Source organism: Paraburkholderia sp. UYCP14C, assembly GCF_004197395.1.
GTDB lineage: Bacteria > Pseudomonadota > Gammaproteobacteria > Burkholderiales > Burkholderiaceae > Paraburkholderia.
The window spans coordinates 1-46,468 of record NZ_SELS01000059.1; the positions used below are offsets into that span (position 1 = coordinate 1).

General features: G+C 65.0%; 41 protein-coding genes and 1 pseudogene. 21 read left to right on the forward strand and 21 right to left on the reverse strand.

Annotation, left to right across the window (positions count from 1 at the left end; genetic code table 11):
* A partial coding sequence (locus EVC45_RS35230) for a LysR family transcriptional regulator (protein WP_248295382.1) occupies nucleotides 1-380 on the reverse strand: 380 nt, incomplete at its 3' end.
* 743 nt (nucleotides 381-1,123) lie between these two features.
* Nucleotides 1,124-2,176 carry an NAD(P)-dependent alcohol dehydrogenase gene (locus EVC45_RS35235; protein ID WP_129962761.1) on the reverse strand — a complete coding sequence of 351 codons (1,053 nt, stop codon included), beginning with the start codon at nucleotides 2,174-2,176 and terminating at the stop codon, nucleotides 1,124-1,126.
* 336 nt (nucleotides 2,177-2,512) lie between these two features.
* Between EVC45_RS35235 and EVC45_RS35240 the strand changes: the two genes are divergently transcribed.
* Complete coding sequence (locus EVC45_RS35240; RefSeq protein WP_129962762.1) at nucleotides 2,513-3,484, forward strand: AraC family transcriptional regulator; 972 nt, start codon at nucleotides 2,513-2,515, stop codon at nucleotides 3,482-3,484.
* On the opposite strand, the gene EVC45_RS35245 is transcribed toward EVC45_RS35240, so the two are convergent.
* Genes EVC45_RS35245 through EVC45_RS35255 form a run of 3 tightly spaced genes read right to left on the reverse strand, consistent with a single transcriptional unit; the run spans nucleotide 3,481 to nucleotide 5,619 of the window.
* Nucleotides 3,481-4,287: a molybdopterin-dependent oxidoreductase gene (locus tag EVC45_RS35245; RefSeq protein WP_129962763.1), complete on the reverse strand. Its 807-nt coding sequence runs from the start codon at nucleotides 4,285-4,287 to the stop codon at nucleotides 3,481-3,483. The two genes, EVC45_RS35240 and EVC45_RS35245, sit on opposite strands and share 4 nt — an antisense overlap.
* The gene (locus EVC45_RS35250) at nucleotides 4,284-4,934 is read right to left on the reverse strand and encodes a cytochrome b/b6 domain-containing protein (protein WP_129962764.1); all 651 of its coding nucleotides are present in this window, start codon (nucleotides 4,932-4,934) and stop codon (nucleotides 4,284-4,286) included. The genes EVC45_RS35245 and EVC45_RS35250 overlap by 4 nt, the downstream gene beginning before the upstream one ends.
* Nucleotides 4,935-4,977: 43 nt before the next feature.
* Nucleotides 4,978-5,619, reverse strand: coding sequence for a DUF5666 domain-containing protein (locus EVC45_RS35255; protein WP_129962765.1), 642 nt, complete (start codon nucleotides 5,617-5,619; stop codon nucleotides 4,978-4,980).
* A gap of 232 nt (nucleotides 5,620-5,851) precedes the next feature.
* On the opposite strand from EVC45_RS35255, the gene EVC45_RS35260 reads away from it, so the two are divergent.
* The 3 genes from EVC45_RS35260 to EVC45_RS35270 all read left to right on the forward strand — a co-directional run bounded on the left by EVC45_RS35260 (nucleotide 5,852) and on the right by EVC45_RS35270 (nucleotide 8,329).
* A complete protein-coding gene (locus EVC45_RS35260) occupies nucleotides 5,852-6,523 on the forward strand; it encodes a heavy metal response regulator transcription factor (RefSeq protein ID WP_129962766.1) in 672 nt (223 codons plus the stop codon).
* A complete protein-coding gene (locus tag EVC45_RS35265; RefSeq protein ID WP_129962767.1) occupies nucleotides 6,520-7,920 on the forward strand; it encodes a heavy metal sensor histidine kinase in 1,401 nt (466 codons plus the stop codon). The genes EVC45_RS35260 and EVC45_RS35265 overlap by 4 nt, the downstream gene beginning before the upstream one ends.
* A 106-nt stretch (nucleotides 7,921-8,026) precedes the next feature.
* Nucleotides 8,027-8,329 carry a putative quinol monooxygenase gene (locus tag EVC45_RS35270; protein ID WP_129962768.1) on the forward strand — a complete coding sequence of 101 codons (303 nt, stop codon included), beginning with the start codon at nucleotides 8,027-8,029 and terminating at the stop codon, nucleotides 8,327-8,329.
* 47 nt (nucleotides 8,330-8,376) lie between these two features.
* On the opposite strand, the gene EVC45_RS35275 is transcribed toward EVC45_RS35270, so the two are convergent.
* Nucleotides 8,377-9,855 (reverse strand): diguanylate cyclase domain-containing protein, encoded by a 1,479-nt coding sequence (locus EVC45_RS35275; RefSeq protein ID WP_129962769.1) that lies wholly within the window; start codon nucleotides 9,853-9,855, stop codon nucleotides 8,377-8,379.
* A 228-nt stretch (nucleotides 9,856-10,083) separates the two neighbouring features.
* Between EVC45_RS35275 and EVC45_RS35280 the strand changes: the two genes are divergently transcribed.
* Nucleotides 10,084-11,019, forward strand: coding sequence for a 2-hydroxyacid dehydrogenase (locus EVC45_RS35280; RefSeq protein WP_129962770.1), 936 nt, complete (start codon nucleotides 10,084-10,086; stop codon nucleotides 11,017-11,019).
* A 13-nt stretch (nucleotides 11,020-11,032) separates the two neighbouring features.
* Here EVC45_RS35280 and EVC45_RS35285 read toward each other — a convergent pair whose 3' ends face one another.
* Nucleotides 11,033-11,791: a GntR family transcriptional regulator gene (locus EVC45_RS35285; protein ID WP_129962771.1), complete on the reverse strand. Its 759-nt coding sequence runs from the start codon at nucleotides 11,789-11,791 to the stop codon at nucleotides 11,033-11,035.
* 271 nt (nucleotides 11,792-12,062) lie between these two features.
* On the opposite strand from EVC45_RS35285, the gene EVC45_RS35290 reads away from it, so the two are divergent.
* From EVC45_RS35290 to EVC45_RS35320, 7 genes are all read left to right on the forward strand, one after another.
* Entirely contained in the window at nucleotides 12,063-12,404 is a 342-nt protein-coding gene (locus tag EVC45_RS35290; RefSeq protein ID WP_211193528.1) for a UxaA family hydrolase, read from the forward strand.
* A gap of 113 nt (nucleotides 12,405-12,517) precedes the next feature.
* Nucleotides 12,518-13,693 carry a UxaA family hydrolase gene (locus tag EVC45_RS35295; protein ID WP_129962772.1) on the forward strand — a complete coding sequence of 392 codons (1,176 nt, stop codon included), beginning with the start codon at nucleotides 12,518-12,520 and terminating at the stop codon, nucleotides 13,691-13,693.
* Between the two features lie 170 nt (nucleotides 13,694-13,863).
* Entirely contained in the window at nucleotides 13,864-15,243 is a 1,380-nt protein-coding gene (gene dctA / locus EVC45_RS35300) for a C4-dicarboxylate transporter DctA (protein ID WP_129962773.1), read from the forward strand.
* A gap of 107 nt (nucleotides 15,244-15,350) precedes the next feature.
* A complete protein-coding gene (locus tag EVC45_RS35305; RefSeq protein WP_129962774.1) occupies nucleotides 15,351-16,349 on the forward strand; it encodes an Ldh family oxidoreductase in 999 nt (332 codons plus the stop codon).
* Between the two features lie 221 nt (nucleotides 16,350-16,570).
* Nucleotides 16,571-19,522: a molybdopterin oxidoreductase family protein gene (locus EVC45_RS35310; protein ID WP_129962775.1), complete on the forward strand. Its 2,952-nt coding sequence runs from the start codon at nucleotides 16,571-16,573 to the stop codon at nucleotides 19,520-19,522.
* Nucleotides 19,523-19,543: 21 nt separating this feature from the next.
* The gene (locus EVC45_RS35315) at nucleotides 19,544-20,314 is read left to right on the forward strand and encodes a 4Fe-4S dicluster domain-containing protein (protein WP_129962776.1); all 771 of its coding nucleotides are present in this window, start codon (nucleotides 19,544-19,546) and stop codon (nucleotides 20,312-20,314) included.
* 19 nt (nucleotides 20,315-20,333) lie between these two features.
* Nucleotides 20,334-21,290: a DmsC/YnfH family molybdoenzyme membrane anchor subunit gene (locus EVC45_RS35320; protein WP_129962777.1), complete on the forward strand. Its 957-nt coding sequence runs from the start codon at nucleotides 20,334-20,336 to the stop codon at nucleotides 21,288-21,290.
* 56 nt (nucleotides 21,291-21,346) lie between these two features.
* Here EVC45_RS35320 and EVC45_RS35325 read toward each other — a convergent pair whose 3' ends face one another.
* On the reverse strand, nucleotides 21,347-23,932 hold the full coding sequence (locus tag EVC45_RS35325) for an adenosylcobalamin-dependent ribonucleoside-diphosphate reductase (RefSeq protein ID WP_129962778.1): 2,586 nt from the start codon (nucleotides 23,930-23,932) through the stop codon (nucleotides 21,347-21,349).
* Nucleotides 23,933-24,217: 285 nt separating this feature from the next.
* Nucleotides 24,218-24,505: a DUF3331 domain-containing protein gene (locus EVC45_RS35330; protein ID WP_013091570.1), complete on the reverse strand. Its 288-nt coding sequence runs from the start codon at nucleotides 24,503-24,505 to the stop codon at nucleotides 24,218-24,220.
* Between the two features lie 342 nt (nucleotides 24,506-24,847).
* Here EVC45_RS35330 and EVC45_RS35335 point away from each other — a divergent pair, with 342 nt between their 5' ends.
* The gene (locus EVC45_RS35335; protein ID WP_129962779.1) at nucleotides 24,848-25,942 is read left to right on the forward strand and encodes an AI-2E family transporter; all 1,095 of its coding nucleotides are present in this window, start codon (nucleotides 24,848-24,850) and stop codon (nucleotides 25,940-25,942) included.
* Between the two features lie 57 nt (nucleotides 25,943-25,999).
* Here the strand turns inward: EVC45_RS35335 and EVC45_RS35340 are convergent, their stop codons facing one another.
* Together EVC45_RS35340 and EVC45_RS35345 are read right to left on the reverse strand one after the other, a co-directional pair.
* Nucleotides 26,000-26,872, reverse strand: a complete 873-nt coding sequence (locus tag EVC45_RS35340) for an alpha/beta hydrolase family protein (protein ID WP_129962780.1) — start codon at nucleotides 26,870-26,872, stop codon at nucleotides 26,000-26,002.
* A 121-nt stretch (nucleotides 26,873-26,993) separates the two neighbouring features.
* Nucleotides 26,994-28,103, reverse strand: a complete 1,110-nt coding sequence (locus tag EVC45_RS35345) for an OpgC domain-containing protein (RefSeq protein ID WP_129962781.1) — start codon at nucleotides 28,101-28,103, stop codon at nucleotides 26,994-26,996.
* A gap of 527 nt (nucleotides 28,104-28,630) precedes the next feature.
* Here EVC45_RS35345 and EVC45_RS35350 point away from each other — a divergent pair.
* Nucleotides 28,631-29,809, forward strand: coding sequence for a porin (locus EVC45_RS35350; protein WP_129962782.1), 1,179 nt, complete (start codon nucleotides 28,631-28,633; stop codon nucleotides 29,807-29,809).
* A gap of 427 nt (nucleotides 29,810-30,236) precedes the next feature.
* The gene (locus EVC45_RS35355) at nucleotides 30,237-31,166 is read left to right on the forward strand and encodes a peptidoglycan DD-metalloendopeptidase family protein (RefSeq protein ID WP_129962783.1); all 930 of its coding nucleotides are present in this window, start codon (nucleotides 30,237-30,239) and stop codon (nucleotides 31,164-31,166) included.
* A gap of 251 nt (nucleotides 31,167-31,417) precedes the next feature.
* Here the strand turns inward: EVC45_RS35355 and EVC45_RS35360 are convergent, their stop codons facing one another.
* Entirely contained in the window at nucleotides 31,418-31,816 is a 399-nt protein-coding gene (locus EVC45_RS35360; protein ID WP_129962784.1) for a hypothetical protein, read from the reverse strand.
* 360 nt (nucleotides 31,817-32,176) lie between these two features.
* Here EVC45_RS35360 and EVC45_RS35365 point away from each other — a divergent pair, with 360 nt between their 5' ends.
* The 5 genes from EVC45_RS35365 to EVC45_RS35385 all read left to right on the forward strand — a co-directional run bounded on the left by EVC45_RS35365 (nucleotide 32,177) and on the right by EVC45_RS35385 (nucleotide 37,886).
* A complete protein-coding gene (locus EVC45_RS35365; protein ID WP_129962785.1) occupies nucleotides 32,177-32,632 on the forward strand; it encodes a (2Fe-2S)-binding protein in 456 nt (151 codons plus the stop codon).
* Nucleotide 32,633: 1 nt separating this feature from the next.
* Nucleotides 32,634-34,886, forward strand: coding sequence for a xanthine dehydrogenase family protein molybdopterin-binding subunit (locus tag EVC45_RS35370; RefSeq protein WP_129962786.1), 2,253 nt, complete (start codon nucleotides 32,634-32,636; stop codon nucleotides 34,884-34,886).
* Between the two features lie 17 nt (nucleotides 34,887-34,903).
* Nucleotides 34,904-36,208 (forward strand): cytochrome c, encoded by a 1,305-nt coding sequence (locus tag EVC45_RS35375; RefSeq protein ID WP_129962787.1) that lies wholly within the window; start codon nucleotides 34,904-34,906, stop codon nucleotides 36,206-36,208.
* A gap of 153 nt (nucleotides 36,209-36,361) precedes the next feature.
* Nucleotides 36,362-36,715 carry a BON domain-containing protein gene (locus tag EVC45_RS35380; RefSeq protein ID WP_129962788.1) on the forward strand — a complete coding sequence of 118 codons (354 nt, stop codon included), beginning with the start codon at nucleotides 36,362-36,364 and terminating at the stop codon, nucleotides 36,713-36,715.
* Between the two features lie 46 nt (nucleotides 36,716-36,761).
* Entirely contained in the window at nucleotides 36,762-37,886 is a 1,125-nt protein-coding gene (locus EVC45_RS35385; protein ID WP_129962789.1) for a PLP-dependent cysteine synthase family protein, read from the forward strand.
* A 118-nt stretch (nucleotides 37,887-38,004) separates the two neighbouring features.
* Here EVC45_RS35385 and EVC45_RS35390 read toward each other — a convergent pair whose 3' ends face one another.
* Together EVC45_RS35390 and EVC45_RS35395 are read right to left on the reverse strand one after the other, a co-directional pair.
* Nucleotides 38,005-38,652 carry a hypothetical protein gene (locus tag EVC45_RS35390; protein WP_129962790.1) on the reverse strand — a complete coding sequence of 216 codons (648 nt, stop codon included), beginning with the start codon at nucleotides 38,650-38,652 and terminating at the stop codon, nucleotides 38,005-38,007.
* An 87-nt stretch (nucleotides 38,653-38,739) separates the two neighbouring features.
* Nucleotides 38,740-38,922, reverse strand: coding sequence for a hypothetical protein (locus tag EVC45_RS35395; RefSeq protein WP_129962791.1), 183 nt, complete (start codon nucleotides 38,920-38,922; stop codon nucleotides 38,740-38,742).
* 332 nt (nucleotides 38,923-39,254) lie between these two features.
* Here EVC45_RS35395 and EVC45_RS35400 point away from each other — a divergent pair, with 332 nt between their 5' ends.
* Nucleotides 39,255-40,298, forward strand: coding sequence for a methyltransferase (locus EVC45_RS35400; protein WP_373683107.1), 1,044 nt, complete (start codon nucleotides 39,255-39,257; stop codon nucleotides 40,296-40,298).
* A 704-nt stretch (nucleotides 40,299-41,002) separates the two neighbouring features.
* On the opposite strand, the gene EVC45_RS35410 is transcribed toward EVC45_RS35400, so the two are convergent.
* The 7 genes and pseudogenes from EVC45_RS35410 to EVC45_RS47115 form a co-directional block, all read right to left on the reverse strand.
* A complete protein-coding gene (locus EVC45_RS35410) occupies nucleotides 41,003-41,659 on the reverse strand; it encodes an amino acid ABC transporter permease (protein ID WP_129962794.1) in 657 nt (218 codons plus the stop codon).
* A 2-nt stretch (nucleotides 41,660-41,661) separates the two neighbouring features.
* Nucleotides 41,662-42,429: an amino acid ABC transporter permease gene (locus tag EVC45_RS35415; protein WP_129962795.1), complete on the reverse strand. Its 768-nt coding sequence runs from the start codon at nucleotides 42,427-42,429 to the stop codon at nucleotides 41,662-41,664.
* A gap of 61 nt (nucleotides 42,430-42,490) precedes the next feature.
* Complete coding sequence (locus EVC45_RS35420) at nucleotides 42,491-43,312, reverse strand: transporter substrate-binding domain-containing protein (protein ID WP_129962796.1); 822 nt, start codon at nucleotides 43,310-43,312, stop codon at nucleotides 42,491-42,493.
* Between the two features lie 62 nt (nucleotides 43,313-43,374).
* Entirely contained in the window at nucleotides 43,375-44,469 is a 1,095-nt protein-coding gene (locus EVC45_RS35425) for an ABC transporter ATP-binding protein (protein WP_129962797.1), read from the reverse strand.
* Nucleotides 44,470-44,506: 37 nt separating this feature from the next.
* Entirely contained in the window at nucleotides 44,507-45,406 is a 900-nt protein-coding gene (locus EVC45_RS35430; RefSeq protein WP_129962798.1) for an ABC transporter permease, read from the reverse strand.
* Nucleotides 45,403-46,344: an ABC transporter permease gene (locus tag EVC45_RS35435; protein ID WP_373683108.1), complete on the reverse strand. Its 942-nt coding sequence runs from the start codon at nucleotides 46,342-46,344 to the stop codon at nucleotides 45,403-45,405. Before EVC45_RS35435 ends, EVC45_RS35430 begins: the two co-directional genes overlap by 4 nt.
* 5 nt (nucleotides 46,345-46,349) lie before the next feature.
* Nucleotides 46,350-46,468, reverse strand: a pseudogene (locus EVC45_RS47115) (ABC transporter substrate-binding protein); the annotation flags it as partial.

Consider the following 46,468-nt stretch of genomic DNA (forward strand, 5'->3'; position numbering starts at 1 on the left):
CGAAGCCCGTCAGGAAAGGCTGATGAAGCTGGCCGCCTGAGCTGCAAAAGCTTGTCCAGACAACCGGAGCCGATACACGCGCTGGGCATTTCGATGCGCAGGCGGCCGGTCAGGTTGTCGGTCGAATTGCGGATGCTGGCTTCCATTTCGTCGATGTCGGCCAGGATTTGTGCGCAACGCTCGTAATAGGCTGCGCCTTCTGGGGTGATGCTTAGGCGGCGCGTCGTGCGGACCAATAACGCTGTGCCTAGCAGGGCTTCCAGGTTCTGGACGATCGTTGTCGCTGTCGCGCGTGGAATGTTTAATGACTCCGCTGCGCGGGTGAAGCTGTTGGTGTCCACAATTCGGATGAATGTGCGCATTGCAGTTATTCTGTCGATCACTGGGATGCTCCAAATGGGTTTTCGCTTTTGCCTGCGGCGGTTTTGTCGTTGTTCTTGTGGTGTTGGCCTTTTCTCGTTGTGTTGTCGGTCTATTAGCGTCGCCCCTGTGCGGGGCGGCACCTACTTTCTTTGCTGCTGCAAAGAAAGTAGGCAAAGAAGACAGCTCAAACCGCTAACTCTTAAGCGGGTCCCTCGGTCCACATGAGGTAGTGGTGCATCTGGAATCCGTGCCCCCGCACACTCGACGGCAGTGACAAAGCCGTCATCCATCCCACTCCGCACTACGTGCGTCGCGGACGGGAATGCATGGGAAACCAGTTGTAGTTTTCTTCGTTAGTGGGGCCATCGGCTTCGCCTCGGCGACGCGCCGAAACGACCAATGGTTTCAGAACCGCGCTTCGGCGCGCGCAGCGCCGCTGGAAGAATGACGGCCTTGTCACTGCCGTGGAATGTGCGAGAACACAGATTCCAGATGCACCACTACCCGTGGCAGACAAAGGGACCCGCTTAAGAGTTAGCGGTTTGAGCTGTCTTCTTTGCCTACTTTCTTTGCAGCAGCAAAGAAAGTAGGTGCCGCCCCGCACAGGGGCAACGCTAATAGACCGACAAGACAACAAGGAAAGGCCAACACCCTAAGAACACAGAAAAAAAGCGAGGACAAAAAGCACACAAACAACAAAACAGAACCCCGCGCCGCAGGCGCAAAAAAAGCACCCGCCGCGCGGCACACCAAGCGGCTATCACTTCCGCATGGAATCCATATCAATGACAAACCGATACTTCACATCACTTTTGAGCATCCGCTCATAAGCCTCATTAATCTTCTGCATCGGAATCATTTCAATATCGGAAGTAATGCCATGCTCACCGCAGAAATCCAGCATCTCCTGCGTCTCGGCAATACCTCCAATCAGCGAACCAGCAAGGCGCCGCCGCTTGAAGATCAGATTGAACACCTGCGGCGACGGATGATCGTGCTCCGGAGCACCGACCAGGGTCATCGTCGCATCCCGCTTGAGCAGATTCAAAAACGGATTCAGATCATGCTGCGCAGCCACCGTATTGAGAATGAAATCGAAGCTATTCACATGCGCTTCCATCTCCTGCGGATTCTTCGAAACAACAACTTCATGCGCACCAAGCCGCTTCGCATCTTCGATCTTCGACGGCGACGTCGTAAACAGCACGACATGCGCGCCCATCGCCCGGGCCAGCTTCACGCCCATATGGCCGAGGCCACCGAGGCCGACGATCCCGACTTTCTTGCCCGGGCCCACGCCCCACGTGCGCAGCGGCGAATACGTGGTGATGCCCGCACACAGCAGCGGCGCGACACCCGCAGGGTCGAGATTCTGCGGCACGCGCAGCGTAAAGGCCTCGTCGACGACCAGTTGCGTCGAATAGCCACCGTACGTGACCTGTCCGTCGACGCGATCGACACCGTTGTACGTGCCCACCCAACCGTTCTCGCAATACTGCTCGAGACCCTCCGCGCAGCTCGCGCAGGTGCGGCACGAATCGACCAGACAGCCGACCGCGACCAGCTCGCCGACCTTGTACTTCGTCACGTTCGGACCGACCGCGGTCACGCGGCCCACGATCTCGTGACCCGGCACGACCGGGTAGATCGTGTTCTTCCATTCATTGCGCGCCTGATGCAAGTCGGAATGGCACACACCGCAGTACAGCACTTCCATCTGCACGTCATGGGCGCGTGGCGCGCGGCGCTGGATTTCGAACGGGGCGAGCGGCGTGGTAGCGTCGCTCGCTGCATAGGCATACGTCGTGCTCATGGGTAGCTCCAGCAAAGAGGGTGATGGCGCAACCTGCGACGCGCCGGCGATGCGCAACACAGGGTTGCGGATGCGGCGGGCCGCAGCGTGAACCGGGATCGGGACGCGAGCGTGGGGTGGCCGATATTGGCAAGCTGTCGGCGCGTGGCGGTCGATGACCGTGCACGCTGCGCGTCGAAAAAGGCGATCCGGTAGGGTTCCCATCTTAGGAGCCCGACACCGCTCGGGGAATACCTGATCGTCTTGAAGGTTTGCCTAAAACTCCGGAGGGGCGGCGCGATAGGCTGTTTGATGCTAAATTTCAAGCATTATTCTCCTGGCCGTCACCATATCGTCATGTCCACTCAAGCTGTCGGTTCCGTTACGGAAGATCCCGCGCAACGCCGCGTGCGCGAACTGTTCGATCTGCTCGCGCCGAATGCCGGCATGACGCGCTCGAGCCTCGAAGGCGTCAGCCTGCTGCGTGCGAATCGCCCCATGCCGCGCATGCCGGTCATGTATGAGCCGAGCATCGTGATTGTCTGTCAGGGACGCAAGCGCGGCTATCTCGGCGATCAGGTGTTCCAGTACGACGCGCAGCAGTACCTGGTGCTGTCGGTGCCGTTGCCGTTCGAATGCGAGACCGAGGCGAGCGCAGAGGAGCCGTTTCTCGGCATGTCGGTGCGCGTCGATCTGACGATGGTCGCCGAGCTGCTGATGGCGCTCAACGAAACCCAGGGCCTCGCGCAGTACGAACCGGCCGGCATGTATTCAACGCCGCTCGACGCCCCGCTGAGAAACGCAGTGCAGCGCCTGATGGAAGCGCTCGCGTCGCCGCTCGACGCGCAAATCCTGGCACCCGGCATCGTGCGGGAAATCTGCTATCGCGTGTTGACCGGCGAGCAGGGCGGCGCGATTCGCGCGGCGCTCACGCATCAGAATCACTTCGGCCGCATCGCCAAGGCGCTGCGGCGCATTCATGCGGACTATCACGGATCGCTCGATGTCGATACGCTGGCGGCCGAAGCCGGCATGAGCCTCGCCGTGTTTCATGCGCAGTTCAAGGCGGTCACCGCCACTTCGCCGATGCAGTATGTGAAGACCACGCGTCTGCATCACGCGCGTCTGCTGATGGTGCAGGATGGTTTGAACGCGGGCGCGGCCGCGGCGCGCGTCGGTTACGAAAGCGCGTCGCAGTTCAGTCGCGAGTTCAAGCGGCTGTTCGGCCTGAGTCCCGTCGACGAAGTCAAGCGCATGCGCGCCGCTCACGATGCGCCGCCGCCGCCGCGCGCACCCAAGCCGGCGCCGCGTTATGTGACCGTGGTCTAAAGCCCGCTGAACCAGTTATAGCCCTGATCTTCCCAGTAGCCGCCCGGGTTCGTGTTCGTCACGAAGATCGCCGCGATGTGCTTCGGGTTCTTGAAGCCGAGCTTGGTCGGCACGCGCAGCTTCAACGGATAGCCATATCTGGCCGGTAGCGGCGCGTTGCGGAAATCGAGCGTCAATTGGGTTTGCGGATGCAGCGCGCTCGCCATGTCGAGGCTCGAGTAGTAGCGGTCCGCGCATTTGAAGCCCACGTAGCGCGCGCTCAGATCGGCGCCGATCAGCTCGAGAAACGTGCGAAACGGCACGCCGCTCCATTGTCCGATCGCACTCCATCCTTCGATGCACACGTGACGCGTGATCTGCGAGACCTGCGGCAATCCGCGCAGCTGTTCGAGACTCCAGCTGCGTTTATCCGCGACCAGCCCCGACACTTCGAGCCGGTAGGTCGAGCCGTCGACATCGGGCGCGTCGAACTCGGGATAGAACGCGTTGAATGGAAATGGATCGGTGATGTCGCGCGCCGCATAGGTCGGCGCGAGTTTGTTGCGATTGAACAGCCACGCCTGCACACGATCGTTCCAGCGCGACATCGCCCATAGCACCTTGTCGACGGAATCGTTGTCCTGCAGGTTGCAGCCGGACAGCATCGCGAGCGCGCCGATCGATAGCGACGAGCGCAAAAATAAGCGGCGCTGCAGCTGCTCGATCTGCGGCCGATGGTCGGCGAGCACGATACGTGAGCGGCGCGCGTCTTCTGCATTGGCGTGCGTATCGTTCGCCGTGTCGTTTCGTTGCGGGGCGCTCATGCGCGAGTCCTCTGTGCAGCTTGATCGATGCGAGGCGCGCCGCGCCGGGCGCGTCCGGTGAACATCGGCGGCAACGTGCGCGGCACCAGCAGCACCAGCAGCAGATGCACGACGACGAAGCCGACCACGCCGGCCATCGCGACGAAATGCACGCGCCGCGCGAAATCGAAGCCGCCGAACAACGCGGTCAGCCACGAGAATTGCACCGGCTTCCAGATCGACAGCCCCGATGCGACGAGCAGCACACCGAGCAGCAGCACCAGCAGGTAGAGCGCGCGTTGCACGGCGTTGTACTTGCCGGTCTCGTGCGGCAGCTTGAAACGCAACGCGAGCGCCGCATCGCGTGCCACGTCGCGGGGACGCACCGGCAGCAGCTTGCGACGCAAATGGCCGCTCGCCACGCCGTGCGCGAGATACAGCAGCCCGTTCGCGCACAGCAGCCACATCGCCGCGAAGTGCCATGCGATCGAGCCGCCGAGCCATCCGCCGACCGTCGCCCACACGGGAAACCGGAACGCAAAGATCGGCGACGCGTTATAGATCGCCCAGCCGCTCATCACCATGCAGACCATTGCGAACGCATTGATCCAGTGCGTCACGCGAACGACGAGAGAATGAACGACCGGGAATGCTGGCGATTCGGGCATTGGCTTGAAAGACGGGATGGATGAAAGCGAACGACGTGCCGCATTACATCGGCGGCGTCACCCCGTGCTCGCCGGCCGAAATGAAATTCGCCGCCATCGAGCCATCGGCATCCTTGTGCGCAAACAGCACGACCTTCGTGCCGGGCGTGAGCAACGCGCGGCTGCCCGGCTCCAGGCTGACGATGGGCACGTCCTGCGGAATCACGATCTTCTTCTCGCCGTCCTTGTACTTGACGGTGATCGTGCGGCCGTTGCTGACCACGAGCGAGCCGACCGTGCCGTTCGTCATCGTGCTGTTCGCGCCGAGATCCCACGGCCGATGACCTTCGCCAGAACCGCGCATGCTCGGCGGGAACACGTGCACTTCGAGCGCCTTCAGCGTGCCGTCGGACTGCGGAATCGCGGCGGTGCCGACGTAGCTGTCCGGCTTGATGTCGGTGACGTTGGCGAGCGTGACGCCGCGAATCGGCGTGTCGGCGGCGAGTTTCACGTCGACGTCCTGGCCGTCGCGCGTGTGGACTTTGAGCAGATCGCCCGATAGCGACGTCACGGTGCCGCGCACGCCGGTCGGCGCGGCGCTCTGGGCCGAAGCCGCGAAGCTCGTCGCGAACAGCGCGGCGGCGAGGGCGGGGACGGCGAGGGCGCGCAGCGTTCGTGCGCGGGCGATCTTCATGCGGGTCTTCATGAGGCAACTCCAGGAAGGGATGCAGCGTGGTGAACGATGCGCTCAGACTAGCCGCCGCATCGGCTCATCAGGGTGACGGGAGGATGACAAAAACGTCATGAATGGCCGATGGCGGCCACGTAGAATGGCCACCGGGAGCGTTGCAGGGCTTGTCGGGCGCGCTCATCAGGCGTTTATTGCACGCGCGAGCGCGGCCTTGCGGGTCGAATCGCGCGCAGGAGCAGCGGGCATCATGAGCATTCTCGTCATCGAAGACGATCCGAAGACCGGCGACTATCTGAAGAAGGGCCTGCGCGAGAACGGCTACGCGGTCGACCTCGCGCGCACCGGCACGGATGGCCTGCATATGGCGCTCGAGCACGACTACGAGCTGGTGGTGCTCGACGTCATGCTGCCGGGCATCGACGGTTGGGAGATCATGCGGGCGCTGCGCGCGCGACGCGATCTGCGGGTCATTTTCCTGACCGCGCGCGATCAGGTCAGCGACCGCATTCGCGGTCTCGAACTCGGCGCCGACGACTATCTGGTCAAACCGTTTTCGTTTACCGAGCTGGTGCTGCGCATTCGCACGTTGTTGCGCCGTGGCGTGATCCGCGAGAGCGACGTGTTCGAAGTCGCCGATCTCCGGCTCGACGTGTTGCGCCGCCGGGTCACGCGCGAGGGCGTCGACATTCCGCTGACCAACAAGGAGTTCATGCTGCTGCATCTGCTGGTGCGCCGCGAGGGCGAAGCGCTGTCGCGCTCGCAGATCGCCTCGGAAGTGTGGGACATGAACTTCGATAGCGACACCAACGTGGTCGACGTGGCGATCAAGCGCTTGCGCGCGAAGGTCGATCATCCGTTCGACAAGAAGCTGATTCACACGGTGCGCAGCATCGGCTACACGTTCGGCGACGGCGCATGAAGCTCTGGACCGAACGCTCGCTGATCGCGCGCACCACGCTGCTGTTCGCGCTGATCGCCTGCGCGGTGATCGGCTCGCTCGGCGCGTATTTCTATCACTCCGCCGAAGTCTCGCTGCAACGCCGCGCCGACGTCGTGCTGAGCGGCCGCGTCGAGCATTTCAGCCGCATCGTGCACGACCTTTATTCAGTCAGCGAACTGAAAAAGCGCCCGCTGCTGTTCGAAACGATGCTCGGCGCGGAAGAGGACGTGCTGATCTTCCGCAGGCCCGGCGACGCGCCGTTCGTCGACGTGAATCCGGCGAGACTCGCGGTGCCCGACCTGCCGGCCGTACCGGCAGGCAAACCGCCGCGCGCCGCGGATATCCCGCAGACGCATCTGCCCGATGGCGTGCCGGTGCATTGGGCGATCGCGACCGCGACGGCGCGCGAGGACGGCACCGAAGTCGAGGTGATCGCCGGCCATCCGATGACGCATGAAATGCGCATGCTGGCCGAGTACCGCAACCGCATCGTGCTGGCAACGCTGACCGGCATGCTGGCCGCGACGCTGCTCGCATACTGCGTGCTGCGCCGCGCGCTGCGACCGGTGCGGGAGATCGCCACGCGCGCCGCGCAAATCAGTCCGACCAACCTGACTGTGCGGCTCGATAACGAAGCCGCGCCGGTGGAACTGCGTCAGCTCACCCATGCGTTCAACGCGATGCTCGATCGTCTCGCTGACGGCTATCAACGCCTGCAGCAGTTTTCCGCCGATCTCGCGCACGAGATTCGCACGCCGGTCGGCGCGCTGGTCGGCCAGACCCAGGTGGCGCTCGCGCAGCCGCGCGAAGCCGACGAATATCAGCAACTGCTCGAATCGAATCTGGAGGAGTTGAATCGTCTGAGCCATATCGCCGAGAACATTCTGTTTCTCGCGCACGCGGATCATGCGGCGTTGTCGATCGAACGGCAGCCGGTCGATCTGCATGGCGAGCTCGTCAGAATCGCCGACTATTTCGAAGGTCTGGCCGACGAGCGCGGGATGCGTTTCGAAGTCGACGCGGCGGGCATCGCGTCGGCCAATCCGATGCTGTGCCGCCGCGCGATCAACAATCTGGTCGTCAACGCGGTGCGCTACGGCGCGGGCGACACGACCGTGCGCCTATGCGGCGCGCAGGACGAAGCGGGCGCGCTGGTGACGGTCGAAAACGAGGGCGAGCCGATTCCGGCCGCGCAACTCGACCGGCTGTTCGATCGCTTCTATCGCGGCGACGCGGCGCGCAGCGCGTTCACGGAATCGAACGGACTCGGGCTCGCGATCGTGAAGGCGATCATGCATCTGCATGGCGGCAGCGCGCGGGTGGTGTGTCCGCTGCCGGGCGTGGTGCGTTTCGAGCTGCGCTTTCCGGGGGTGTGACTTGCTCGCGCATCAAGTCGAGCGCCGCTTCAGCCGGCGCCGCCTATACTTTTCAAAGCGCCTTTCAGAGCATCGCCGTCTGCCGCACCCACCAAGGAGTCGCAACATGGTCAAGCTCGCCCTGTATGTCCGTCTGGAAGCCAAGCCCGGCAAGGAACAGGAGGTCGAGGCGTTTCTGCTCGGCGGCCTGCCGCTCGTCGAGCAGGAACCGGCTACTGCCGCGTGGTTCGGTCTGAAGCTCGGTCCGTCCACGTATGGCATCTTCGACGCGTTCGAAGACGAAGCCGGCCGCGACGCGCATCTGAACGGCAAGGTCGCGGCCGCGCTGATGGCGAAGGCGGGCGAGCTGTTCGCCTCGCCACCGGGCATCGTCAAGGTGGACGTGCTGGCGGCCAAGCTGCCGGGCTGAGCGCTGAGCGTCGAGCCGGCGTGGTGAACGTCTGACGCCGGCGAGCGTTACTTCGCCGCCGCGTTCGCCCCCGGCTGGTCCTCGTAGTGCGCGCGCTTTTCCGCGTACATCAGCAGGTCGGCGCGTTGCACGCCCGCTTCCAGCCGGTCGCCGCGCTGGCAGGTCGCCGCGCCCATCGAGAAGCTCAGCGGCGAGCCCGGATAGAACTGGTTGTTCATCTCGACGAGCTGGCGGATCGCGTCGATCATCGCCGCGCCGCCGCGCTCGTCGGTGTCGGGCATCAGGATCGCGAACTCGTCGCCGCCGATCCGCGCCGCATGGAACGGCGACTCCATCGCCTTCGCGAGCACTTCGCCGGCGCGCCGCAGCAGCGCGTCGCCGGCCGCGTGGCCGAGCTGATCGTTGACGCGCTTCAGGCCGTTCAGGTCGGCCATGATGATCGTCACGGGCCAGGGTCCCTTGCGTTCGAGCCGGTTCAGTTCGTCGACGTAGAACGAGCGGTTGCGCAGCTTGGTCAGCACGTCGTGCTTGCCGAGGAATTCGAGGTACGCCTCGGCCTTCTTGCGCGCGGTGATGTCGGTCAGCGCGACCAGCACGAGATTCCAGTTTTGCTCGTGGCCCGGCAGCACCGAGAATTGCAGGTGCACGTGAACCTCGCTGCCGTCGAGTGAATAGTTGAGCACCTCGCGCTGCTGGAAAAGCTTGTTGTCCCACAGGTCGATCAGCTGCTCGCGGAAATGCGGGCGCATGTCGTCGCGGAACACGTCGGCCAGGCGCGCGAGCAGCGTCTTCTTGTCCTTCGCGCCGAACATGCCGAGCGTGTGATGGTTGACGTCGAGCACGTGGATTTCCGCCATGCAGCGTTCGACGAACTCGGGATGGACATCGGTAAACACGCGGAAATCGTTGATGCCGGCCGCACGTGCGCCGTCGAGCAGGCGTTTGACCGCGCTGAAATCCTCGACCCACAGCGATACCGGCGAATGTTCGAAGAGCCCGCGCGCGTATTCCTCCGCTTGCGTGACGCGGCGCCGCGCGCCTTCGAGCTCGGTGATGTCTTCGGTCGAAACGAGCACGCGGTCCCAGCGCTCCTCGTGACCGGGCAGCACCGCGCCCTTGAGCAGCACGTCGAGGCGCCGTCCGCCGAGCGTGTAGTTGACCGTGTGGCTGGTGAAGTTCGATTGCCCGGCCCATAGCTGGCACAGTTCTTCGAGGTGCGTTTTCAGCATGTCGTCGCGAAACACCGACGCGAGGTTGCTCGTCAGCGTGTCGAAATCGGCGGCCTCGAATTGCGCGAGCGTCTGGCGATTGACCTTGATCACGCGGATGCTATGGGCGCATTCGGCGACGCGGCGCGGGTCTTCGGCGAAATGGGCGCGCAGATCGGTCACGCCCGCGGCGCGCCATTCATCGAATAGCGAGCGCACGCCGCTGAAATCTTCGAGCCACAGCGACACGGGCGCGAGTTCGAACATCCCGGAGTCGTCGTTGATGGGCGCGGGGCCGCTCGTGAGGTTATCCAGCATGAGGTTCTCGGGGTCGGAATTGCCGCCTATTTTAGACAGGTTGGCTCCGGCCGAAAATGAAAGACTGTTGGCGTGTCGTTTTTGCGCGGATGTGCATGGCGATATGGCGCCGCGCATGGCGCACGGCGAGCGTGACCGTTCTGCGCGCCGCATCGAGGCTTGCTACACTCGATCGCCGAAGCTTGCGCGCCGATTCGATTCATTCACGCCATCGGGGAAAACGTCGTCATGAAGCCATCGCTGCTGGTCTTGATCCACCTGAAAGACGCGAGCCGCGCGAGCATCGAGGCCGCCTTCGACGTCATCTACGCACCTGAGCCAGCGCAGCGCGAAGCCGCACTCGCGACGCACGGCGCGGCGATCCGGGCGGTGCTGACCAACGGCACGACCGGTGTCGGCGCGGCCGACATCGAGCGTATGCCGCGGCTCGAACTGATCAGCGCGCTGGGCGCCGGCTACGAGAATCTGCCGGTCGAGCACGCGCGATCGCGCGGTATCGTGCTCGTCAACGGCGCCGGCACCAACGATCACTGCGTGGCCGATCACGCGTTCGCGTTGCTGCTCGCGGTCGTGCGCGACGTGCCGCAACTCGATCGCGCGACGCGTGAAGGCGTGTGGCGCGACCATCTGCCGATGCGCCCGAACGTGTCGAACAAGCGCTTGGGCATCGTCGGGCTCGGCCATATCGGCGCGAAGATCGCGCGGCGCGCGGCCGGCTTCGACATGGAAGTCGGCTATCACAACCGCAAGCCGCGCGAGGATGCGCCGCAACTGCGCTATTTCGACAGCGTCGCAGCGCTCGCGCAGTGGTGCGATTTTCTGATGGTCGCGACACCAGGCGGCGCCGGCACCCGGCATCTGATCGGCGAGGCCGTGCTGGCGGCGCTGGGTCCGCAAGGCTTCGTCGTCAACGTGTCGCGCGGCAGCGTCGTCGATACGGCCGCGCTGGCGCGCGCGCTCGCCGCGGGAGCGATCGCGGGTGCCGCACTCGACGTCTACGAAGGCGAGCCCGAACCGCCGCAGGCACTGATCGGCCTGCGCAACGTGGTGCTGACGCCGCACGTGGGCGGCCGCTCGCCGGAAGCGATCACGGCCTCGGTCGACAACTTCCTGAACAACGCGCGACGCCATTTCGCGGGCGAAGCGGTGCTCACGCCGATCTGAAGCGCGCGGTCCGCTATTTCTGATCGTCGCGCGCCGCGCGCGTGCCGATGTACTCGTACTCCTCGGTATTGAGCCGGGAAATTCGCAGTTCGACCGCGCTGCGGTGATACGAGTACGCGATGCGCCGAATCTCGAGCAGCGGTGCGCCGATTTCGACGCCAAGTTGCGCGCTTTCGAGTTCATTGGCGAGCGCCACGCTCACATGCTCATCGGTTTCGACCACATTGATGCCGAAACCGTCCTGATAGAAGTTGTACAGCGTGTTCGGCCGGTTGCGCAGTTTGCTTTCCGTCAAGCCGGGAAACAGCGCTTCGGGCACGGTGATATGTTCGATCAGCACGGTCTTGCCGTGCAGCGCGAGCCCATTCACGAACTGCAGCACGCGCGCGCCGGTGTCGATACCGAGCGCGACGGCCGCCTCGCGCGACGCACGCGCCTTCTTGAAGCCGATCAGCGTGACGACCGGGTAGGCCTTGTCGCCGTCGCGCCGCACGATGCGAAAGAAGCGAAAGAAGTGCCGGTCGCGTTGATGCATCGCCACGAACGTGCCGAGCCCCTGATGACGGATCAGAATGTTCTCGGCGCATAGTTCGTCGATGGCTTTGCGCAGCGTGCCGATCGACACGCCGAAGCGTTCGGCGAGGCGTTTTTCCGAAGGAATGCATTCGCCGCCTTTCCATTCGCCGGCCGCGAGCGCCGCGAGAATCGCGCTCTTGACCTCCTTGTACCGGGTGCCGCCGACCGCGGGGGCATTGATCGCGAGCGTGCTCATGAAAACCTCTGGGATACGCGAGCCGTACTGCTCGCCGGGGTTGAACCTGATCTGATTCTAAACGACCCGGTCATCTAATACATCTGGATGAATCATATGTTGCCGGCGCATCGCGACAGCGGGGCGGGTTTCGTCCAGTCTTCTAACACATATAGATGACCTAGTTGACATCGGGCAAGTCGGCGCCTAATATCGATTCACCGCGGCGCACCTGGCTGCGCTGTCCCGGCGGCACCCTCATACCGCATTCAAACTACGAATGGAGACGTTCATGAGCAATCCCACGGCAGACCTCAACGACACCGCAGCGGGCGCGTCGGCGCCGCGCAGGACGATTCACATCGTGCTGCACGAGGCGAAAGACACGGTCGGCGTAGCCGTGGTCGAGGGCATCAAGGCGGGCACGCAGCTCAACGCATGGATCATGGACGACGACGAAATCGTCACCGTGCTGGCGAAGCAGGACATTCCGATCGGTCACAAGGTCGCGCTGAAGGATATGGCCGTTGGCGATACGGTGTTCAAGTACGGCGTCGACATCGGCAAGGTGGTCGCGCCGATCAAGGCCGGCGAGCACGCGCACGTGCACAACATCAAGACGAAGCGCTGGTAAGCAACCCGCGCCGCGCGTCGTGGCGCGCGCGTTTTCCCGCCTGTTTCGCCGCATTCCCGCTTCGCGGCCTCGAGCCGCCCCTCACTGGCATCAACCCGAACGAGAGAGACACCATGAGCGTGATTGACCTGGATACGACTTTCCGCGGCTATCGTCGCGACAACGGCCGCGTGGGGGTACGCAACCACGTGATCATCCTGCCGGTCGACGATCTGTCCAATGCGGCGGCGCAGGCGGTCGAACACAACATCAAGGGGACCATGGCGCTGCCGCATCCGTACGGGCGGCTGCAATTCGGCGCCGATCTCGAACTGCATTTCCGCACGCTGATCGGCGCGGGCAGCAATCCGAACGTCGCGGCGGTGGTCGTGATCGGCATCGAGGAGGGCTGGACCAAGCGCGTCGTCGACGGCATTGCGAAAACCGGCAAGCCGGTGATGGGCTTCGGCATCGAGCTGCACGGCGATCACGACACGATCATGCGGGCGTCGAAAGCCGCGAAGGAAATGGTGCAGTACGCGACCTCGCTCGATCGCGAAGAGTGCCCGATCTCGGATCTATGGGTGTCGACCAAGTGCGGCGAGTCGGACACCACCTCGGGCTGCGGCGCGAATCCGACCGTCGGCAACGCGTTCGACAAACTCTATGGCCTCGGCACCACGCTCGTGTTCGGCGAGACCTCAGAGCTGACCGGCGGCGAGCAGATCGTCGCCGCGCGCTGCGCGAACGACGGCGTGCGCGAGCGCTTCCAGTTCATGTTCGACCGCTATCAGGACATGATCAACCGCTGGAAAACCGACGACCTGTCCGAGTCGCAGCCGACCAAGGGCAATATCGCGGGCGGCCTGACGACGATCGAGGAAAAGGCGCTTGGCAACATCCAGAAGATCGGCAAGAAGTGCATGGTCGACGGCGTGCTCGACAAAGCCGAGGAGCCGACCCATTCCGGGCTGTGGTTCATGGACTCGTCGTCGGCCGCGGCCGAGATGGTGACCTTGTGCGCGGCATCGGGCTTCGTCGTGCATTTCTTCCCGACGGGGCAGGGCAACGTGATCGGCAATCCGATCGTGCCGGTCATCAAGATCTGCGCGAATCCGCGCACGGTTCGCACGATGGGCGAGCATATCGACGTCGACGTGACCGGCATCCTGCAGCGCGAGCAGAACCTCGACCAGAGCGGCGACAAGCTGCTGCAATGCATGATGGCGACGATCAACGGCCGCTTCACCTCGGCCGAAGCGCTCGGCCACCGCGAGTTCGTGCTGACGCGTCTGTTCGAAAGCGCCTGACGCAGGCGGCCCGGCCGCCGCGGCGAGCCGCACGGCTCGCGCGCGGCGGTCCCACCTTCCCGGCGCGTGCCGGCACGGAGAAGCGGCCATCGGCGCCCCCGTGACCGGCAGCTCAGGCGGCAGTGGCGCCGGCTCGACATCTGGCAGCAGCGAGTGGAGGAGACACCATCTTGCGCGTGCTCAAACATCTCTATGTGCAGGTCCTGATCGGACTTGCGGCTGGCATTCTCGTCGGTCATTTCGCGCCCGCATTCGGCGTGCAGATGAAACCGCTCGGCGACACCTTCATTCGCCTCATCAAGATGCTGATCACGCTGGTGATCTTCTGCACGGTTTCCGTGGGCATCGCGCGCATGGAAAGCCTGAAGCAGGTGGGCCGCGTCGGCTTCAAGACGCTGCTGTATTTCGAGGTGGTCACCAGTATCGCGCTCGTGCTCGGCCTCGTCGTCGCGAACGTGCTGCGTCCCGGCGCGGGGCTCAATATCGATCCCGCTTCGCTCGATCCTCATGCGGTCACGCATTACGTCGCCGATGCGCACGCGGCGTCGTCGAGCTTCATCGACATGATCGTGCCGAACTCGGTGGTCGGCGCGTTCGCGCGCGGCGATCTGCTGCAGGTGCTGCTGTTCTCGGTGCTGTTCGGTATCGCGCTGTCGATCATGTCGCAGCGCAGCCGGCTGCTGATGCGCGGCATCGAGCAGTTCGGCGATACGCTGATGCGCATCGTCGAAATGATCATGCGGCTTGCGCCGCTCGGCGCATTCGGCGCGATTGCGTTCACGGTCGGCAAATACGGCATCGGCACGTTGCAGCAACTCGGGCTGCTGATTCTGTGCTTCTACATCACCAGCATCCTGTTCATCGCGATCGTGCTCGGCGCTGCCGCGCGCTGGGCCGGCGTGGGACTGTGGCCGCTGCTGAAGTACTTCCGCGAGGAACTGTTGATCGTGCTCGGCACGTCGACCACGGAATCGGTGCTGCCGCGTCTGATGGAAAAGCTCGAGCGCATCGGCTGTCCGCGCGCGATCGTCGGGCTCGTGCTGCCGACCGGCTACTCGTTCAATCTCGACGGCGCCGCGATCTATCTGACGATGACGTCGCTGTTCATCGCGCAGGCCACCAACACGCATCTGACGCTGATGCAGCAGCTCGGATTGCTGGCGATCCTGATGCTGACGTCCAAAGGCGGAGCGGGTGTGGCGGGCGCGGCGCTGGTCGCGCTGACCGCGACGCTGTCGACGCACAACATCATTCCGGTCGCGGGCATCACGCTGATTCTCGGCGTCGACCGCGTGCTCAACGAGATCCGCGCGCTGACCAATATGATCGGCAACGTCGTCGCGACGCTGGTGGTCGCCCGCTGGGAACGCGCATTCGACGCCCGTGCCGCGCGCGAATTCCTTGCCGCGCCGCGCGAGGTGCAGACGCAGGCAGTGGCGCAGCCGGTTCGCAAACCGCGGGCGACGCAAGCGGGGCAAGCGGGTCAAACGCAGGAGGAGGAACCCAACCTGCCTCGTGCCACCGCACTGTTCGAAAAGGCGGCGAAGTGAGAATCGCGTCGCATCGGCATCGAACGGCAGTGGCGGACTTGATGCTTCACCGCGGCAATGACAAAGTGATGCGCTGCCGACCATAGAACCAGGCAAAGGAATACCCGATGGCCCGACTGTTTCCCGACGCGCTCACCGCGCTTGCGATCGGCGCGCTGCGCCGTGCGGATGCGTTGCCGGCGACCGCCGAATCGACGGCGCGCGCGCTCGTCTACGCCGACGTGCGCGGCCTGTCTTCGCACGGCGTATCGCGTCTGCCGATGTACTGCGCGCAGTTGCGCAACGGTCGCGTCGATCCGGCCGCGCAAGCCGCCATCGTCGCGGATCGCGGCGCGGCCGTGCTGGTCGACGGCGCGGACGGCCTCGCGTATCCGGCCTGCGATCTCGCGGTCGCGACGCTCGCCGAACGCGCGCGGCAGTATGGCAGCGCGGTCGCGGGTATCCGCCGCAGCCATCATTTCGGGGTTGGCGCGGCACATCTGGCCACGCTCGGCGAAGCCGGCATGGTCGCGCTCGCGTTCAGCAATTCGCCGGCGGCGATGCCGGCCTGGGGCGGCCGCCGCGCGCTGTTCGGCACCAATCCGATCGCCGCCGTGTTTCCGCGCCGCAACGGCGCGCCGCTCGTGATCGACCTCGCGCTGTCGCAGACCGCGCGCGGCAAGATCGCGCTGGCCGCGCGCGACGGCAAGCCGATTCCCGAAGGCTGGGCCACCACGCGCGACGGCCTGCCGACCACCGATGCGCGCGCCGCGCTCGACGGCATGATGCTGCCGTTCGGCGGCGCGAAAGGCGCGATGCTGGCGCTGGTGGTCGAACTGCTGGCCGCCGCGCTGACCGGCGCGAACTTCGGCTACGAAGCGGGCTCGTTTCTGACCGAGGAGGGCGAGCGCTCGCGCATCGGCCATCTGTTCTGGGCGATCGACCCGGGCGCGCTGGCTGGCGACGACACTTATCTCTCGCGGGTCGAGGCGCTGATCGAGATGATGCTGATGGACGACGACGTGCGCTTGCCCGGTTATCGCAGGGAGCAACTCGCGCAGGCGGCGCATGAGGACGGCGTCGAGGTTCCGGATGCGCTGATCGCGCAACTCGACGGGCGCGCGTGAACCCACGCGGCCCGGCGCACGCAACCGATCTCGCCCAACTGGACATGCGGATAAAAAAAGCGCATAGCTGAAAGCGAAACGGAAACTATCGGGGCGCCAGATAGTTTTGCTCGCAAATCGCGATTTCCCTTACGAGGCGGACGCGAATACGATTCCGATATCGCATGACGAGCGCGTATCAGCCGCGCGTCGGCCCACCAGAAGCAGCGACGGAGATGGCCATGGAGCACCGCGCCCGCACGCAGAACGAACAGCTCGAGATCAAGACCACCACCTGCTACATGTGCGCATGCCGCTGCGGCATCCGCGTGCACCTGCGCGACGGCGAGGTGCGCTATATCGACGGCAATCCCGAGCATCCGCTGAATCAGGGCGTCATCTGTGCGAAGGGCGCCTCCGGCATCATGAAGCAGTACTCGCCCGCGCGTCTCACACAGCCTTTGATGCGCAAGGCCGGCGCGCCGCGCGGCAGCGCCCAGTTCGAGCCGGTCTCGTGGGACACCGCGTTCGACGTGCTCGAAAAGCGTCTCGCCGCGATTCGCTCGACCGATCCGAAGAAGTTCGCGCTGTTCACGGGCCGCGACCAGATGCAGGCACTGACCGGCCTGTTCGCCAAACAGTTCGGTACGCCTAATTATGCGGCGCACGGCGGCTTCTGCTCGTCGAACATGGCGGCCGGCATGATCTATACGATCGGCGGTTCGTTCTGGGAATTCGGCGGACCGGATCTCGACCACGCGAAGCTGTTCTTCATGATCGGCACCGCGGAAGATCATCATTCGAATCCGCTGAAGATCGCGATCTCGAAGTTCAAGCGAGCGGGTGGCCGCTTCATCGCGATCAATCCGATTCGCACCGGCTATGCGGCGATCGCGGACGAATGGGTGCCGATCAGGCCGGGCACCGACGGCGCGCTGTTCATGGCATTCCTGCACGAACTGATCGCCGCCGACGCATGGGATCACGAGTTCGTGCAGCGCTACACGAACGCCGCGGAGCTGATCGATGTCGACGAAGCGAGCGAAAACTTCGGCTTGTTCGTGCGCGATCCCGAGCAGCCCGAACGCAATCCGCTGTTTCCGCAGAATCATCTTTGGTGGGACCCGGCCACGCAGCGCGCGGTGCCGCATCATACGAGCGGCGTGACGCCCGCGCTCGACGGCCGCTATACGCTCGAAAGCGGCAAGCCGGTGACGCCGTCGTTCGCATTGCTGCGTGAGCGTGTCGCCGCTTGCACGCCCGAATGGGCGGCGGCGATCACCGGTATCGCGGCTGCGACGATCCGGCGCCTCGCCGGCGAGATGATCGAGACGGGCCGCCGGCACCGCGTCACGCTGCCGATCCGCTGGACCGACGCGTGGGGCGAAACGCACGACACGGTCACCGGCAACCCGGTCGCGTTTCATGCAATGCGCGGGCTGGCCGCGCATTCGAACGGCTTTCAGTCGATTCGCGCGCTCGCCGTGCTGATGTCGCTGCTCGGCACGATCGACCGTCCCGGCGGCTTTCGCCACAAGTCGCCGTTTCCGCGCGCGGTGCCGCCGTCGGCGAAACCGCCGAACGACCCCGCCGCGGTCAAGCCCAATACACCGCTCGCGACGGGCCCGCTCGGCTGGCCCGCCGCGCCCGAGGATCTGTTCATCGACGAACACGGCGGGCCCGTGCGCATCGACAAGGCGTTCTCGTGGGAATATCCGCTCGCGGTGCACGGCGTGATGCACAGCGTGATCACCAATGCGTGGCGCGGCGATCCTTATCCGATCGATACGCTGATGATTTTCATGGCCAACATGGCGTGGAATTCGTCGATGAATACGATGAAGGTGCGCGAAATGCTCGCGGACAAACATCCGAACGGCGAGTACAAGATTCCGTTTCTGGTCGTGTGCGATGCGTTCCAGTCGGAGATGACCGCGTTCGCGGATCTGATCCTGCCTGACACGACGTATCTGGAGCGCTACGACGCGATGTCGATGCTCGACCGGCCGATCTCCGAGTTCGACGGCCCCGTTGATTCGGTGCGCGTGCCGGTCGTGCCGCCGACCGGCGAATGCAAGCCGTTCCAGGAAGTGCTGATCGAACTGGCGTCGCGCCTGAAGTTTCCGGTGTTCACCAATGCGGATGGCAGCCGGCGCTTTCGCGACTATCCGGACTTCGTCGTCAATCACACGACCTCGCCCGGTTCCGGCGTCGGCTTTCTGATCGGCTGGCGCGGCAAGGACGGCGACAAGGCGCTGGTCGGCGAACCGAATCCGAATCAATGGGAGCAGTACGCGAAGAACAACTGCGTGTTCCATTACCGCTTGCCCGAGACCTTGCAGTACACGCGCAACTGCAACGGACCGTATCTCGACTGGGCGGTCAAAAACGGCTTCCGCAAATTCAACGAGCCGATCCTGATCCAGCTTTACTCGGACGTGATGCAGAAGTTCAGGCTCGCTGCGCAAGGACGCACGAGCGGACGACAGCCGCCCGACCATCTGCGCGCGCGTGTCGAAAGGTACTTCGATCCGCTGCCGTTCTGGTACGCGCCGCTCGAAAGCGCGGCGACGGATCTCGCGCAATTCCCGCTCGCCGCGGTCACGCAGCGGCCGATGGCGATGTATCACTCGTGGGATTCGCAGAACGCGTGGCTGCGGCAGATTCATGGCGAGAACTACCTTTATGTGAATCCCAACACGGCGAGCGAGAACGGCATCGCCGACGGCGGCTGGATCTACGTCGAATCGCAATGGGGCCGCGTGCGCTGCATGGCGCGCTACAGCGAGACCGTCGAGCCGGGCACCGTATGGACGTGGAACGCGATCGGTAAGGCGGCGGGCGCATGGAATCTCGGCCCGGACGCGAACGAATCGCGGCGCGGCTTCCTGCTCAATCACCTGATCACCGACGAGCTACCCGGCTGCGACGAGGCACCCGCGCGCATGTCGAACTCCGATCCGGTGACGGGCCAGGCCGCCTGGTACGACGTGCGCGTGCGCATCTATCCGGCCGAGGCCGACGCGCGGCACACGCTGCCGCAGTTCGACGCGATGCCGCAATTGCCTGGCGCGATTGCGCGGCAGAGTGTGGTGTCGCGCATCGTCCAGACCTATTTCGCGGGACGCGGAGAATTCGCGGCGCGCCTGCGCGGGACCTTGCGCCGCGCCGACAATAACGGCGACGAACGCTGAAGCCACGGTAAGGAGCTTGCAATGACCCAGATGGCGCTGGTGATCGATCTGAACGTCTGCGTGGGATGCCAGGCGTGCGTGACGAGCTGCAAGGAGTGGAACACGTCGGGCGAATCGGGCAGCCTCGCCGATTTCAATCCGTACGACGCGGACCCGTCCGGCACGTTCTTCAATCGCGTGCAGAGTTTCGAAGCGGGCAGCTTCCCCGACACGGAGATGATTCATTTTCCGAAGTCGTGCCTGCATTGCGAGGACCCGCCGTGCGTGCCGGTGTGTCCGACGGGCGCGAGCTACAAGCGCAAGGAAGATGGCCTGGTGCTGGTCGATTTCGATCGCTGCATCGGCTGCAAGTATTGCGCGTGGGCGTGCCCGTATGGCGCGCGCGAACTCGACGAAGCGCGCAAGGAGATGACCAAGTGCACGTTGTGCGTCGATCGCATTCATGACGAGCATCTGTCCGAGCGCGATCGCAAGCCGGCCTGCGTGCTCGCGTGCCCGACATCCGCGCGGCTGTTCGGCGATATCCACGATCCGGAGTCGGTGGTGTCGCAAGCGATCCGCGAGCGCGGCGGCTATCAGTTGATGCCGGAGTGGGGCACGCGTCCCGCGAATCACTATTTGCCGCGCGTGCCGACCACGGCCGCGGGTTGCGGCAGCGACGCGTGCTCGTGCAAGTCGTCGGGAACGACTACCGACGATGCCACGCACACGCCGGGTTCGCCCGATTCGCAACTCGAGGCGCAGCTCGCGCGCGGTGAAGTACATCTCGCGTCGATCGCGACGCGCATTTGAACGACGACGAGGCCACACGATGAATCCGGCTTTTTCCGTAGTCTTCCTGACGACGCTGAGCGGCGCGGCGCAGGGATTGTTGATCGCGCTCGTCGGTGTCGAGAGTGCGGCGTGGCTGGGCGTCATCGCGCAACCCGCCGCCGCCACCGCGTTCTACGTGAGTGGCGCCGCGCTTGCGGTGCTGCTGGGCGGTCTGGGTCTGATCGCGTCGTTCTTCCATCTCGGCCATCCGGAACGCGCGTGGCGCGCGATCGCGATGTGGCGCACCTCGTGGCTTTCGCGCGAATGCCTGTGCCTGCCGGCGTTTCTCGCGTGCGCGTTCCTGTATGGCGTCGCGCACTGGCTCGGCTCGCCGTGGTCGCTCGTGCTCGGCTGGTTGGGCGTGCTGGCGAGCGCCACGCTGTTCGTCTGCACCGCGATGATCTATGCGTGCCTGCGCTTTCTGCAGGAGTGGGCGACGCCGCTGACGCTGGTGAATTTCGTGCTGCTCGGCTGCGCGTCGGGTCTGACGCTCGCGACCGCATTGAGCGCATGGTTCGCGCCCGAGCTGACGGTGGGGCTGGCGATCTGCGCGTGCCTGCTGACGCTCGCCGGCTGCGCGAGCCGCTCGGCGTCGCTGCTGCGCAATGCGCGTTTGCGGCCGAAGTCGACGGTGCAGAGCGCGACCGGCATCCACAACCCGAAGCTCGTGCAGGTGTCACGCGGCTTCACCGCCGGCGCGTTCAATCTGCGCGAGTTCTTTCACGGCAAATCGGCGCGCACGCTGCGGGGAGTCAAATGGGGTTTTCTCGTGGCTGCGTTCGTTGCGCCGGTCGTATTGATCGTGCTGGGCGCGGGGCTGCGTTCGCTTGGCGCGTCGTTCGGCTTGCTGGCTGCGGCTTGTCTCGTGCAGTATGCGGGGCTCGTTGCAGAGCGCTGGTTTTTCTTCGCGGAGGCGAAGCATCCGCAGAATCTTTATTACGCGAAGGTGGGGTGAGACATAGCCTTCGATGAGCGCGCTCGGCCATGTACCAGCGCGCTCCTCACCTCACACTACCCGCAGGCCCCCACCTCCCCACACGCAGTACAAAAATCACACCCGTCCTTGCGAATCACCGCGTTCGCGCCGCACGAACCGCATTTGCGTCCGAGCATCGTGTGCAGCCCTTGCGTGCCGTTCGGCTGCAGCAACGCGTCGGCGCTATCCGCGGGATTCGGACGGATGCCGAAATCGGCGGATAGCGCCATGTCGGTTTTCATCTGTCCGCGCGGCAAACGCGCAAGCATCCGTGACGCCACCTGATTGCCCTCGGCGTCGAGAAAGCCGCGTCGATAGAGGATCTGCTGGATCGCGAACGCGAGCGCGGCCACTTCGGAATCGTGCCAGCGCGGCGCGCGATGACCGTCCAGACGCTGCACGTCGCCAAGCCGCACCTGGCCGCGATCCCACGACACCTTGCGCATATCCTGCAGATTGCGTGCGACGAAGCCGCCGCGCGCGGCCAGCGACAGCGAACGCATCGTCGCGGTGATCCACTGCTGCGACTCGTCGCGCTGACCGGTCGGAATGAAGAACTCGATCGGCCGCTCGATCGTCACGTCCTCGCCGGCGAGGCGGCCCGTCACCTCGATGAACGACACCGCGACATACAGCGACTTCTTGCCCGCCTGGGTCAGATATTCGACCTTCTCGATGATCGCCGGCAATTCGCCTTTAGGCCGATGATCGATCGCGATACGCAGCGGGTCCTGATCCATCTCGGCGAGCGCGTCGTCCGCCTGCGTGGGCGTCACGCTCAGCACCGCGCCAAGCGTGTCGTTCGGGCGATAGGTGGCAAGGCCCTTCAGGCCGTTTTTCCAGGCGTCGAAATAGAGGCTTTCGAACGCGTCGAACGGATAGTCGGCGGGCACGTTGACGGTCTTCGAGATCGACGTATCGACGTACGGCTGCACGGCCGCCATCATGTCGAGATGGTCTCGCGCGGACATCTCCAGCGCGCTCACGAAGTAGTCGGGCAGCCGGCCCACGTCGCCGCCTAGCTCGCGATAGAGCCGGTACGCGTAGTCCTCGACATCGAACGATTCGCGGCCGCCGTCGGCCATCACCTTCATGCGCGTGTAGGTCCACGAAAACGCCGGCTCGATGCCGTTCGACGCGTTGTCCGCGAACGCGAGGCTCACGGTGCCGGTCGGCGCGATCGACAGCAGATGGCTGTTGCGGATGCCGTCGCGGCGGATCGCCTGCTGGATGTCGTCGGGCAGGCGCGACGCGAACGTGCCGGCTTCCAGGTAGCGGGCGGCGTCGAACAGTTCGAACGCGCCGCGCTCCTGCGCGAGCTCGACCGACGCGCGATACGCCTCGTCGCGCATCAGCCGCGCGATGCGCACCGCGAAATCGCGGCCTTCCTGCGAGTTGTAGCGCAGCCCCATCATCACGAGCGTGTCGCCCAGGCCGGTGAAGCCGACACCGGTGCGCCGCTTCGCTCGCGATTCGGCGTACTGCTCAGGCAGCGGCCATAGCGTCACGTCGAGCACGTCGTCGAGAAAGCGCACCTGCGTGCGGGTGCGTTGCCCGAGGCCGTCCCAGTCGAACGACGGCTGGCGCCCCTTCAGTTGCGCAAACGGATCGACGACGAAGCGCGTCAGATTCAGCGGCCCGAGGTTGCAGCAGCCGTAGGCGGGCAGCGGCTGCTCGCCGCATGGATTGGTCGCGCGGATCGTTTCGACGGCGCGCAGGTTGTTGTCCTCGTTCATCCGCGAGATGAACACGATGCCGGGCTCGGCGACGTCGTACGTCGAGCGCATGATGCGATCCCAGATCGCGCGCGCCTGGGGCTCGCTATAGACCCACAGGCCGTCCTCGCGCTGCCGCACGTCGCCGGCCGCGCGCAGCGCCGGCGACGGCTCGGCGCGATGGACCAGTTGCCACGGCTCGTCGTTCTCGACCGCGCGCATGAATTCGTCGGTGACGCCGACCGACACGTTGAAGTTGTTCCAGCGTCCCTTCGAATGCTTGGCCTCGATGAATTCGAGCAGGTCGGGGTGATTGCAGTCGAGCACCGCCATCTGCGCGCCGCGCCGCGAGCCCGCGCTCTCCACCGTGCGGCACGACGCGTCGAACACGTCCATATAGCTGCACGGACCCGAGGCGGCCGAACTGGTGGTGTGAACCCGCGCGCCCTTCGGCCGGATCGCCGAGAAGTTGTAGCCGACGCCGCCGCCGCGGCGCATCGTTTCGGCCGCCTGCAGCAGTGCCACGTAGATGCCCGGTAAGCCCTGTTCGTCGACGCCCTGGATCGAATCGCCGACCGGCTGCACGAAGCAGTTGATCAGCGTCGCGGCGATGCCGCTGCCGGCCGCGCTCATGATGCGGCCCGCGCCGAGCGCGCCGTGGCGCAGGTTGTCGACGAACTGCTCCTCGACCGACGCGCGCAACTCGGGCGGCTCGGCCTCGGCGACGCCGTGCGCGACGCGGCGATAGACATCGTCGGCTGATTGCTCGTCGCCCTTCGCATACTTTTCGAGCAGCACGTCGAGCGAGAACTGCTGCGGCGGGATCAGCGAAGCGGAAGGAGCGGAGGAAGCGGGAGAGGTTGAAGCGGCGGTGGCCGCGCGGGTTTGCGGCGTGTCTTCTGCCATGATCGACCCTCAAACGGCGTCGCGGCGGGCGCGGCGCGGTGGTGGAAGGCGCGTCGCCGGCGCCGGGTAGCGAGCCGGCGGTGGGGCGGGCGCAACGAATCCACCTTAACGCACGAGGCGCGGAGGGGCAACCGGTGGCGAGGCCAGCGCGGCGCCGCAGCCTGCGATGCCGCGACGGCCGGGTGCGCGGTAGTTAAGGGCACGCGCGCAGTAGGGAGATCGATCTCAGCGCAGCAAAGGGTGACGCCCGCGCTCCCCGCCCGGCAGTCGGGAACGCTCCATGCGTCAGGCCGCTTCGAGCAGCGGTTCGAGGATTTCCGCGCAGATCATCGCGGACGCATTCGACGGCGCCGGGCGCTCGGCCGGCTTGAACACCGGGTCACCGCGACGGATCTTGCGGCGCGACACCGCGCAGGTGCCGGACGAATGCGCCGAGCGGCGGCGCCAGCGCTGCTCACCATAGTGGCAGCGGCCCGGCTCGACCCAGCGGATCACCAGCGTCGTGTCGGAGCTCTCGAGAATCTCGATGCGTACGCCATTGCTACCGTCGAGGGGGATGGACTCCAGGGTCATCATCGGCTCCGTATTGTGGAGTGCCGAATGTAGACCCGTGCGCGCCGGATAGCCATTGTGTCACCGTTGAAACACCGTTCCGGAATTAGCAATAATCAGACTTGACAGGCGCGATTGGCCGAAATGACGGGCGTTGCAAGCATTTTTATGCGATTTTTTAATAATGTGAATTTTTGCAACGCTGTGTTGCCTGTGGCGCGACGAGGAGGGCGGCCGGGAAAAGGGCGGCAACGCTTCCTTTAAGATGCTGATTGTCGGGCGGCGAACTGAGCCGTCAGTGTAGCGGGTTTGATCTTTTCAGGTCGGCTCGCGCGCACACCGTTCAAAAACACCAGAGTTCACATGATTCCACGCCCACCCGCAGTCCCGCCCAACTCGCCCGAATCGTCGTCCGGCGCCGCCGAGCGCCTGAAGAAGCAGAAGGCCGCATCGGTCGTGCTCTATATCGGGCTCGTGCTGCTCGCGTTGTGGGTGGTGCGCGATTTCATCGTGGTAGTGGCGTGGGCCGGGGTCGTCGCGATTGCGCTGTGGCCGTTGCTGCACAGGGTGGCGGCTTGCCGCTGGTTCAAGGGGCGCACGACCTTGGTCGCGACGGTCTTCACGCTGGTGATCGCCGTGCTGGTGCTGCTGCCGGTCGGGCTCGGCCTTGCGCAGGCGCTGCGCGAGGCGCACGAGATGAACGACTGGTTCCGCAACGCGCAGGAGAACGGCATCGCGCTGCCCGACTTCGTCAACCGGCTGCCGTTCGGCGTGCAGCAGATCACCTCGTGGTGGCAGGCCAATCTCGCTCAGCCGCTGCGCGACTCGGCCGCGATGAAAGGCTTGCACAGCAACACGGTGATGACGCTCGGCCGGCATTTCGGTGCGCGCGCCGCGCATGCTGCGATGGTGTTCGCGTTCATGCTGGTCACGCTGTTCGTGATCTTTCAGGCGGGGCCGCGCCTGTCCGGCTCGCTGCTGAAGGCGGTGCGGCGCGGTTTCGGCGATAGCGGCGCGGACCTCGTCGCGCATATGGGCATCGCGGTGCGCGGCACCGTGTCGGGGTTGGTCGTGGTCGGCGTCGGCGAGGGTGCGCTGCTAGGCGTCGCCTATTTCGTGACCGGTGTGCCGCACGCGGCGCTGCTCGGCTTCGTCACGGCGATCGCCGCGATGCTGCCGTTCTGCGCGCCGATCGTGTTCGGTCTCGCGGCGTTGTGGCTGCTCGTGCAAGGCTCGATGGTCGCGGCGGCCGGGCTGCTGGTATTCGGCGCGGTCGTCGTGTTCGTCGCCGAGCACTTCGTGCGGCCGGTGCTGATCGGCAATTCGACGCGCCTGCCGTTTCTGCTCGTGCTGTTCGGCATTCTCGGTGGCGCGGAGACCTTCGGGCTGCTGGGGATTTTCATCGGCCCCGCGTTGATGACGGTGCTGATGGTGCTGTGGACCGATCTCGTGGAGTAGCGCGGATGTCGAGGGACGCGGCGCTGGACGGCCTTGCGCGTGGCGCGCCGCGCCGGATCAAGGCCGCTGATTCGACGGATGCTCCAGCGCCGGCGGCTTCACGCAGCCGAGCGTGTATTTGAGCGCGGCGGGCAACAGCGCGCTCCACACCTCCCACGTGTGGCCGCCGTCGATGATCCGCAGCGCCGCCGGATTGCCTGCGAGGCGCAGATGCGTGTACAGCAGCGACGCGTCGGCCTGGATGTCGAGATCGTCGTCGCCGGATGCGATGAACATCGGCAGGCGATACGGCCGGCTCATATAGCGGTCCCACTGCGCCGGATAGTTCAGCTCGTGCCACACGCGCGGATCGAACTGGCGCTCGCCGAATACACCGACCCGCCGCGCCGCCGACGCGCGCGGCGGCTCGTTCGTATAGATCGCCGGACTGAGCAGCAGCGCGCCGCAAAACATCTCGGGTTGCGTCAGCGCGTAGCGCAGCGCGCCGAAGCCGCCCATCGACACACCGCCGATCATCCGGCCTGCGCGCTGCGTCGCGACCGCGTAGTGTGTTTCGATTTCGGGCAGCAGATCGTCGAAGAACGCGCTCTCCATCTTCTCCTTGCGATCGACGTACCAGTCCGTGCCGCCTTGCGGCATCACGATCACGACGGGCGGGATTTCCTTGCGCTCGATCAGCGTGTCCGCGGCACTCTGCAGATGACCTTGCGTGATCCAGTCGTTGGCGTCGCCGTTATTGCCGTGCAGCAGGTACAGCACCGGCAGGCGCGGACCGTCCGCGCGATAGCCGCCCGGCAGGTAGATCGTGTAGTTCCAGTCGCGGCCGAGCGCATCGGAATGGAAACTGCGGCTCGCGACCGTGCTCGCGAACGCGGGCGCGCCAACGGCGAAGGCAAGCAGTGCGAGAACGAAGCGGAGAAATCGACGCATGGCAGTGGGGAAGGCCGGCTGGCGCGGGATTCGCGCGCGGCCGTCATGCTATCAGCATTGGCGCCGGATTTGAGAGGGGATTGGCGGAAACGCAGAAGGCGCTTGATGCGCGCAAAGTTCTTCAGCCCGACGTCCGCAGCCGTCCGTCGACGATCCGTCCAACGACCCGCTTCAGCGGCTCCACCCCCAGCGCGACAACAAACAGCGCACCGACCGCGGCCGCATCGGCGAGCAGTCCGAGCGGATAGTTCAGGTAACCATCGGTCGCCGCGTACAGCACCGAGTCGACCACCAGCGAAATCACCGCGCCGGCAATGAAGCACAGCAAGCCCTGACGGCCGATCGCGCCGACCCACGGCAGCCGGCGCGCCACCTTCTTCGCCCAGCCGAGCTCGATCAGATTGGCGACGAGCCACGCGATCGCGAGGAAATTGCCCGCGCGCAGGTAGGACAGGTTCTGCTTGAGGCTCGCGGCGAGCGGCTCATGCAGCAAAAAGAGCTTGTAGTACGCGGCCCCCACGACCACCGCGAACGCCAGCACGCCGACGAGCCAGCCGAACCGGTGCGCGCTGATGCGCTGATAGACCGGCTGACAGCGCGCGAGCACGCCGAGCACGAACATCAGTTGCCACGCGAACGGGTTGAAGTCCCAGTGCATATCGGGCGCGGCGGGCAGGTACTGGCCGATCGCCGGCGCGCCGGCCCATAGCGCGAGGCTGCCGGCGAGCAGCAGCCACGGCTTGCTGCGCGCGAGCGGCAGAATCGCGGGCACCAGCAGCGCGAAGAACGCGTACATCGGCAGCACTGACGCGAGGTACGGCTGGCGGCGCAGCAGCACGATGTCGCGCAGCGCGGCAAGCGGCGTGTCGATCAGGTCGTCGAGATCGGTCGTGGGCAGATTCGGCCCGTCGATGCTGAAGGCGGTGAGCACCGCGCTGACCAGCAGCATCAGAGCGGCGGTAACGAGAAACGCGCGATAGATCTCGAACGAGCGGCGCAGGAAGCGGCCGCGCGCGATCGTCTCGTTGCGCCGCTCGGCGAGCGTCGCATAGGCGGTGGCGGTGGCGAATCCGCCGAGGAACACGAACACTTCGGCGGCATCGCACAGCGCGTACGCATGCAGCGTCACGCGCGACAGAATGCTGCCGCCGATGTGATCGACGACGATGATCAGCAGAACCAGTCCGCGGAAAAAGTCGAGCTCGATCAGGCGGGAGGATGACTTGGCCATTGTTTGCGTCAAAAGCAGCCCCGTGCGACGGCGCGCTGATCCAGCGCGGCGGGCGTCTCACAAGGCTTTCTTATATGGGATTGGGTGATGCGGCGGTGAGGTGATCCGTGCTGGCTTCGCCCGTGGCCTACCTCGCCACGCGCGGCCGCCTTCGCGAGGCGGCCGTGTCAGCGGGGTGTAATGATGACCCTCGCTGCGGCATCGAGTTCCGCTGCATCGCAGCAAAGGCGCAGGATTATATTTCTTTTCGTGACAATGCCGCAGCGAGATCGGCAGCAGCGGCTGCCGTTTACCTGAAGCGACGTTTCGAAAAAAGAGGCAGCAACGCGCAGTGGAGAATTAGCAACATTCTCGATGATCGGCGCATCCACTCATGGACGGCCAGACGATGTCGTGTGAGGATTTCTGGAAAGAGCAGAGCTTGGAGCAGTCTTCAGAACTGCTGGGAAAGTGTCGAGAATAAAGAGCAAAGAGAACAAGACGGCCGGATCGAGTTGTCCTATCACTCGAGGTGCAGGGAGATCATCATGAACAAGCAAGTGTTCGCGCTGGCTGTCTCCGTTGCTACGTCCGCCGTTCTTGCCGCGCCTGCCGCGGCCCAGACTAGCGTCACCCTGTATGGCGTGATCGACGAAGGCATCAACTACACGAACAACGTCGGCCACGGCCATGTTTATGAACTCGCGAGCGGTCTTGCGCAGGGGAGCCGCTGGGGCTTGAAGGGTTCCGAAGATCTCGGCGGCGGCCTGAAGGCGATCTTTCAGCTCGAGAACGGGTTCGATCTGAATTCCGGGCAGCTCGGGCAGGGCGGCCGCCTGTTCGGCCGTCAGGCTTTCGTCGGACTCAGCTCGCAGGCGTACGGCACGCTGACGTTCGGCCGGCAATACGATTCGGTCGTCGACTATCTGGCGCAGACCACGGCCAACGGCAGTTGGGGCGGCCAGCTGTTCTCGCATCCGTACGACAACGACAACACCGACAACACCTTCCGCCTCGACAACACGGTCAAGTACACGAGCCCGTCGATCTCGGGCTTCCAGTTCGGCGGCACCTACAGCTTCAGCAACGACACGAACTTCGCCAACAATCGCGCGTACAGCTTCGGCGGCCAGTATACGTACGGCGGGCTGCTGGTCGCGGCCGCCTATCTGCAGGCGGACAATCCGGGCAACGGCTCGAACGGGGCGATCACCGCGAACGACGCCGGCTTCGTCGCGACGCGGTTGCGCGTGTTCGGCGGCGGCATTACCTATACGTTCGGACCGGCGACGGCGGGCTTCGTCTATAGCAACTCGAACTATCTGGAGCCGACCGCCAAGGGCTATCTCGGCATCGAGCCGCTGGTGCCGCTGGTGCCGGTCACCCCGCCGGGCGTGCTGTTGAACTCGCTCAAGTATCAGAACTTCGAGGTCAACGGTAAGTATCAGTTTTCGCCTGCGCTGTTCGTCGGCGCCCAGTACGTGTACACGATGGAAACCTACGACGCCTCGAACGGCAGCGTGAAGCCGCGCATCCATACGTTCGGGCTGATGGCGGACTACAACCTGTCCAAGCGCACCGACGTCTATCTGCAAGGCGCCTATCAACAGGTCACCGGCGATTCCACGCTGTCGATCCTCGACTTCGCATTCATCCCCGGCACGCAGTCGCCGTCGTCGACGAACAAGCAGGTCGTCGTGCGCGCGGCGATCCGGCATAAGTTCTAGTTCGCTGCGCGTCAACGCGAAAAGCCAGCCTACGGATTTCGCAGGCTGGCTTTTTTTGCGCCCTCCGCCTCGACGCATGGCTATTCAAGTTCCCCTCGCGTCTGCCGATAAGTCGAATGTCAACAAATCTGAACACGCGGCGGACAAGCGGCGATGTGCGCGTCGTTGGCGTCCCGAAACCCGTGCCTTCGTAACGCGGAAATACCGCTCGTAACGTCTGTATCAGAGTGTGTGGCGCGGGGCGTTTTTATTAAACGACACTTTAGAATTCCGCCAGAAATTTGATCGGCAAGCAGGCACGCAATGAGCGCCGTACGAGGCGGCTCCGGCGTGTCGTCGGGGCGGGTCGCGCGGCCGAAGTTCGCGCGCCTGGTCGGCGGCATCGGGCTATCCGGCTTGCGCATCCATACAGCAGGAGTCGAACAGGATGAGAATGCGTTTCGACAGAACGATATTGGCCGGTCTCGCCGGCGCATGGGTCGCGCTGGCCGTCAGCGGTTGCGCGAACGTCGGGCAGCCGAATGCGCAGAACGGCCCGGCAACCGGTGCCGCGACGGCAAATGCGACGGCAACAGCGTCCGGCGACCCGGCGGCGGCCGCGCCGCTGTCGATCGATGGCAGCGATAACGCGTCGCTGAAAAAGTCGCCGCCGCTCGTCTATCGGGTCAGGCGCGGCGACACGCTCGCGCGGGTCGCGCAGCATCATCACATCAGCGTCAAGCAGTTGCAGGCATGGAACGGGCTGAAGGCGTCGGCGCGGCTGAAGCCGGGGCAGGTGCTGCACGTCGCGTCGCCGGAGACGGTGCGCGCGGCGAAGGTGGCCAATGCGGCCGCCGCCGCGAAGGCCGCGGCGCAAGCCGCGCCGCAGACCGCTTCACAAGCATTGGCGCCCACGTCGGCACAAGCTTCCGCTCAACCCGCCGCAGCGGCTCCGGATGCCACCGACGTCCGCGAAGTCACGCAGGAAACCCGCCGGCATGCGAGCAGCGTGACGCTCGCGTGGCCTGCCGCGGGCAGCGTCGTCGAAGCGTTCCAGCCGGGCGAAACGCGCGGCATCGAAATCGGCGGCAAAGCGGGCGATCCGGTGCGAGCCGCCGCCGACGGCAAGGTGATGTACGCGGGCACCGGACTGAACGGCTACGGCAGCCTGATCATCGTCCAACACAACAAGGATTTTCTGACCGCGTATTCGCACAACCGCAAGCTGATGGTCAAGATGGGCGACATCGTCCGCAAGGGACAGCAGATCGCAGAGATGGGCGACGAGAGCAACTCGCGCGTGTCGGTCGGCTTCGAAGTGCGGCGCGACGGCAAGCCGGTCGATCCGCTGCCTTATCTGCCGCAGGGGCGCGGTTGAGCTTCGGCGTTCCCGCAAAAGCTCACCTTGAATTTATTCAGCTAAACCAGGTAATTCGATCGGCCGCATAGTCTGCGGCGTCGATCAATCGTTGCGAAATTCCCTTCCCGTCAGAGCATTCCGCTCAATCCACACAAAAATACCGAGCATCGATCATGCGGTCTCGCCCCGCAGCCGCTTATGAACGGTGAGGAAATGCGGGAGCCGGCAGGCAGCGCGCACGCCGCCGCCGTGCTCCGCGCGAAGCGCCGTTACGCGGTTTGCACGCCGCGCAGCAAGCGCGATACCTCGCCGTGGTAATGCAGGATCGCCGGATCGGCCTGCAACAGCGGCAGATAACGCGGCATGAAGTGATTGTTCGGTTGCTCGGGCGAGAACAGGCCGACCACGGCCTCCGCGGTCGCGAGACGGTCGCCCGCATCGGCTTCCGCGTCGTCGAGAATTTCGTCGACGCTCGCGATCACCGTGGATAGCGGCGTCAGCCAGCGAAACCCCGAACCATTGATCAGCACCTGCAGGAATGCCGCGGGCGTTACCGGGCCGAACTCCTTTTCGTAGACGGCGCGTTCGTGATCGAGAATCGCCTTGTGCAGCGCAAGCAATGGTCGGCGAATGTCCGTGAGGAATTGAGTGCATTGCGGGTCGTTCATCGGCGGCTCCTGCGGCTGAAGTGACTCGACGGAATCGCGCATCGCAACACCGCGCAGTGCGGTGTTGCGGGTCGCGCGATCACGCTAACGGATCGATCCGTCGATGGTAACGCATCGCCCCCGCCGACACATGCGATGCACCCCGCATAGCATGCCCCGTGCCGCCTGGCACGTCCAAAGCGGACTTCTTTCGACACGACTACAATCGGCCGGCTTTCTCGCGATACCCGCTCGATCATAGGCCGCTTTTCATCGCCTATTAGCGCGACATACCGAACAAAACCGACACATGTTCGCGCTCTGATGCGGTGTCGCGATCTAAACCGCATGACCACAACAACACCCCCACTGGAGCCGCTCATGACAATGCTCAATATCAACGGCGAAACCCATACCGTCGATGCCCCGCCCGACATGCCCCTGCTGTGGGTGCTGCGTGATCTCGTCGGGTTGACCGGCACCAAGTTCGGCTGCGGCATTGCGCAATGCGGCGCATGCACCGTGCATCTCGATGGCGTCGCGGTGCGCTCGTGCGTGTTTCCGGCGGCGGCCGTCGGCGACCGAAAGATCGTCACGATCGAAGCGGTCGGCGCCACGCCCACGGGTCAGAAAGTGCAGCAGGCCTGGCGTGAGCTCGACGTCGTGCAATGCGGCTACTGTCAGTCGGGGCAGGTGATGTCGGCCGCGTCGCTGCTGGCGCGCAATCCCAACCCAAGCGACGCTGACATCGACGCCGCGATGGCCGGCAACATCTGCCGCTGCGGCACCTATCACCGCGTGCGCGCTGCGATCAAGCACGCCGCGAAGGGGGCCTGACATGTCGCAGGGATTGCTCGATGCACAGAACGGCACGCGGTCGTCGGACACGAACACGCGGCATGCGCGCGGCATCTCGCGGCGCAGCTTCCTCAAATTCGGCGTGACGGTCGGCGCCGCGGCCGGCGGCGGTCTGCTGCTCGGCTTCAGCATGCCGGCCGCGAGCCAGGATCAGAAGGCGGGCAAGAGCGTGATCGGCGGCGATGCGAACGAGGCGCCGCAAAGCGGCGTGTTCGCGCCGAACGCGTTCATCCAGATCGACACCGCCGGCAAGATCACGCTCGTGATCCCGAAGGTCGAAATGGGTCAGGGCGTTTATACGTCGATCCCGATGCTGATCGCCGAGGAACTCGAAGTGCCGCTCGACACGGTCACGCTCGATCACGCGCCGCCCAACGCGAAACTCTTCACGGACCCGCTGCTCGGCGGGCAGTTGACCGGCGGCTCGACGTCGATCCGCTTCGCGTGGGAGCCGATGCGCCGCGCGGGCGCGAGCGCGCGGGTGCTGCTGATCAACGCGGCCGCGCAGCAATGGCAGGTCGATCCGGCCAGTTGCCATGCGCAGGCCGGGCAGGTGATCCACGCGGCCAGCAATCGCAGCGCGAGCTATGGTCAGCTTGCGCAGGCCGCCTCCGCGCTGCCCGCGCCGCAGAACGTGCCGTTGAAAGACCCGAAGGATTTCAAGCTGATCGGCACGCCGGCGAAGCGTCTGGATTCGCCGGAGAAGGTCGACGGCACCGCGCAGTTCGGCCTCGACGTGCGCTTGCCCGAGATGGTCTACGCGGCGATCGCGAACTGTCCGGTGTTCGGCGGCACGCTCGCCAGCGTCGACGATACGCACGCGAAGACGATCCCCGGCGTGCGCGAGATCATCAAGCTCGACAACGCGGTCGCGGTGATCGGCGCTCACACGTGGGCCGCGAAGCGCGGCCTGCAGGCGCTCGACATCAAGTGGAACGAAGGCGCGGGCGCGCAGGTATCGATGAAGCGCATCGTCGACGATCTCGCGGCGGCCTCGCAACACGGCGGCGCGGTCGCACGCAAGGACGGCGACGTCGGCCGCGCGTTCGGCGACGCGAAGTCGCGCGTCGACGCGGTCTACCAGCAGCCGTTCCTCGCGCACGCGACGATGGAGCCGGTCAACGCCACGGTCCACGTGCGCGCCGACGCGTGCGAAATCTGGCTCGGCTCGCAGGTGCCGACGCGCGTCGTCGATGCGGCGGCCGCGGTCACGGGCTTGCCTGCCGACAAGATCATCGTGCACAACCATCTGATCGGCGGCGGCTTTGGCCGGCGGCTCGAAACCGACATGGTCACCCAGGCCGTGAAGGTCGGCAAACAGGTGTCGACGCCGGTCAAGGTGCTGTGGACCCGTGAGGAAGACATCCAGCACGACATGTACCGGCCGTACTACTACGACACGATCTCGGCCGGGCTCGACGCGAACGGCAAGCCGATCGCCTGGCAGCATCGGATTGCCGGTTCGTCGATCCTGGCGCGCTTCGCGCCGCCCGCGGTGAAGAACGGAGTCGACCCCGACGCGGTGGAAGTTGCCGCCGATCTGCCGTACGACCTGCCGAACCAGCTGGTCGACTACGTGCGCGTGGAGCCGCACGCGGTGCCTACCGCGTTCTGGCGCGGCGTCGGGCCGACGCGCGGCACCTTCGTGGTCGAGAGTTTCATCGACGAACTCGCCGCGCACGCGAAGATCGATCCGGTGCAGTACCGGCGCGATCTGCTTGGCAAATCGCCGCGCGCGTTGAACGTGCTGAACGCGGCCGCGCAAGCCGGCAACTGGGGCAGCGCGCTGCCCAAGGGGCAAGGGCGCGGCATCTCGGTGATGCACGCGTTCGGCAGCTTCTTCGCGATCGTCGTCGAGGTCGCCGTCGAGCAGGGCGAGGTGACGGTCAAGCGCGTGAACTGCGCGGTCGATTGCGGGATGTTCGTCAATCCGAACACGATCGAGGCGCAGGTGCAGGGCGGCATCATCTTCGGCATCACGGCGGCGCTTTACAGCGAGATCACGATCAAGGACGGTCGCGTCGAGCAGAACAATTTCACCGACTACCGGATCCTGCGTATCCACGAGACGCCGCCGATCGACGTGCATATCGTGAAGAGCGGCGAGGCGCCCGGCGGCATCGGCGAACCCGGCACCGCGGCGCTCGCGCCCGCGCTGACCAACGCGATCTATGCGGCCACCGGCACGCGGCTGCGGCAATTGCCGGTTGGCCGTCAACTGCACAGCGCGTGACGCGAAAGGAGCCCGACATGAAAAACTCTCTGAAGGGTCTAGGCGCGGCGTTGTGCGTGGCGCTGTCGTTTGCCGCGCAAGCGCCTGCTGGTGCGGCGACTGCGGCGGCCAGCGGCGCAGCCGATCAAACGCTGGTGCAGCGCGGCGCTTATCTCGCCCAGCTCGGCGATTGCGCCGCGTGCCACACCGCGCCGAAAGGCAAGCCGTTCGCCGGCGGTCTGCCGATGAACACGCCGATGGGCCGCATCTACGTGACCAACATCACGCCCGACGCGCAGACCGGCATCGGCGGCTACACGGAAGCGGACTTCGCGCGGGCGCTGCGCGAGGGCGTCGCGAAAGACGGCCACAACCTGTATCCGGCGATGCCGTATCCGTCGTACGCGAAGGTCGACGACGACGACGTGAAGGCGCTGTACGCGTTCTTCATGCAGGGCGTCGCGCCCGTGCAGCAGGCGAATCGCGAGTCCGACATCAAGTGGCCGTTGAACATGCGCTGGCCGCTGATGTTCTGGAACATCGCGTTTCTCGACAAGGACGCGTATCGCGACAAGCCGGGCAAGGACGTCGCGTGGAATCGCGGCGCGTATCTGGTGCAAGGGCTCGGGCATTGCGGCTCGTGCCACACGCCGCGCGGCGTCGCGTTCCAGGAAAGCGCGCTCGACGAAAGCGGCAGCGCGTTCCTGAGCGGCGCGCTGCTCGACGGCTGGTTCGCGTCGAACCTGACCGGCGAGCACAACAGCGGGCTCGGCCGCTGGAGCGACGAGGATCTGCGCACGTTCCTGAAGACCGGCGCGAATCGCCATGCGTCGGCATTCGGCGCGATGACGAGCGTGATCAACAACAGCACGCAGGCGATGAGCGATCAGGACGTCGCGGCGGTGTCGGCGTATCTGAAGTCGCTGCCGCCGGCGGGCGGCAACGGCGCGCCGGCCTATAGCTACGATCCGCAGGCGACCAGGGTGTCGCTCGATCGCCCCGCGAACGATGCCGGCGCGCGCGTCTATACCGCGTATTGCATGCATTGCCACGGTGTCGACGGACGCGGCTTTGCGCCGATGCTCGCGCCGCTTGCCGGCAATCCGAACGTGCTTGCGAAGGATGCGTCGTCGCTGATCAACGTGACGCTGAACGGCACCGGCGATCTGGTGATCAACGGCGTGCCGTCGCCGTTCCCGATGCCGGGCTTCGCGGCAGTGCTCGACAATCGGCAGATCGCGGATGTGCTGAGTTTCGTGCGCGCGGGGTGGAATAACGGCGCGCCGGCGGTTGGGGTGGCGGAGGTGGCGAAGTTTCGTCAGTCCACGCAGGCAGGGCGGTAAGCGCGCGGAAAGTGCTTTGAAACGCAGAAGCGGCAACTCATGCATCGCAGGGTTGCCGCATTTTCTTGGGGGGACGTGAAAGCAGCTTTGTCGGAAGCGCAATGTTGGCTATCTTTGACTCAACATCTGCAATGCCGAACGAGAGAGGCAATCATGAAAGCATGCAAATTCGTGAGTCTGATCGTCGTCGTGGGAGGCGTGACGCTGATGTCGAACGTCTACGCGCAGGCCAGCAACGCGATGCCGATGGCGTCGAGTCCGGCTGCAAGTTCAGGTAAGGCGACGCCGGCCGACAAGACGCTGGGTCGCGAGGTACGCAAGGCGTTAGCGAAAGCGCAGAACTTCGACGTGTCGAACGTATTCGTCAAGGCGCGCGGCGGTGTCGTGACATTATCCGGCAGCGTGCCGGAAGGTCCTCAGATCCAGCAGGCCGCGGATGTGGCGAAGGGCGTGCCGGGTGTAACGTCGGTCAGCAACCATCTGGCGCTTTATACGAAAGGGTATTGACCCGCCACGATGGTTCGCATCGTGTGTCGCTCGATCGGGGGCTCTGATGGCAAATTCCGTGTGGACACGCGAAGCGATTCGCAAGATCGAGGCGGACTTCAACCGCTCCGCCGATACTCACCTGATTCCCCTCGACCTGCCTGGCTATCTGGACATTCGCTTCTACCTGAAGGACGAGTCCAGCCATCCGACCGGCAGCCTCAAGCACCGGCTCGCGCGCTCGCTGTTCCTGTATGCGCTGTGTAATGGCTGGCTCAACCAGGCGAGCACGGTGGTCGAGGCGTCAAGCGGCTCGACCGCGATCTCCGAAGCTTACTTCGCGCGACTACTCGGTCTGCCTTTCGTCGCGGTGATTCCAATGGGTACATCGCGCGCGAAGATCGAAGCGATCGAGTTTTATGGTGGGCGATGCGAGTTCGTGGCCAATCCGTCGGACATCTATAACGAGTCGCACCGGATCGCACAGGAGTGCGGCGGCCATTTCATGGACCAGTTCACGTATGCCGAACGCGCGACGGACTGGCGTGCGAACAACAATATCGCGGAGTCGATCTTCAAGCAGATGGCGGCCGAGGAGTTTTCCGTGCCCGCGTGGCTCGTGTCGAGCGGCGGGACGGGCGGGACGATCGCGACGCTTGGCCGCTACGTCGCGTACCGGGGCCATCAAACGCGGGTGCTGTGCGCCGATCCGGAAAACTCGGTGTTTTTCGACTACTTCAGGAGCGTGCTTGCCGGGCACCCAGAGCGCGGCCTGACGCTCAACGTCGGCTCGCGCATCGAGGGAATAGGCCGTCCACGTGTCGAACGCTCGTTCATCCCTGCTTGCGTCGATGCGATGGTCAAGACACCCGACGCGCTGTCCTTCGCCGCGATGCGCTATCTGGCTGTCCGGCTTGGGCGCCGGGTCGGTGGCTCGACCGGGACTAACTTCGTCGGCGTGCTGTATATCGCGGAGCGCATGAAAGCCGTCGGCGAGAAGGGGGCGATCGTTGCGTTGCTGTGTGACAGCGGAGAGCGCTACCGGAGCACTTATTATCACAATGCGTGGTACGCGGAGCAGGGCATCGCGATTGCCAACGCCGATGCGCTGATCGCGCGCACGGTAAGAGGCGAACCGGTGCTCACGCAGGGGGACGATATCGGACTTCAAATAGCCGGCGCATTGGTCTAGCGCGTCGGAATGGACGGGCGCTACCCATCGCGTTGCCCCGCTGCGCCCAGATAAGCGCACGGTGCACGACGCGACAGGATGCTGGATAGTCAGGCGATCGAGCGCACCGGTTGCTTCGTCACGATCCTTTTGAATTTTTCTCGATCTCAGCGTTGCAGCGGCTGGCGTAGATGAATGTCAGATCCGAAGTGTTTCGATCCAGGGCTTCGAAAGTGCCCCAATCCTCGCTGGGTTCACTGAGGCGATCACATAATAGTTTGATGACTGCATCGGGAGCGGGCGCGAAGTTCATCGACGGCTTGTGGGTCATCAGAAACGTCTGCATCGTCTCCGGCTGTTCCAGGTCGAGCGGAACGTGCCACGGTAGCCGGCCGGATGTTCCATCGAACTGCACATACAAGACTGGCGGAGCCTTGAAGTGCACGTGGAACAGCCCATGCACATGGATCGCGAAACGCTCGAAATAGTCCTCGACGCGCGCCTGCAAGCCTGAGTGGGTATAAAGGAGTGTCGCGCTCGTGGTGGCTTCCAGACGAAACGTGACGAATCTCGCTTCCCCTTCCTGTGAGACCACCCCAACTCCGTAGTGTCCTATCGCCTGAAACGTGGTCGCGCGAGGCGGAGTATAGAAATATCGATCGAGGTAAGAGACGGGTTCCCAATCGACATCATCGTCGCGGAAGTTGCTCGCCCGGGAACTCGCGTATGCCGGATTGTTGGAATTCAATTGATCGGATCGGTTGTCCCTACCGCTTTTGCTCGACATGGTGGTGCCTCCGCATCTGGTTCTGGGAGAAGCAGCAGCCTATGCGTCCAACCCGGCGGGGTCGATCTTACGTCTGGCTTGCGAAAATCACCCTTTCGGATCTTTACGCATCATGGAGTTATGCAGTCCGTGCGTCGTGCGCCTCCAGGCCTCGTCAGCCCTGTGCTGGGCCGATTTCACGGTATGTTCGACCCGATGCTTACTGTTCGGCATTTGAGCAATCGCCGAAGTCAGATCGGAAAGCGTCCGCCGGACGGTTCTGGTGACCATGACTCACTCCGCGTTTTTGTCCACGTATCAAGTCTAGGCCGTTACGTGAAGCGCGCGCTACTGTACGTTTGAACAGCACCTGGGTGAGCCCATTATGCTAACTATTGAGCGCTATGCACCCTGATTGCGTCGACAGCCAATCGATGCCGGAGCGCACGATCATAGGTCTGCTGAAAGCGGACAAAGACGCTTTAGTTTTGGCCGGTATGCAAGCTGTTTGAGTTCGCTTTGTACGGTAGCGAACATCGAACAAACCTGGCCCGCCTACGATGGCGGCAGACACTTCACCGCGCCTATCCACGCCGGGAGCAACCATGGCCAATACACCGCACATGGGTCCGCAGGAGTCTGGGGCTGACGCCACGAATCCGCGCGAACCCTCTCCTGAACGGCTGCTCCAACTTGGCATGGGATTCTGGCCGGCCAAGACGCTGCTGTCGGCAGTCGAAATCGGCGTGTTCACGCGCCTCGCGACCGCGCCTCACGACGCGGCGGAACTGGGTGAGGCGCTTGGACTGCATCCGCGCTCGGCCCTCGATTTTCTCGATGCGCTGGTCGCTTTGAATCTTCTGGAGCGCGAAGACGGGAAATACCGCAATACCCAGGACACCGCGCTTTTCCTGGACAAGCCCAAGCCCAGCTACGTGGGCGGATTGCTGGAAATGGCCAACGCCCGGCTGTATCCGTTCTGGGGCTCTCTGACGGAGGCGCTCCGCACGGGAAAGCCGCAGAACGAGGCCAAACACGGCGGCAACCCCTTCGATGCACTCTATCGCGACGAGCGGTCGCTACGAGGCTTCCTGCAAGCGATGACTGCGATCAGCCTGGGTGCGGCCAAGGCGATGGCGCAGAAATTCCCCTGGCAAAACTACCGCACTTTCATCGACATTGGCGCGGCGCAAGGTGCGTTGCCCGTGGAAATCGCACTCGCGCATCCCCACCTGCACGGCGGCGGTTTCGACTTGCCGGTCGTGGGCCCCGTGTTCGAGGAGTACGTGGCATCGCGCGGCCTGCAGGAGCGGCTGCGTTTCCATTCGGGCAACTTCTTCACCGATCCGTGCCCCTCCGCGGACGTGCTGGTGATGGGACACATCCTCCACGATTGGGACCTGGCGCAAAAGATGCAACTGCTCGCAAAGTGCTACGCGGCGCTGCCTCCCGGCGGTTGCCTGATCGTCTACGACGCGGTGATCGACGATGAGCGCAGGCAGAATGCCTTTGGTCTTCTGATGAGCTTGAACATGCTTATCGAGACGCCTGGCGGTTTCGACTATACCGGTGCGCAGTGTTGCGCATGGATGAAGGAGGTCGGCTTCACCCAGGTGCGCGTCGAACCGCTTGCCGGCCCAGATTCGATGGTGATCGGAACCCGGTAGAAGCGTCTCGAGCCGACACGCGGGCGTGCCAGTGCGCGACTAAAATTCTTACACACGCATCGGGAAGTCCAATACGCGACCTCACCCGAAACTGGAGACGCATCATGAGCACTGAAGCCTACCAGTCTTGTATCGACGCATGCGATGCATGCGCCGCCGCTTGCGATCGCTGCGTATCGGCGTGCCTCGCAGACCCGGGCGTCGCAGCGATGACCAAGTGCATTCGACTCGATGCCGATTGCGCGTCGCTGTGCCGCTTCACGTCCGCGGCGCTGGCTCGGCAAAGTCATCTCGCACCCGAACTTTGTGCACTGTGCGCGCGGATCTGCCATGAGTGTGCGGAGGAATGCGGCCGCCATGCGCCTGAACACTTCGGCACATGCAGCGATGCTTGCCGCGTATGCGCAGAAGCCTGCCGGGAAATCTGATGTTCGCGGGCCGCCGACGTCACTCGTGAGGTAGGGGTGACTGTTTGTCGGCTATGAGCGGCCCGCATCGCGCGCCGAACGCGCGTCGGCGGCGGGCGGCGCACGCAGCGCTGCCGGACGTCGAACGCTCCCGAGGGGCAGTGGACAACCCGTTGCGGCGAATACCACTCGAGCTTGGCGAGGCAGCGCTCCTGCGAGCGCGCAGGTCGCAATCTAACCAGACGAAGAACCTTATTTAGCGCTTGAGCCAGTCCATCGCCTTCACTTCACCCGAGCTCACCGATGCTGCCCGACCTTCTGCCGCTTCTCGAGCACCCGCGCATACCACGTCAGCGGAAAACACATCGCGAAGTAGATCATCGCGACCATGCCGTAGATCGGAAACGGCCGGAACGCGGCATTGGTGATCATCGTGCCGGTCTTCGTCAGTTCGGTGAAGCCGATGATCGACGCGAGCGCGGTGCTCTTCACCACCTGCACGAGAAAACCGACGGTCGGCGCGACCGCGATCTTCAGCGCCTGCGGCCACACGATGTAGCGCAGCTGCTGGCCGAACGTCATGCCGAGGCTCGCGCCCGCGGCCCACTGACCGCGCGGCACCGCTTCGACGCAGCCGCGCCAGATGTCGACCAGATACGCGCTCGTATAGAGCGTCAGCGTGACGGCCGCGGCGGCCCATGGCGACACGTCGATGCCGAGCAAAGGCAAGCCGAAGAACGCGAGAAAGAGCTGCATCAGGAGCGGCGTGCCCTGAAACACCTCGACGTACAGCACGACGATGCGCCGCAGCCATGCGATCGGCGACACGCGCATCGCGAGCAGCACGAGCCCGACGACTCCGCCGCCGACGAATGCGATCAGCGACAGCAGCACCGTCCAGCGCGCGGCGAGCAGCAGATTGCGGGCGATGTCCCACAGCGTGAATTCGACCATGATCAGCGCTCCGTCGGCAGGGTGCGTGCGCCGCGCCACATCAGGCGGCTGCGCCAGCTGCGCCGCAAGCCGTCGTTGCCGCTGTTGCTGTTGTTGTTACTACGTGCGGCACGACCCGCGAACAGTCCGCGGCCGAAGCGGTTCAACAGCTGCCGCAATGCGATCGACATCAGCAGATAGGTCGCCGTGATGATCACGTAGCTCTCGAACGAGCGGAAGTTGCGCGACTGGATGAAGTTCGCCGCATAGGTCAGGTCGGGCACCGAGATCTGCGACACCACGGCGGAGCCGAGCATCACGATCAGCACCTGGCCGAGCAGCGCGGGAAACACGTTGGCGAGCGCCTGCGGCAGCACGACGTGGCGGAACACCTGGCGTCCATGCAGGCCGAGCGCCTGGGCGGCCTGCACCTGGCCGCGCGAAATCGAATCGATGCCGGCGCGCACGATCTCGGTCGCATACGCGCCGAGATTGACGGTCATCGCGAGAATCGCGGCCTGGATCTCGTCGATGTGAATGCCGAGGCTCGGCAGGCCGAAGAACACGAAGAACAGCTGCACGAGAAAAGGCGTGTTGCGGATCAGCTCGACATAGCTCGCGACCAGCCAGCGCGCCCACTTCGGACCTGCCGCCGCGATGCTCGCGCCGGCGATCCCGACGAGCCCGCCCGCCAGGGTCGACACCGCCGTGAGGCCGAGCGTCACGGCGGCGCCGTGCGCGAGCATCCCCGCATACAGGCCGAAGCCGCTGAAATCGAACGCGTAAGTCATGGCCTCGTGCCCATCACAGGATCAGATTGCGGCGCGGCCTTCACGGCGCCACGCCACGGGGTTAAAGATCGGCCGGCAGCGGCGCGCGCAGCCACTTCTGCGAAATCGCGTTCAGCGTGCCGTCCTTGCGGGCCTTGGCGATCGTTTCGTCGACCTTCGCCTTCAGGCGCGGCTCGTTCTTGTTCAGACCGACGTGATCGGGCGAGCTGAACAGCGCGAACTTCTGCTCCGGATCGTTCGCCGGATGCCGCGCGAGAATCGTCGCGCCGACGTCGTTGCCGACCACCATCAACTGTACCTGACCAGAAAGAAACGCCGAAATAGCGCCGTTCGGATCGTCGAAACGTTTGATGTTCGCCGACGGCGGCGCGATCTTCGTCACGCTCAGGTCTTCGAGCGTGCCGCGCGCGACCGAGATCGACTTGCCGGCGAGGTCGGCGGCGTTCTTCACCTGCAGCGTCTTCGGACCGAACACCGCGAGGTAGTACGGCGCGTACGGCTGCGAGAAGTCGATCACCTTTTCGCGCTCGGGCGTCTGGCCGACCGACAGCAGCATGTCGGCCTTGTGGTCGGCGAGGAAGGCCATGCGGTTGTCGCCGGTGACCGGCACCAGCTCGACCTTCGCATTGAGCGTCTTGCCGATCAGATTGGCGACGTCGATGTCGTAGCCGACCGGCTTCATGTCGGGACCGATCGAGCCGAACGGCGGATAGTCCTCGAACACGCCAATGCGCACGGTGCCGGACTTCGCGATGTCGTCGAGCGCGTCGGCATGGGCGGCCGACGGCAGCGCGCACAGCGCGCCGAACGCGCTCATCGCGAGCGTCGCGGCGAGCGTCGCGAACACGCGGCGGGTCGATTGGAGAGCGGGGCGCTGGTTCATGGTCGGTTCCTTTGTCGTGATGCGGTTTTATTGAAGCGAAGCGTGTGTGATGGGTGCGGGTATCAGGCGGCGCGCGCGGCGATCAGCTTGCACGCGTGCGGCGGCAGCTCGGCGAGCACCGGCATGCCGAGCGCGAGCCCGGGCGTTTCGCGCGGCGTGGTCGCGGCGGTCAGCGTGAAGCCCGCGCAATCGATCGTCGCTTCGAGCGAGGCGCCGACGTCGCGGATGAACGTGACGGTGCCGGGCAGCCGGTTCGGGTTCGGTGTTTCCGTGGCCGCCTTCACGCAGATGTCCTCGGGACGGATCAGCAGGCGGATCGCGTCGCCGGCCGCCACCGGCTGCCGCGCATCGGCGAGCGGCGCGCTGGGGTTCGGCGCGACCGCGATGCGCCGTCCGCCCGGCAGGCTCACGCCGCCCGCACCGTCGTATTGCACCGGCAGGATGTTGCCGAGCCCGATGAAGTCGGCGACGAACTCGCTGACCGGATCGCGGTAGATGTCGAGCGGCTTGCCGACCTGCGCGATGCGGCCTTTCTCCATCACGACGATCTCGTCGGCCATCGTCATCGCTTCGCGCTGATCGTGCGTGACCATGATCGTCGTGATCCCGAGGCGCTGCTGCAGCAGGCGGATTTCGACCTGCATCGCTTCGCGCAGCTTCGCGTCGAGCGCGGACAGCGGTTCGTCGAGCAGCAGCAGTTGGGGCTCGGAGGCGATCGCGCGCGCGATCGCGACGCGCTGGCGCTGCCCGCCCGACAGCTGCGTGACCGGCCGGTTGGCCATGTGCGGCAACTGGATCAGTTCGAGCAGCTCGGCGACGCGGCGCGTCTGCTTGTCTTTCGCGACCTTGCGCAGCTTCAGCGGATACGCGACGTTCTGCGCGACCGTCATATGCGGAAACAGCGCGAGCGACTGGAACACCATGCCGAAGTCGCGCTGGTTGGCCGGCAGCCGCGTGATCTCGCGGCCGGCGAAATGGATGCTGCCGGAGGTGGGCGTTTCGAGCCCTGCGATCATCCGCAGCAGTGTGGTCTTGCCGCAGCCGGACGGGCCGAGAAAGCACACGAGCTTGCCGTCGGGCACGCTCAGGTCGACATTGTCGACGGCATGCACGCCGCCGAAGCGGCGGGTGACGGCTTGCAAGGTCAGGTGGGTCATCGGAGGCTCCAGCAAGGTGGCGGGTTCACAGCGGGGTTCACAGCGCGACGCCTTCGTCGCCGATCAGCTTTTCGAGCAGCCAGATCAGCGCGAAGTCGATCGCAACGATGACCACCGCGAAACAGAACACGGTTGGATCGAGCGACGACACCGTGCGGCTATAGAGCCACACCGGCAGCGTCATCGTGTCGATGCTGTACAGGAAGAACGTCACCGTGAACTCGTTGAACGACACGATGAACGCGAACAGCATGCCGGCGAGAATGCCGGGGCGCATCAGCGGCAGCACCACGTCGACGAGCGCGCGGCTCGGGCTCGCGCCCATCACGAGCGCCGCTTCCTCGAACTCGGGGCCGATCGACGCGACCGACGCCGCGCAGTTCTTCACCGTGAACGGCAGCGCCAGGATCACATGCGCGATGATCAGACGGCCGACGCCCAGTTCGACCGGCAGCACGTTGAACACCAGCAGCAGCGACAGGCCGAGCATCACCAGCGGATAGACGAGCGGCAGCGCGACCAGCTGCTCGACCGCCGGCTTGCCGCGGAAACGGTAGCGCGACAGCGCGTACGCGGCCGGCACGGAGACCAGCGTCGCGATCAGCATCGTCGAGAGCGCGACGACGAGGCTGGTGGTGAGCGCGGCGCCCATCGACAGCGTGTCGGTCGCCTCGGGCGACACGAAGCTGTGCCACGCCGCGCGGTACCAGTGCAGGCTGTACGCGTGCGGCGGGAATTCGAGCGTGTCGGCCGCGCTGAACGACATCGCGATCATCGTCAGGATCGGCAGCGCGGCGAGAAACAGCACGATGCCCGCGACCAGCGCGGTCGCGCGGCCGAGCTGGCCGGGCATCGTATGAGGCAGGCGCGGCAGCCATGGCGAACGCGGCGATGGCGGTGCGGTGCGCGGCAGGCGCGAGGTCGGCAGCGTGCTCATGCGTGAGACTCTCCGGTCAGTCGTTGGGTGCGGCGCACGAGCCGTTGCGACAGCGCCATCACGGCGAGCGTCGCGACCATCAGCACGACGCCGGAAGCGGAGGCGGCGGGCCAGTTCAGCAGCGGCGCGACCTGATCGTGCACCAGCACCGCGAGCATCGGCACGCGCCGGCCGCCGAGCAGCAGCGGCACCGCGAACGCGCTCGCGTTGTACGCGAACACCAGCAGCGCGCCCGACACGAGACCCGGCATCGCGAGCGGCAGCAGCACGTGACGCAGCGTTTGCCAGCGTGTCGCGCCGAGCGTCGCGGCGGCTTCCTCGTACGAGATCGACACCGCGCGCATCGCGCTCGAGAGCGGCAGCACCGCGAGCGGAAACGCGGTCTGGATCAGCCCGAGCAGCACGCCATGCTCGCGATACAGCCACATCACCGGCCGCTCGATAACACCGCTCGCGAGCAGCGCGTGATTGAGCAGACCCGCCGGGCCGAGAATCACGAGCCAGCCATAGCCTTGCAGCAGCAGATTGACGAGCAGCGGCAGCAGCACACCGGCGAGCAGCAGCCGGCGCGCGAGCCGCGATTTCGTGCGCGCCATCGCGAGCGCGACCGGAATCGCGAGCACCACCGCAAAGAGCATGCTCTGGAACGCGAGCCGCAGCGTCAGCCCCAGCGACCTGAGGAAGTAGCCGTCGAGCAGGTCCGCATAGTTCTGCAGCGTGAAGCTGCGCCATTCGTTGCCGGAGGTGCCGAAGCTCATGCGCAGCACGACCAGCGCGGCCGCGCCGAGGATCGCCAGAAACAGCAGGATCGGCGCGAGCAGCAGCCACGGACGAGCCTTCGCAAGCACGGTGTCGGTCGCCACGGCGGCGGACCCGTCTGGCCCACCCGACGTGATGCCCGACGCCACTGCGGCACGTCGCGAAAAGCGCGCGAGCATCGTGTTCATGCCGAGAAGATTTCGGTGTAGCGCTTGATCCACGCCGGCTGCACGGCGGCGAGCGCCTTGTCGTCATGCAGTACGGCCTTCTCCGCGATCTGCTGCGGGCTCGGCACGAACGCGC

Coding starts and splice junctions, on each gene's coding strand:
- EVC45_RS35235 (WP_129962761.1), bottom strand. CDS start 2,176: ATGAGCACGACGTATGCCTATGCAGCGAGCGACGCTACCACGCCGCTC.
- EVC45_RS35240 (WP_129962762.1), top strand. CDS start 2,513: ATGTCCACTCAAGCTGTCGGTTCCGTTACGGAAGATCCCGCGCAACGC.
- EVC45_RS35245 (WP_129962763.1), bottom strand. CDS start 4,287: ATGAGCGCCCCGCAACGAAACGACACGGCGAACGATACGCACGCCAAT.
- EVC45_RS35250 (WP_129962764.1), bottom strand. CDS start 4,934: ATGCCCGAATCGCCAGCATTCCCGGTCGTTCATTCTCTCGTCGTTCGC.
- EVC45_RS35255 (WP_129962765.1), bottom strand. CDS start 5,619: ATGAAGACCCGCATGAAGATCGCCCGCGCACGAACGCTGCGCGCCCTC.
- EVC45_RS35260 (WP_129962766.1), top strand. CDS start 5,852: ATGAGCATTCTCGTCATCGAAGACGATCCGAAGACCGGCGACTATCTG.
- EVC45_RS35265 (WP_129962767.1), top strand. CDS start 6,520: ATGAAGCTCTGGACCGAACGCTCGCTGATCGCGCGCACCACGCTGCTG.
- EVC45_RS35270 (WP_129962768.1), top strand. CDS start 8,027: ATGGTCAAGCTCGCCCTGTATGTCCGTCTGGAAGCCAAGCCCGGCAAG.
- EVC45_RS35275 (WP_129962769.1), bottom strand. CDS start 9,855: ATGCTGGATAACCTCACGAGCGGCCCCGCGCCCATCAACGACGACTCC.
- EVC45_RS35280 (WP_129962770.1), top strand. CDS start 10,084: ATGAAGCCATCGCTGCTGGTCTTGATCCACCTGAAAGACGCGAGCCGC.
- EVC45_RS35285 (WP_129962771.1), bottom strand. CDS start 11,791: ATGAGCACGCTCGCGATCAATGCCCCCGCGGTCGGCGGCACCCGGTAC.
- EVC45_RS35290 (WP_211193528.1), top strand. CDS start 12,063: ATGAGCAATCCCACGGCAGACCTCAACGACACCGCAGCGGGCGCGTCG.
- EVC45_RS35295 (WP_129962772.1), top strand. CDS start 12,518: ATGAGCGTGATTGACCTGGATACGACTTTCCGCGGCTATCGTCGCGAC.
- EVC45_RS35305 (WP_129962774.1), top strand. CDS start 15,351: ATGGCCCGACTGTTTCCCGACGCGCTCACCGCGCTTGCGATCGGCGCG.
- EVC45_RS35310 (WP_129962775.1), top strand. CDS start 16,571: ATGGAGCACCGCGCCCGCACGCAGAACGAACAGCTCGAGATCAAGACC.
- EVC45_RS35315 (WP_129962776.1), top strand. CDS start 19,544: ATGACCCAGATGGCGCTGGTGATCGATCTGAACGTCTGCGTGGGATGC.
- EVC45_RS35320 (WP_129962777.1), top strand. CDS start 20,334: ATGAATCCGGCTTTTTCCGTAGTCTTCCTGACGACGCTGAGCGGCGCG.
- EVC45_RS35325 (WP_129962778.1), bottom strand. CDS start 23,932: ATGGCAGAAGACACGCCGCAAACCCGCGCGGCCACCGCCGCTTCAACC.
- EVC45_RS35330 (WP_013091570.1), bottom strand. CDS start 24,505: ATGACCCTGGAGTCCATCCCCCTCGACGGTAGCAATGGCGTACGCATC.
- EVC45_RS35335 (WP_129962779.1), top strand. CDS start 24,848: ATGATTCCACGCCCACCCGCAGTCCCGCCCAACTCGCCCGAATCGTCG.
- EVC45_RS35340 (WP_129962780.1), bottom strand. CDS start 26,872: ATGCGTCGATTTCTCCGCTTCGTTCTCGCACTGCTTGCCTTCGCCGTT.
- EVC45_RS35345 (WP_129962781.1), bottom strand. CDS start 28,103: ATGGCCAAGTCATCCTCCCGCCTGATCGAGCTCGACTTTTTCCGCGGA.
- EVC45_RS35350 (WP_129962782.1), top strand. CDS start 28,631: ATGAACAAGCAAGTGTTCGCGCTGGCTGTCTCCGTTGCTACGTCCGCC.
- EVC45_RS35355 (WP_129962783.1), top strand. CDS start 30,237: ATGAGAATGCGTTTCGACAGAACGATATTGGCCGGTCTCGCCGGCGCA.
- EVC45_RS35360 (WP_129962784.1), bottom strand. CDS start 31,816: ATGAACGACCCGCAATGCACTCAATTCCTCACGGACATTCGCCGACCA.
- EVC45_RS35365 (WP_129962785.1), top strand. CDS start 32,177: ATGACAATGCTCAATATCAACGGCGAAACCCATACCGTCGATGCCCCG.
- EVC45_RS35370 (WP_129962786.1), top strand. CDS start 32,634: ATGTCGCAGGGATTGCTCGATGCACAGAACGGCACGCGGTCGTCGGAC.
- EVC45_RS35375 (WP_129962787.1), top strand. CDS start 34,904: ATGAAAAACTCTCTGAAGGGTCTAGGCGCGGCGTTGTGCGTGGCGCTG.
- EVC45_RS35380 (WP_129962788.1), top strand. CDS start 36,362: ATGAAAGCATGCAAATTCGTGAGTCTGATCGTCGTCGTGGGAGGCGTG.
- EVC45_RS35385 (WP_129962789.1), top strand. CDS start 36,762: ATGGCAAATTCCGTGTGGACACGCGAAGCGATTCGCAAGATCGAGGCG.
- EVC45_RS35390 (WP_129962790.1), bottom strand. CDS start 38,652: ATGTCGAGCAAAAGCGGTAGGGACAACCGATCCGATCAATTGAATTCC.
- EVC45_RS35395 (WP_129962791.1), bottom strand. CDS start 38,922: ATGGTCACCAGAACCGTCCGGCGGACGCTTTCCGATCTGACTTCGGCG.
- EVC45_RS35400 (WP_373683107.1), top strand. CDS start 39,255: ATGGGTCCGCAGGAGTCTGGGGCTGACGCCACGAATCCGCGCGAACCC.
- EVC45_RS35410 (WP_129962794.1), bottom strand. CDS start 41,659: ATGGTCGAATTCACGCTGTGGGACATCGCCCGCAATCTGCTGCTCGCC.
- EVC45_RS35415 (WP_129962795.1), bottom strand. CDS start 42,429: ATGACTTACGCGTTCGATTTCAGCGGCTTCGGCCTGTATGCGGGGATG.
- EVC45_RS35420 (WP_129962796.1), bottom strand. CDS start 43,312: ATGAACCAGCGCCCCGCTCTCCAATCGACCCGCCGCGTGTTCGCGACG.
- EVC45_RS35425 (WP_129962797.1), bottom strand. CDS start 44,469: ATGACCCACCTGACCTTGCAAGCCGTCACCCGCCGCTTCGGCGGCGTG.
- EVC45_RS35430 (WP_129962798.1), bottom strand. CDS start 45,406: ATGAGCACGCTGCCGACCTCGCGCCTGCCGCGCACCGCACCGCCATCG.
- EVC45_RS35435 (WP_373683108.1), bottom strand. CDS start 46,344: ATGCTCGCGCGCTTTTCGCGACGTGCCGCAGTGGCGTCGGGCATCACG.